The sequence below is a fragment of the Bifidobacterium italicum genome (assembly GCF_002286915.1).
Classification (GTDB): domain Bacteria; phylum Actinomycetota; class Actinomycetes; order Actinomycetales; family Bifidobacteriaceae; genus Bifidobacterium; species Bifidobacterium italicum.
In genome coordinates this window covers 1-57,671 of sequence record NZ_MVOG01000004.1, presented here as the reverse complement: position 1 = coordinate 57,671, position 57,671 = coordinate 1, and the positions used below count along the sequence as shown (strand labels likewise).

Here is a 57,671-nt window from a genome sequence, read left to right as displayed (position 1 = left end):
TCACCTTCTCATCGTACGATCCGTACTGCTCGAGCTTGCGGATGATGTAACGCACACGATCCGGCTCGGTCAATTCCTCGAGCGAAGCCTGCATCCACTGCCTGTCCTTCTTCGAGATTCCCTCGGCCGAATCGATACGCGTGCCATCCGTACCCAGAAATTCGTGCACGCCGTAGTAATGGAATGGGCAGAGCATGTTCTCGTCAAGCGCCTTCTGTAGGCGAATCTCATAGGCGATGTTGTGGTCGAACAGCGAGAAGATGTCGAAGTTATCGGTCCTCTCCGGCGTCGCCGTCATGCCGAGCATAAATCCGGCCTTAGAGAAGTAGTCGATGACTGAACGATAGTTGTCTGCGCCGGAATGGTGCGCCTCATCGATGAGCACATAGTCGAAATCGTCCGGCTCGTACCATTCCCTCATATGGCGGCGCAGCGTGTCCACGGACGCGAACACATACTTCGCGTCCTGCTGCTTGCTGTTGCCGGTGAGCAGACCGAGTTCGCTCTCATCGCAGCCAAGCACGCGTTGATATGATTCGCGTGCGGCTTTGAGGATCGTGTCGCGATTGGCGACGTACAGCATGCGCCTCGGCTGGAACGCCCGGACATCGAATGCGGAAAGATAAGTCTTGCCGGTGCCCGTCGCAGAGATGACGATGGCACGGCGCGCGCCGTCGTCGCGCAGCTGTTGGATGTTCGCGAGCGCCTCGCACTGCATCGCGTTCGGCTCGATCTTCTCCTCACGCAACTGTTGGAGGATCTGCGTACGTGGAGGCGTGCGATGCTTGAATTCCTCCTCATATTCGGCAAGCCACGCATCAGTGAGCGGAACAGATTGACGCACCTGCTCGTCCAGCTCGTCCCTGACCTGCTCGATGAGCTGCGCTTCGCCGGTCGACGAGACACGCAGATTCCATTCACGTTGGGTCTGCAATGCGAAGGAGGTCAGGTTCGAGCTTCCGACGTACAGGTTGTAGTAGGCGCGGCCTTGATCCATGCGGCGCGTGAACAGATACCCCTTCGGATGGAACGGCTGGTCCTGCACGACCTCATCTTCCGATTTCACGCCGCCCGGACGCTCCCAGATAAGCACTTCCACATTGGCGTCCCGCTGCAGCTTCATTAGCTCCTTGAACGCCTTCGGATCGTTGAAATACCCCTTCGTCGACGTGATGATGCGGTTGCGGCGCCTGCTCCTGTCCGCATGGTCGACGAACGCCTGATACATCGATTTCAACGCGTTCTCGCTGACGAACGCCACCGAGATGTCGAAGGATTCGCTTTCCCTGAGCTCTTCACGGATCGCGTCACCCATTGTGCTTCCCGGCTGGTTCGAGATGAGTCTGGGTACGAAACGCTCCTCGGCGGAGTTATCCTGCCGTATCAACCCGCTCAGTACGCCATCGATGATGCTTGTATCGAAGTCGCTTCGGCCACCGTGAACCGTCTGCGTTTCCTGAGCAATCGCTTCTTACATGCCGCTTTGCATGTTCCCTTCCCAATCATGTGATGATCAATGATGAATACGTTCGCCGACCATGCGGTCACAACGCCATTTTCGCGATACGTTCCACCGCGTCGTGGTCGACCGGCGCCCAGTTGAGTTGCGGCATATCGGCCGGATTCATCCATTCGATGCGTTCATGCTCGGTCAGCACAGGCATGCCTTCGATCAGATGGCACAGGAAGGTCGTCAGCTCCACCCTGCCGAAGTCGTAGAGGTGGTCGCTTGTGCAGATCTCCTTGCCGACGTCGATCTCGCACAGCAGTTCCTCCTCGATCTCACGTCGGAGCGCCTGCGGCGGCGTCTCGCCCGCTTCGATCTTGCCGCCGGGAAACTCCCAGTATCCGGCGAGCGACTTCCCCACGCCTCTTTGCGCGCACAGCACCTTGCCGTCCTTGACGATCGCCGCGCCGACCACGCGAATCAGTCTCAGCTCATTCGCTTCATCCGTCATGGAACACCTTCCCCTCATAGCCAACAGCTGGATCCAGGATACAACGCACATGGTCGGCGACACGATCGGACGCAAGACTTGCGGTTGCGGTCTACGATGTCCGACATGGAACCGCATGAGCATCTCTCGTAGGAGCAAATCGACCTCCTGTCGCGCGCACAATCCCCGATCGGGAATCGCACGCGCGACAGGAGGTCGGTAATGGGAGGTCAGTCGCGGCGCGGCTTCCTCACGGCAAGCATTGCCAGACCGAAGACGGTGAATAGTCCGAAGGTTATGGCGGCCGCTACGGTCGCGGAACCGGTTGCCGCCATCGTGACGCCGTCGGCCGATTCGGCATCCGACGCCGTCGCAGGAATCGCCTGCAGCGCATCGATGGCCTTTTGCAGCGCCTTGATGGCCTCGTCGACCTGCTGGCTTGACGGATCGTTCGCTTCGGCGACCGCCTTGGCCCCACGCAGCGCGCGACGCAGCGCGTCGACACTCGGCTCCGTATAGGAGTCCGTCCGCATGGCGGCGCCCTTCGCGATCAGCTTCCTGAGCGCGTCGAGGCTCGCAACGGAACCATCATCCTTGCCGGGCGTGCCCGGCTCGGCGGCCGTTTTGCCCTCAAGCCCGTGAATCGCCTTGTCCAAGGCGTTGAGCGCATCGTCCACCTGAGCCTGCGTGGCGCCTTCATCATCGAGTATCCTGCGGCCGTCGGAGACCGCGCCGGCCAGCGTCGCCCAGCTCGCATCACTCCAATCTGATTGCCTGAGGGCTTCCGCTTTTACGAGACCATCGCGCAGCGCCGTCTTGTCCGCCTTCGCGGAGGCCTTTTCCAGCCCTGCGATGGCGTCGTGGAGATTAGCGGCCGCAAGCTCTACGTCGTCGACCGTGGCGTCCTTGTCGGCGAGCACTGATTCGGCATGCGTGCGGCGATCCGTCAGGCGCTGCCATCCATCGTTCGCGTAGTCGTCTTCCCGAAGCGCCTTCGCGGCGTCCACGAGATCCGCCAGCTCTGACTTGTCCGCCACGATGGGCGTCAGCGGCACATCACGGTCGGTCGTCAGCCGCAGCTCCGCCGCGGAGGCGAACCTGTTGCCCTGATCGGCGCTCGCGCCGGACGACGTCAGGACCTCAACGCGGACCGACGAGACGTCCGCCACGGCGTCGAAGGACTTCCGCTGCCAGCGGGTGGAGGTGGAGAATTCGCCGTCGATGCTCGTACGCGTTCCGTCGGCGCGGACGAGTGTGATCCGGTACTGCTTGATCTTGCCGTTGGCGTTGTCCCCGCCCGGGCGCGGCAGATACCGCAAACCGGTCACGGTCGTGGGCTTGGCGAGGTCGAACTGGTACCATGCCGTGCCGTCGTGCACGGCGTTCGCGCCCCATGCGGTGTGCCAGTAGGTGGAATCCTTGCCGTCCCGCGCATATTCAGCCGGGCCCTCGTATCCGCCGTAGTCAGGCTGCGCGCTGCCCACGGTGACGCGGTAGCGGTCATCGGCGATGTCCTTGGCGTCGCTCGAATCGTTCCCCGGAGCCTGCTTCATGTACTCGTCGAGTTCGACGAGCATGTCATGAGCCCGCGTGAAGTCGTCCGCATCCGCATCGTCATGGTCGATCAGCGCCTTCGCCTTGGCGAGGGTGATGGCGTAGATGCGGCGCGCTTCATCGGAGTAGTCACCCTGCCGTTCTCCGTAGGCCTTGGAGACCCGCGCGAGTTCGTCCCGCGCATCCTGTTCGCTGCGGGGCTTCTGGTCGATGCGTTCGATGACGAGGTTGTCGAGCACGAAGTCCTTGTATCCGGCGAAATTGGCGGCGTTTCCGTCCGTGCCCTGCGTGTCGGGGGCCTTCCCTGTCGAATAGACGCCGAACCAGGAATCGTCGTTCACGCCGCCGGTCAGCTCGAACTCGTAATGGCCGTCCGTGCCCAGCGCCTTGGGAAGATCGGTCAGGGAAAGCTTGCCGGAACCGTAGTCGCCGTGGCCTACGGCGACGGCGTAGATGCCGTCAGTGCCCGACTGGTAGTCGAAGCTCACCCGGTAGCGGCGTCCCGCCTCGAAAGTGAAGTTCTGCGGGATGGTCCGGTAGATGAGCGCGTTGCGTCCGGACAGGCCGTTGACCTTCACCGACCAGTTGCTCTTGGGGTCGGCGCCGACGAGCACATCATCCATCTTCTTGACGTCCCATCCCGACTGCGTATATGGCGCATGCAGCTGCGACAGGTGGATGCGGTTGTCCTCGACGCCTTCGGCGCCGGCCACCACGAAGGGCCATATGCCCTGGGCGTTGTTCTCGAAGTTGTTGGAGAGACGGATCGTTTCGCCGTGACCGTCGACGCGCAGGCCGTCGTATTGGCTGCGCACCACGCGCACGTCGTCGAAATAGGCGTCCCCGTCGCCGTTGTGGCGCAGCGTCAGCGTCGTCTCGCCGGATTCGGGGGCGACGAAGAACACGTACATGTTCTGGAAGCGGCTGCCGTTGTTCGTCGTGGCCGAATTCGTGTTGTGCGCGTACGCCTTGACGTAGTTCGTCGCGATGGATCTTCCGGTGGAGTTCGTCGCCAACGCCGTCCCGTCATGATCGACGCGCATCGAGGCGCGCCCGTTCGAGGGATTGTCCACGCCAACGTAGAGCGCGTAGCGTTGCCCGGGCTGCAATCCGGTGAGCGGCTGCCGGACGGAGGCCGTACCGGAGAGCTTGAGCATGGGGTTAGCGTGCGCGTCCTTGGCGATGGAGGCGTTGCCGCCACGGGACGTATCCGGTTTCCAGTTCGAGGCGAGCGACGACTCCCCTCCGTTGAATCCGGCATCGACGACGTGCATGCCGGTGCTCCATGCCACGTTGATGGGCGCTGGCGCCGCGTCGCCACGGTAGATGACGTAGGGGGTCGCCGCGTCTGCATCGAGCGAGATCCTGCCGTCCGTTACCACGACGGTCCGTTCGTCGGTCCTGCCCTGATCGGTCAGCCTGTACACCTTGACGTTCGCCAGTCCCCGCCAGTCGTCCGGCACGGTCCACTCGCTCGTGCCTCCCGCCGTGCTCCAGTGGTAGAGCTTCTCGTCCGCGGCCGCGACGCGTTCGCCCGTCTCGGCGTTCCATAGCCAAGGCAGCAGATACGACTCCGTGCCGCCTTGGCCATTGTCTCCACGGGGAACGGCGCCGGATGCGACGACAACGCCGTTGAGCGTGATCGTGCGATCGCGGTATGCGGCCGTCGCGCCGTCGTTCGAGCCGCGCGAGAGCGTCACCGTGTTGCCGGAGGCGTCCTTCAACTCGATGAACTCGTTGCCGCCGTTGACCGACGCATCCTGGACGGATGTCGAATCGAGCGGACTGTTGACCCAACGCGTCACCTTGAAATGCTGGAGGAACTTGGTGGAGACGTCATGGGCGAACAGGTTCTCGATGTACTCGTCGTAGTCGGAACGCCCCTGCCATCCCTCGAAGTCCTTCATGCTGTAGCCGCCCAGCAACGGGGCGTTCGCCGCGCCGCCGTAGGAGGGGTAGTCACCCACCCAGCTGTCCTTCTGATGGTTGCGCAGGAAGCGCATCACCTGCGAGTTCTCCCCCTTCGCGGTGGAGCCGCCATAGGTCAGATCCGCGGCCCAATGCTGGAAGGTGGAATCGTATTCGTTTCCTGACCCCCACTCGGTGGCCATGCGCCACCCGTTGTCGTTGATCATCTTCGACATCTTGCGCGTCTCCCAGGAATCCTCGGAGCCGGATGAGGTCAGGTTGCCCCATACGTCAAGATAGACGAAATCCATGCCATGCACCTGCTGGCCAAGCTCCGCGAATCTGCGCTGGCGGGCTCCGGAGCCCAGATCCCAGATGCCGTCGATGCCGATGCCCTGATCCAGCCAGTTCCACCCGTAGTGCAGCGCGCCCGAAGGGTCGCGCCGTACTGATTCCTCGTCGAAGGCCTTGGCTTCCGGATACATCTCGGACGCGTTGACATGCACGCCGAAGCGCGCGCCGTATCCCGTCCCTTCCTTGATGAGCGTGTTCATGTCGTCCGCGCCGCCGGCGCGCGCGTTGACGTCGGCGTAATCGGGATGTCCCGAGTCATGTCCCTCATTGCCGTATCCCTTGAGCAGGACCGACTGTCCCAGCCCATCGGTGTTCAGCGCGACCCTCTTGACATTGTCGAGCGTGGTCAGGAACGGATTCTGCGCCTGCGAGCCGAAGTTCATGGCTATGCGCCATGCCACCAGTTCGGGGACTTCCTCGCTTTTGAAAGGATTGTTCATGATACCGCGGAACGCGATGGCCCCGTCCTGCCAGTCCACTTTCCCGTCGGCATTCTCGTCGGCGGCGATGGCCACCGACATGCGGGGCAGGTCCGTCTGCGCCACGATATACGACCTATTCTTCGAATCCCTTACGGTGCGATGCCAATACCACGGCGCGCTGTTGAGCCCCAGAGACACGGCGCCATCGGCGGTCGTGGTGTTGGCGAGGATCCTCGTGTTCTGGCTGCCTCCCTGCACCGGCGCCGCCACCACCCTGCCGTTATGCTCGGAATTCGACCATACGCCTGCGCTCAACCCACCGCCGGAGACGAACGCATACATGTAATCACGGTTGTTCATGCTGGTCCGTTCCGTGATGCGGAGGTTCTCATCACCCGGCTTGTTCGTGTCCGATGACATAAGCGCGCCGGTGAACTGCGCATCGGCTGCGTCACTGCGCATGGACACCAGATCGTTGCCAGGGAACGCAATGGTCTCAATCGGATGGTTTTCTCCATCAACACGCAGTCCGCCCTCACTCACCGACGCATTCGGATCGAGATTGTTGACCACCTTGGCCACGGTGAAGGAGAGCGCGTTCCCCCGCGCCTCCAGCTCGACGGTCAGGATCGCGTCGATGGATGCAGCGGCATCTTTGACCTTGAGGACGTAGTCGGCCTTGGCGCCGCTTTGCGTGAATGAGACGTCGTCGGGTCCCAGCGTGACATCATGGCCGTTGATGGACACGATTCGCGAAGGCGCGGATCGTCCCTGCATGACCTTGCCATCGGACATGGCGTATCGGATAACGGACGGGAAACTCTCGTCCACGGACACGGTCATTCGCTCCGTGGACAACCGCCCACGTTGAGGCGATGCGACGTCGTCAGCGCTCGCCGTGGGCGCGGCGGGTGCCGGAGGCCCTCCCCCGGCAGAGTCGTTCGTCGGTGCCGCCGATGCCGACCCGCATATGAACGAGCAGGTTATCAGTACGGCAAAAGCAGCAGTTACCATGGTCTTCCGCATCGACATGGGCGGTCTACCTCACAATCGTCCGATTCAGTCGGCCTGATCGCATATGACTCCGATCGAATGAACGACAACATGCTTTGAAGAGACCATCATCCGGGTTCTTGCACAGCGGACCATCACAGTCATTCGACCTCCGCCTCAGCAGTCATCCACACGTCCTCGCTGACACGCATCCTTGCCGACGTGAGATTGAATTATTCCCGATAAGTCTATAGAGGCCGGTTGCCTCGGACAGCCCCACTGGCTGTCCCATTCCTGCGCATCCCTTATGCCGCAAGGAAAACCAATTAGTCCCGCTTGGTCTCCGATTAAGACGGCAGCCGGGCACAGGAACTCGGGCATCCCGTACATGTCGACGCCTGTGGCATAGCCGGACGAATATCATCGGTGACGACTGCTTTCCGCTCGCCTCGGACAACCAGCGAGGACGGCAGCCAGACCGCTGTATACGCCGGAGAAACCGCATCATGAACCCCGAAGGCCGAATCATGCGTGGAATTCCATCGCATCGAACGATCTGCCGCATCATGGAGGCACAGGCACACCACGGACGCTTGCGCCGCCGTCATCGTATGCATCGAACGGGATGACGGTCGGCCGGAAAGGTTCTCCATGAATGCACACGGATCAGACAAGGCCATGGTCGGAAGACTGCGCGACATCGGAACCGAGCTGCTCTTCCTGCCGTGCCTTCTCGTGATGTTGATGTATTGGGGCATCGGATCGCTGTTCCACCGTGACGACGACAACGACTGGGCCGATCTGGCGAACTGAACATGAGGCATATGCCGCCGCGCCGGCAATCGTTGCCGGCGCGTTCCGCACGCGTGACGAGCCATATGGATGGCGCGCATGTCATATCGAAAGGTCGAAAGGAGGCGATGGCACGGTCATCATGATGCATGCGTCACTCCATCACCGCCGAATAATGAGGATTATGACCCAACGCTAAGCCGCAACAAAGAAGGAAGGATGGATATGAATATGAAAAGGTCCATATGGAAAAAGTTGGCTGCCATGCTCATGTCGTTAACAGCTGTTCCCGGCATGGGGACGGTCCTGTCCGCGCCAGCTGGCGCCGCCGAGGTCACAACCCGCAAACGCTGCGACTTCTATGTGGGGAACCAGTGTTATGACTACTGGGTGCCCACTCGTGAATCCTGTCATAACATCGGCAAGTACGGCACTGCCGGTCCGCTTCGCGCCTGCTTGGCTTTGTTCGGTTTTGGGGTGACGAAGAAACCATGATCTGGGTCATCATAGCGGTGCTGATTCTCGGCATAGGCGCGTATTTCGGCAACGAGTATCGGCTGGACCGCAAGGCGCATAAACTGAACTCCGGCTCCGAGGAGGATCGCAGGCTCGCCTCGGAACTGCAAGACATCGCCCGTAAGATAGACGAGGGCAAATACCTATACAGGTAGTTAATAGCTCTTGTCGCGGCGTCGGCAGAGTGGCGGTTCTGTTATCGGTCACGGAAAGACCTCACACCTCGCGCAAAGTTGCCGATGCCAGCATTCTGCGGATTCACCAGGGACCGGAACGTCACCATGAGACAGGCGGATCCTGTGCCTGTTCGATTCGTGTCAGCCTCATGTCGAGGAACTGATGGAACGAGAAGACCTCGATCAGCATCGCCTCCAACGTGGGCCACAGTTCCTCTTCGCCCGCCCCATACCGTTCCAGAATGGTCAGCACATCACCGAATGCCGCATGGGCGTACGGAGATGATTCCGCGTTTAGTTGCTGCATGACGGTCAGCGCCTGGGCGAGCACCTCCAGCCGTCCGTCTTCATGATGGTTGGTCAAATCTTGCATGGGAATCGAGAATACAAAACATAGTGTTCAAAGTTTGTCGAATTGCTAGTTTTACTGAATCGTCGACATAATTAACCACTATGCCATGTGCCGCAACCATATGAGCACCCGGATTGCCGAATGAACGCAACGTGGTTTTTGGTGCCCGGACATCCACGCTACGGTCAGGATTCTTCGCTGCCATCCGTTCATGCCCCCGCATGGTTCTATCGCGTCCGCGTATGCCATAGGTGTTGGTCAGTCGACGATGAGGGATGGGTTTCAGCCGTTGTTGCAATGCTTCGGGGAATTGGATGCCTCTATGATAACCTGCGGATTAAGGGTAATGGTTTGCGGATGGCTGCGTGACATGCAAACCGTCGGACGCAGGCTATCGGGACATCGGCGTCGGGCGCACGAGCGCCAAGCATAGCGGCGACAGCGTCGCGCGCCGTATCCGTTGCATTATCCAGGCGAGGACGAGCGCACCGGAAAACCGACCTGCCGCAGACCGGTTTTCCGCACCATGGCAGACACGGATCCATTGGCGCCATTAGGCGCCCCCAAGGCACGACGCCCTTTATTCCCATTATCGTCACCGTGCATGCCCCACTGCTCAAGGGCGTGCATAGCCAAACGAGCCCTTTCGGCCGCATCCGTTGAATTGAGCTAGAATTACCGGTTTTGGTATATCCGCTATACGCGAATCCTAGACCGACTATTTATAAGCACGTGCCCAATTCCGGTAATCTGAAATCGGGCTTATCATCACACATTATCCCCTAGAAAAAAACAAGAAACGAGATCATGATGATCACAAAAAAAACAAGCAACAAACGCTGCATCATTGATAATGGCGGTCCTGTTGGCGGCAAGCACTGCGCTGTCCGCCCAGGCAGACGAAACGGTCAGCGCAACCGTCGAACATGCCCAATCATCCATAGGGACCGAATCGGCGCTTGCCATGAACGCCACGAAAACTCCTTCAACCGTGATCAGCGGTGACGGCGTTTTCGTTGTCACTCATACCGAGAATGCTGTAGGGCTGCAGGTGTCGTCCATGCCATCCGGTCGGACACTTGCCATCTCCGATGCAGCCGTAGGCTCCCTCTATGCGGAAAATGGCATGGCCATCGCGGAAGGCGACAAGGTGGATTATGCCGTGGACTCTACCCGAGACGACGCTGTCATGGTGCACAGCGTTCTAGAGGACCGATCTGCGCCCGAACGCCACGCATACCAGTTCAGCGGAGTGGACTGGATCATGATAGATGAGCAGACCGGCATGGCCATTCTGTTCCAGATCGCTTCCGATGGCATCCACGCCGTCGGTGGTGTTCGTCCCTTGGGCAGTGGATGCGAACGGCCGACAAGTACCCACTCATTTCGAAACTGCCCCTGATGGCGACACCCTGATCCAAGTTGTCGAACACCATGCCGACAGCTTTGCTTATCCGATCACTGCCGATCCGAAATGGTGGGACAATGTGGCTGCATGGTTCAAGGGCTCAGGGCGCTTCATCTCCGACAAAGCGCGCGGAGCCGCCCGCTGGCTTGGACAGGCCAAATCACACTGGCTAAAAGGCAAGGCGTGGAGCGTGGCGAAGCAAGCCGGACGCGGGGCGAAGATCGTTGCCAAAAAAATCGGTCCAGGCGGCTTAGCATTATGCGCCATCGGCGCCGGGTGGGCATGGTACCGTTCCGACGCGAAAGGTTGGGTGCGTGTAGGCGACGCCGTATCCGGGTGCCTGCTGTGAAAAGGTTCTGGTCTGTGCTGGGGGTGTTCCTCACCCTTCTGCTCCTATGCGCCCTACTCATCGGCAAGACGACGCACACCTATCGGTATATGTGGCTGGCACCGATCGTCGCGGCCGTTTTCTCCGCCGCCTACGCGCTCTCGCTGCACGATGATGGCCCGCAAGACCCCAACCGCCCACATTGACTGCCCCATCCGCCAAACAAAGAACCCTTCTTTCAGGTACGTGCGGCCCCGCATCGGATGCGGGGCCGCACGTACTGCGATTCGGGGGTTACCAGCTCCCGCACTGCTCCGCGTTCAACGCGTCATATTGCGACGTGTTGTTATCTAGATTCTGCAGGGCGGCGCCAATCTGCGCATCCCGCTCCTGACGGATCTTCCAGGCGTCTCGCATAAGCACCCATACATAAGGTGAACGATACGGGGAACCGAGGTAGGCGTTCGCCGTGCTCGCGACAGGAGGGCGAATCGAAGTCTCCTCCTGCGCCTGTTTGCGCAGATTCTGAGGAAGCCGTCTGAGCATACGGTTCGTGTCGTTGAGCATTCCCTCTGACGCCACCCAGACGCGCTCGGCACTCTGGTATGCATCGACTTCTCGGTCTACATAGGCATTCGCCGCGAACCAGCATGCCAGATAGAATACGAGCAGCACGCAGATGATCGACACGCGGAAGACCCACGGCATACGCCGGTCGGGGCCATGCGGGGTTCCGGTGGTTACCGTTTCCACTGCAACCCCTTCCATTTCATGCCCCGATGCCTGGCGGTAATGTCGGCAAGCGGCACATCATGCGCATTGTCTCTCTTCCCGCAAACCACTGGGCCAGTTTTGTCGCCACGACTGATATAGCCGACAACGACCATCGCATGATCATATTCGCCGTCGTTTCGCCAATCCGCATAGACAAGGCCACCTCCACCGATTCGTCGTACATTGTTTTCTACAACAAACGCATTGGAGTGTTTGTCATATACGTATAGTTCGCTTCAACACTAGAGGTGGTGCAGGAAAACTGGACTCTTGAGTGGGAAGGAGTCCTTTAGTGGCGAAGTACAAGGGAGCAGCGGTTGTGGACGATGTGGTTGTACGAGCAGTATGATTGCGGTGCGGCACCGGTTGAAAGGTTCATCGGCATCACACTTTTCATTGGCTGAAGTGACGGTCAATCAGCCATCCCAGCAATGCAAAACACAGAAGGATAAGTACTTCCAGAACACCTCTTGGCGTGATCAACGAACGCCATCCACCCAACAAACCTATGGCGATAATCGCGCATACAACCGTGCCCAGAGCAGTGCCTGCCAATTTCCGCCAATGATTCACATGATTACGATTACTCATGTCTTACTTCCAATACTATTTGAGCACATGCCAATACTGTCACAACGAAAGCCCATATATTGGAAGATAAACAGTGGACGGAATACTTTTGATGTTCTTCCTATTCCGCCCACTGGTTATCCCCGGCTTGGCCTGCCTACTCCTCCATGTTGCGCATGTGGCGCACCACCAGAACGACAAGCGTCGCCAGGATTGCGCAGATCACCGCAATCAGGCCGATTATGGACACCGACGAACCGGTATTGCCGAGCTCAGCCGTGGACTTCGCTTCCTTCACGGCAGGTTTGGTGCTCTCTCCAGTCTTACTCGGCTGCTTCGCACCGGCCTTGCCGTCTTGGTCTCCGTCGGCCGGCTTATCGCCGGGCTTCATGGTCGGCTTGCCGGAGACATCCTTCCTGACAAGCTTCGCATGTGCGTCGACAAGCTTCGCGAGAGCGTCGTCCACTGTCTTCTGGTCGGCCTTCGCGTCATCGAAGACGCTTCGCGCATGGGACAGGGCTGCGGCCAAATCAGTCCAAGACTGCGCCGTGTACTGTGTCGCGTCCAGCCCAGATACCTTTCCGATCTCAGCCTGCAACGCGGCCTTGTCCACAGCTCCCGGCTGCGGAGTATCCGGTTCGACGGGATTGTCGGTCGGCTGGTCCGGCGCGGTCAGGTCCTGCGCCGCATCGGCCACGTTCGCGCGCAGCTCGGCGATCGACGTGTACGCGTCAAGGCCCACTGAATCCGGATGGTTGCTGAGCACCTTGAGCTTGACATACACCTTGCCCTCGGGGATCGAATCAGGCAACGCGACGGTCTGACGGCTCTCGCTGCGCTCGAAGGCGCCCTTTGCTACCGGCGCGCCCCACTGGGCGTCCGTCATCGCTCCCACGGTGGCCGCGGTACCGGCCGGTACGACGTAGACCTCGTAATCCTTCGCGATACCCTGCATCTTGTTCTGCCGAGCCGTCATGTCAATGGACGCGAGACGTTTGCCGTCCTCACCGGTCTTGAAGGCGATCCAATGAGGGACTGGATCGTTGGCCGGATTCCACTTCGTATGCCAGAACGTCGCAAGGTCCCCGTCGAATGCGTTGCCGATCGGCGCACGCTCGACGGCATCGTCCTGCACCGAGTCCGCCGCGTATTCGGAGGCGTCGTCGGGTGCCGGCAGCGGCCGCGCCGTCGAGCCGTCAAGCGTCACCTTCGCGGTGCCTGCCGCGCCGGTCTTCGACTTCGCGGTAAACAAGAGCTCCAACATGCCGTCCTTCGTGTTGACGACGCGGAAGATGGCACGCGCGGTCTTGCCGGCGGGAATCGACTTGAGATCGACGTGGTCGGGCATCACCTTCCAGCCTTCGGGTAGGTTCGGCGTCACCGTCACGTCCCCGGAGGCGGCGTTGCCGGAGGCCGTGACCTCGACGGTCACGTCGACCGGCGCGGACGGCCGCACTTCATGCGACGAGGCCGTCGCCTGCACGCCGAAGCGACCGACGATGTTGAAGAGCGCGTTGTCGGAAACCAGATCGGACGGGAACTGCGCGATGACGCCGGCCTTCGGCGCGATGTCGCCGCCGAGTACACGCATCTGGTCGAGATCGATGTGCGATTCCTTGCCGGTGGCGACGGCGAGTCGCTGCTGCGTCAACGCCGGCGCAAGGGAGAAGCGGCCCTTGCCATCAGCGCGGATCTGCCACTTCTGCACGTTGCGGCCGCCATGGCGGGCATTGCGCTCGGCGCTCCAGTTCACGCTCACGTCCTGGCAAGCGGCGAGTTTGGGGCGTGCACCGACCTGCGTGACGACGTTGAGGTGCTTGTGGGTGAGGCCGTCGCCGATGCCGGAGTCCATGACGAGGCATTGTCCGCTCGCGTCGTCACGCATCTGGTAGTAGCCGTCGGAGGTGGCCGTCAACGTCCACGGGCCCGCCGCGACCGATGAGAGCTTCGGGATGTCGTAGGTGCCGGCGCCCAGCGGCTGATACACATACTGGCGGTTGGCAAGCGGTTTGCCGATCGCATCAATCGTCGACTTCATGCCGTTCCAGTCCGTCCAAGGGCGCGACGCCGACCATGTCATCTGCGAGATGAAGCGCAGGCTGTCCGAGATCTGCTGTTCGACCTCGTTCTCGGTCATCCAATCCGAGGTGTCCGGCCAGATCGAGACCTTTGCGCCGAGCAGATGCGGATTGTTCGGGTCGACCTGACGACCGCCGTCGAAACTGCCGGCGTTCCAGTTCGCATTGTTGTACAGCGCCGCCGAATTCACCGAGTAGCCGGTCGCCGAGCGCGACCAGTACAGCCGCTGGCTCGCGTTGACGACGTCGCTGCCGCTGTCAAGCAGGTCCTGAGGGCTGCGCGCGCCGGCCGCCGAATACCAGTATTCGACGATGATGTCCTTGTCGAGCGTGACGTTCTTCGTCGTGACGATGCCATCGTTCCAGATGCGCAGATGCTTGCCCTTCGCCTTCACATAGTCGTTGATGTGGTTGATGAAACCGGTGAACGCGTCGTTCGGCGTCGCGCCCGCACCATAGGTGTCGACCGCGTACTGCTGCAGCTTCGGGTAGTTCGCGTAGCTCGACGCGATCATGTACTCGTCTGCGCCCATATGCCAGTAGTCCGTGTCGAAGACGCCGTCGTATTCGTCGATGAGCGTCTCATAGAAACGCACCGCGTCCGGGTTCGTGATGTCGAGACGGTCGGCGCTCTTGGTGCCGTTGCGGTCGGCGAGCTGGTACTCCGGGTAGTTCTCAAGCCATATGTTCATATGCCCCGGGGAATTGATCTCCGGGATGACGTCGATGCCGTAGGAACGCGCCTTCTGAACGAAGGCCTTGACGTCGTCGCGCGTGTAGTATGACCATGTCGCGGCCTTGCTCGTGTTCGCTTCCTCGGGCTTGAGCTTCATCTCCATGAGCACCGAGTTGAGGCGCAGGTCGGCCATGTCCTCGAGGAAACGGTCGATCCAGTCGGTTGACATGTTGATCTGGCAGGCGCACAGCGTCGCACCGCGCTCCGCGTACTTCGGCTTCGACGTCACTTCACCGGCCGGGATTGTCAACGTGCCCTGCCGCAGCATCTGCGAAACGGCACGTGTGCCGTAGAAGACGCCGATCTCGCTCGCGCCGATGACTTTGAAGCCGTCCTTGCCGATGCGCAGCGTGAAGCCTTCCTCGCCGAGATTCGACCGCTGCGCGGCGTCGGCGATGAGTTCGACGTCCTTGTCGGTCGCGGCGCCGCTGGCAGCGGCGATACCGACATCGGTGAAGGCGGACAGTTCCTGGGCAAGCGCCTGCGCACGGCGGGAGAGCGCCTCCGGGGCGACGATGTGCGCGCCTTCGCCGAGCGTCCAAGTACCTTCGCCCTGTGTCCAGCCGTCGAGGCTCGGCACCGTCTGGGGACGTTCAACGGCCGATGCGGTTGCGTTCCAGCCGGCGGCACCGTCCTCGGCCATTGCCGGAGCAACCGCAAGACCTGCGAAGGACATCGTGGCGGCGGCTATCAGCGCACATAATCCTCGCGCCTTGAATCGGAGTTGTTTCATTACAGCCTTTCGTCTGTCGCCCGTCGTGAACCGTCATGGTCGGAGCATGGCGGGCGGTCTGAATAAGTTGGTTGGTCGCTTTTCGTCAAAGCATGTCTCTTGGCTTCCGTTCACGCTTCGTCGCGCGCAAAAGGATCGACGATCGGTTTGCGTCCGATATATTGCATATCTAAGAGAAGCCGCGACCGCCTGCGTGTCGACGCATCGGGTGCCGTTGAGGAAACCGCAGATGCGGCCGCATGCAAGCGTTCAGCATCCTCAATCATGCGGGCGGCGACGTCATCGACGTCTTTGAGCAGCCTCGCACCTGTCATATGTGACATATAACGTCGAGATTTCATACGCACAATCCTGATCTCCTCTCGGCGGTTGCGAAGATCACGTCCGCGCATCCGGTTCGGAGATGATGGCACCCATTCCATGGTCCGAATGCGCTGCGAAGACGTGACCCATTTGCTTATTTAAGGAGATGACCGCCGACACCGGTCGCCGCTATGCGAGTTCGGGAGATTCATGGCCTTGATTGGTGTTCCAGTGTGACCGATGCAGGCCGCCCGCAAATCCGCGTCATGGACGCATGACCTGCGAACGGCCTGCATTGGGTTGGTTGTCCGTCCTAACGCCTCATCGGCGGCATGTCAGTGATTGTGCTTCGGCATCACCTTCCTGCTGCGCACATAGGCGGAGAGCACAAGTCCGATGAGCACAAGCGCACCGGCGAACAGGCATACGCCGAAGATCGTCGCGCCGGTACGCGCGAGATTGGCCGCCGACTGCTCCTCCTTGTCCGCATGGGCCGTGGCGTCATCCTTCTTGTTCATTGCGTCGGCCCCGTCACCGGTCATAGGCTTCACGACGGGTTTCGAGCCATCGTCCTTGCCGGCTGGTTCCGTCGGCTGGGTCGGAGTGGTCGGCTCGGTCGGCTTCGGCTTGGACGGCTGGGTCGGCGAGGCGTCGCCGATCGCGGGCGCCGTGCCATCCCAAGCCGCGACGAGCGTCATGTCGTCGCACAGACCGTTGCCGCTGCACCGGACCTCGATCTGGTTCTGCATCGAGTTGACGGGCACCGTCACGCGTGTGTAGTCGGTGGCCTTTGTCGATGCCGCGCCGAGCGGCGTGACGTTGGTGAGCGGGTATCCCTGCGAGAAGCCGGGATACAGACGCCATGCGAGCGTGACCTCCTTGCCTTCGTCGGCCTTCGCCCAGACACCGAGTTCGTAGTTCTGTCCGGGGACGACGTAGACGAAACGGTTGAACGCATCTGCGGTGAAGGTCTCCGTGCCGGCCGCTGTCTGACGCTTGCCGGTGACCGGCACCGGCGTCGCCAGCGCACCGGTCACGGCGTCAGTCGAGCGGTCGAGCGGTCCGCTCTCGCCTGCGTTGCCCGGTGTGCCGATGATATCGACCGGCGGCTGCCAGACGGTGTTCGCAGGCGCCTCGAAGGAACCATCGACGATGTGGTCGTAGACGCCTTCGGCGACGACGTCGTCGACCCATCCTCCGTCCGTCGCGTCGATGGCGATGTCGAAGGTCGACGCGTCATATGCGGTGCGGAAGACGACGCTCACCGGCGTCCATCCGTCGGCGGAGACGATCGGCTTGCCGTCCTTGTCCGTCATCGGCTCGGCATGGGTCACCGCCTTCGACGGCAGTGTGACGCTGATGCTCGGCAGTTCGCCGTTTCCGTCGGCATGCACGGCGGCTGTCAGACGGTAGGTACGGTTGATCGCCGCCTTCACCGTCTGCGTCGCGTGGCCGCCCCTGTCAAGATACAGTCCCGAGGCGCCGGAACGACGGCCCTCTGCGTTGATCTGCGCATCCTCGAGCTTCCATGCCTTCGCATCGGTCGCCTCGAATCCGCCATCGGCAACGGTGACCTGCGCCGGGAACGCCGAATACTGGAAGGCGCCGATATCCGGGTTCGTCACGGTCGGGGTCGGGTTGCCGAGGAAGTCGGTGACCGCTTGCTCCCCGTTCGCATCCGCGATCGGATAGCCCGCGGCCGTCAGCGCATCATGCTGGATATGCAGCTTCGCGATGCCGTTGCCGGCAGCGAGTGTCAAGCCGGGGATGACCTGATTATCAGCTGTATGCACACCGCTCGGCCATGCGCCACCGGCCGGACCCGCGAAGACGTTGTTGCGCCAGTTGAGCGTGTTCGCCCACGATCCCTTGTGCTCGTTCGTCGTCGTATCGGTGACGACGGTGCCCTGCTGCGCGATGTACAGGTTGTTCGCCATGACCGAGTTGTTCGCCATGTAGTGGCCGAAGCCGGCCACGTCGATCTCGGTCGGCGGCAGCAGGATCGTGTTGTTGTAGAAGTGGGAGTCGGTCGTGCCTGCCGTGAAGATCGTGCGTGCCCTCTCGCCGGAGGCCTCGCACTTGGGCTCCATGTCGACGTAGCGGCCGTCGTTGATGGAGATGTTGTAGCGCACGAGCGTACGTGTGCTCAGTCCCCAGCATCCGCAGTACATGAAGAAGCCACCCATGTTGTCATGGGAGAGGTTGTGCTCGAAGATCAGTCCCGAACCGCCCGAGTCGGCGTCGAAGGCGGCGCCGTCGTTGTTATGCGACGAACGGTGCATCGCGAAGACGTGATTGTTGCGGAACACGGTGCGGTCGGAGACCCACGACCAGATTCCGGCGTTGTGCGAGTTGTCCGTCTTGCCGCCGTGCTCGTTGGCCGCGTTCTCGAGCGTGTTGTATTCGATGACCGCGTCCGGGGCATTCCACACGACGATGCCGTCGCCGCCGATGTCGGTCAGGAAGTTGTCATGGACCCACACGGCGCCCATCGGATAGAAGTCGCCCGGCCACGACGATTCCTCCTCGCGGTGGAACCAGCTCGTCGTCACCGCCAGACCGGTGCGGTTGACGTGACGAACGATGTTGTCGTGGACGTTGACGTCGTCGAACTTCGTCGGTGTCACCTCGCCGTTGACTTCGAGGCGGATGCCGGTGGACGCCTTCTGGTTGTCGCCAAGCACGTCATGCACGTAGAGGTTCGAGACCTCGTAGCCGGAGGCGTTGCCGTAGTCCTTGAGCTCGATGCGCAGGCCGTGGCGCAGCGAGGCGTAGTCCTTGGCGTCACCGGAGGTGTTCGTCAGTTCGAGGTTGCGCACGATGTAATGCTGCACGTTGTACAGATGCACGGCGTCGACGGCTCCGTTGGCGTTGATGCGCGCACGCTTGTCCACGCTTGCGTCGTAGGCGTCGATCGTGATAGGTGCGGCTTCGGTGCCCGAACCCTGTGGCGTGAATGTGCCGACGCATGCGGCGCCGCCCTTGAACAGCATCGCGTCGCCGGCGTTGAGCTTGACGGCGTTCGCCGCGTCGAGCGAGTTGAACGGCGATTTCTGGCTGCCGTCGCCGTTCGCGGCCGCCGAGCAGTCGACGAAATACGACTTGCCGGCAATCTGCTGGAGATCGGCCGAATACGGAACCTGCGAAGCGCGTGCGCCGTAGACCTGGTCTCCGTCGGCGATGGCGATCGGCGTCTTGCCGTCGTCGCCGAGGCGCGCGTCGAGCGCAGACTGACGCAGCAGCTGCGCGCTCGCATCGGAAATGTCGTCAGCCACGGCCGTCGACGCCCCGATCGGCAGCATGGCGAGGGCCACCGCGGCGCCAGTCACGGCGCTGAGCCATTTACTGTGTTTCATGAGTCTCCTCTTGTATATGCTCTGATGATGGTTCTTCCAATGGAAAATATGAGTGGTTTGATGGGTGCCTGCGTCATGAAGCAGGCACCCACAAACCAGATGCGATGGGTATTACCGTTGTGCACGACGCCGCGATGCGACGCTGACGAAGGCGAGTGCGGCGGCACCCGATGCGGCGAGCATCAGCGAGGCGACAGTCATCCATGCCGATACGGCGCCCGTGGCAGCGAGGCCCACATAGCCTCCCTTCGGTGAATGCACGGTGCCTTGGGCGGAACCCCGCGCACCGGCGACGGGCTTGCCGGCATCGCCGGGCTTGGTCTCGCTGGGCTTGGTCTCACCCGGCTTGCCCTCATCGCCCGTCGAAGGCTGATCCAGCTGCTTCGGTGCGGGTTTGAGGACCAGCACGAAGGACGCCGTGGCCTCACGCGGCATTCCGGTGCCGTCATCGGCTTCGGTGAGCGTCACGGTGACGTTGTGCTCGGTTGCGGCGTCTACCGCGCCAGTCGGAACGCCGACGATCGATTGCGTGGCTTCGTCATAGCTCAATCCGGCTGGCAGGCCCTCGAACTTCGCGGTGTCGGCCAGCGCGGGGTCGTTATGCTCGACCCCCAGTGGAATGCTGACATGTTCGCCAACGGTGGCCTCAGCGCGCTTTTGCGGAGCCATTTTGAGCTCGGTGACAAGATCGTCCTGCAGCCAGCGCATCGTGAACGACGTATAGCCGATGTTCATCCATCCGCCGCCGTCGGGCTCCATGAGCAGGCCGATGCGACCGTCGGGTTGCACGGCCATCGTCGTGTAGCCGGTGCCTTCGGCGCGGAACTCCTTGCTGTACGGCCAGGTCGCGCCGTCGTCAACGGACATGCTGACCGTGCCATGGATGCGGTCGCCCTGATCGTTCGTGTTCGAGAACAACAGCACCTTCGAACGCAACGTGCCGGGACGCGCATTCGGATAGGCGCGGATGATCTGGGCGTTGTTGCCCGGGTCACGCAGATACGGGGCAGTCGAACGGTAATCGGTCCAATGCTCGCCGCCGTCCTCGGAGATGGCCTGGATGCGGTAGCCGCCGGCGCTCTTCTCCCATGTGCGCGAGTTCAGCAGCAGGCGGCCGTCGGACAGTTCGACGACTTTGTTCTCATCGAACCGCCATTCGCCGTTGGCGGTGGTCGTCGTCGTCAGTTCGCCAAGATGCCAGCTGGCGCCGTCGTCGTCGGAGTAGACGGTGCCGGCGATGACCTTCGTCAGATCGCCGTTCACGCCGCATGTCAACTGGTTGAGCAGACGGCCCTTGTTCGGCTCCTGCATCTTCTGCGTGCCTGCGCCGGAGGTCATGAAGCATGCGCGCAGATCGTAGCGTTTCGCCGCGTCACGCAGCAGCTGGTCCGTGATGACGTTGCCCTTCCAGGTATGGCCGTTGTCGGTCGAGGTGGATACGGCGACGTTTACCGTATGTTCGTTCGCCTCGTCGATCGCGCCATCGGCCGTATAGGTGTATGCGGGATCGTTCGCCACGAAGCCGGCGGTCTGGCTGTACACATGGAAGTTGAAGATCGCGCCCGTCTTGTAGTCGACAACATAGGACGGATCGGAGTATCCCTTGCGCTGCGGCGAGGTCGCCCCCTGCGCGACGACGATCTCATCGCCCCATGTCTTGCCGCCATCTGTCGAGCGGCGCTGCATGATCGAATTGGCGTTCGGCGCGTCGCCGCCGTTCGCGCCGCCATTGATCGGACGCTTGTCATAGGAGGCGAGCAGGTCGCCGTTCGATGCGACCGCAAGGGCCGGGATACGGATGTTGTACTGCTTGGACACGCTCAATGCGATCTTCGACATATCGCCCAAATTCGCCTCGAGCGATGGATCGGCATCGGCCGGTTTGAAGCCCTTCGCCGCCGGGTACGTGATCGTGCGCACCTTCTGGGCGGCCATCGTGACCGCGGGCAGTTCCGTGGCCACACCCTTGTAATCGTTCTGCGAATAACGCGTGTAGGTGATCGACGGTTCGAAGCTGCCGCGCTCCATGTCCTCCTGCGTCACCGTGTGCGTGATCAGGCCCGGGCATTCGAACAGCTGGTTCGCCGGTGCCTGACGCCACTTGCAGCCCTCGTAACCGCTCAGATTCGATGCGGTCGGCGCGAAGCCGTACACGCGGTCGCCCGTGTTGGTCAGACGGACGACATAATGCATCTGTTCGCCAAGCGACCAGCCGTCCGCGTTCGCAGGGGCGTTCTCCAAGCCCAGCACGATCGTGGCATCCGACGATCCCGCCGCGTCAACGGCCATCGCCGGGGCGGCGACTCCGCCGCAGACCAGAGCGAGGGCACCAAGACAACCCAGGCCCTTCGCGCCGAACCGCGACAGCCGTCGCTTTCTCAGCTCAGTCATACAACCTCATTCCTCTTGAATATCTGACTACAGTGTCATGTCTGATTTAAAAGGAAAACGGTTCGTACGACCTAAGCGTCATGCACATTCAGCGTATCTGCACGCCCGTTCCGCGAATATCCCGACATTCTTCCGGATGGCCTCAGATTCATTGTCCTGCATGCCGCGGGTGGCAGCGAAGCCGTTCGTGTGCCCTGCGCACCGAGGGAATGCATGTATGCGCCACCAATGCCGCCAATGCGACGCCCGTCGCGAGCATGACCGCCCATTGCAGCGCACGCGTCATGTCCTTCGGCGCGTTCTGTGGTTCGGGCGCTGGCTTGGGAATCGACACGCGTGTGCCCGACACGAGCAGTCTGTGCGTGTTGACGCCGAACGGCGTACAGGTCATTAACGTGAGACGGTCCTCCCCCGACCTGATGCGCAACTGCGATGTATCGGACGGATCGATGACGGTGATGCGATCGACGCGATAAGCAAGCGTGCGGCCGAAGACCTTTTCGTACATGAAATCTCCGACCTCCATCTCATCGAGACGCGTGAACATCAGCGCCTCCACAAGACCGCGATGGCCCGTCAGAACCGTATGCGCGGAGCCGCCGGCCAGACCTTCAGCCCCCGTCGGCATCGAAGTGCCGTACAGATGCCCTACGCCACGGTCGAGCGTCAGTTTGGATGTCCCATGGCGAATCGGCAGATTCACCGATATCTTCGGAATGATGATGGATCCAATCAACGAGTCGCCTGCATTCAGCAGATCGGTGTATTCGGCGTCATCCTCGGAACGCACTATTTGACCGTCTACGCTCTGATCGTCCTTCGCTCCGGAGAAGGGGTCATAGGTCTCGCCGAGCGTCGGTTGACCGGAGCTGGCCAGTACCGCGTTGTACCGCTCAGCGGCCTTGAGAGCGAGTTCGGCCTGCGGATACGGCCATTCAGCCACATTCTGTTCAGCGGCTTCAATCTGTGCGGCGGCTGCAAGATCAGATTTCCACTGCAGATACCATGGCACACCAATCGCCAGCGCGGCAAGAAGAAAGAACATAAGCGCACAGCACATGATGATGCGCGACTGGTGCAACGCCTTGCTCCGATACGCCCGCTGCCTGACGGTCGCCTCATCACGGCCAAGGACCCAAAGCCAATCGTTCGCTTCCGACACGGCCCCTCCCAACGCGCTGTGTCTGCCTCTGGATCGCGTCATCGGTCACTCCATGCTGTATCGAAGATGTCGGAATGCGGAACAATAAATATAAATAAAGTGAGAGCCCTCGAGGATGGGCTCTCACTGTTTCTGCGAATACGTCTCATTGTTGCAGAGGGAAAGGAAACCAGCATCATAACTGGGACAGCAACGAGACGAACCGCAGCTTACTCATGGTAAGAATCACTGGGTCACATGCAGACGGCGTGCACGCACCATCAGCAGCAGGCCGGCACCGATCGCGACGATCGCGACGATCGTCAGCGCACGCATCCCGGTGGCACCGGTAAGCGGCAGCTCGGTAAGGTTCTTGGCGTTGGCGACGTCGAACTGGTAGAGAATCTTGCCGTCCTTGGCGACCATGTTGCCGGTGTCGCCAGTGGCTTCCTCAACGACCTCCGTGGTGGCCGTATGATCGCCCCAGACCGTCGAGGCCGCAGGCTTCGTGGAAGTGTCGGCCTGATAGGTCGGCGTGACCGTCACTGTGAACTTGATGGCCTGCAGGTCAGCGCGCAGGAAGCCCTCCGGGGCCTTAGTCTCGTGAATCTCATAGGTGCCGGCGTCGATGCCATCGATGCCTGCGATCACACCCGTGTCATCCGAGGTGAAGCGCATGGCGTCGTCCTCGTTGTCGGTGTAGGTCCACTTGCCGTCCTTGTCCTTCGCGGCCAGATACTTGTTGACGTTCTGGTTGTTGTCCGCCGCAGTCGTCTTGATCGTGAACTCGGCGCCCTTGAGTGGCGTCTTGCCGGACTTGTCGGTCTTCAGCATCTGCAGCTTGAAGGTGTACACGTTGACTTCGCCGCCCGGCGTCGTCGTCTTCTGGCTCGTGTCGGACGGGTTGTGGGAGAACTCCAGATCGACCTTGTTCGGATTGGCCTGAATAGCCTCAGGAGTGGAGATAAGCGCATTCTTGTTCAGAGTGGCCTTGACGATGACGCTGACCGGCATGCCCGCCGGAATCTCCGCAAGCTTCTCACCAGTCGACCCCGGCGCCTTGTTGACGTACTTCGCCAGATCGATCGCGACCACGGTGCCGCCTTGATAGGCTCCGGCCGCATCGGCTGCAGCGGCGGATGTCACGGTGTAGTCCGTATCCTTCAGAGCGACGCCGTTGACCTTGACCGACTCGATTGAGTTATAGGTCAGGCCCTTGCTCATCGTATCGACAATCTTGAAGGCACGGGTCTTCTTGGCGTCCTGAAGCGTCGGATCGATGTTGTAACCGGCGAAATTCGGCGTGGTCGAGGTCAGCTCATAGACGACTTCATCACCGACAGCATAATCTGGCTTCTCGTTGGAGACATAACCGGCGTCGCCGGCCTTGACGACCTGCTTGTGAATCTCGGTCGAGGAGTTCTTCAGGTTGACCGTGCCGAGCGTGTTGCCTGCGGCGTCGGCGGTCGCATCGCCAACCGTTGACGACAGCAGCATCGGATTCGAGACCGTTTCCGGCTTGCCAGCAAGAGCGGCGGCATCGGTCTGGTCGGTGATCAGGTAATAGCCCGTAGGCACGGTGTTCTCACCGATCTGGAAATCCACACCGCCGGTCAGGCCGGCGTTCTGTTGCAGGTTCATGGCGAACTGACGCAGCTGTGCCTCGGTCATGTTCCCCACAACCCAAGCCATCGGGTTGTCCTTGTACGCGCTCGCCTGAAGGGCTGTGTTCTGTTCGGCGGTCAGCGCTGCGACGACCTTGTCCTTATTGCCGGCCTCCGTCGTCATCGTGAAAGAATTCAGCGTGGTGCCATCCACATCGGCGCTTGCATACGTCGCAAGACGATATCCCACGAGATGGTGCTGGACACTCGTGGTGCCGGCGATCGTGATCTTGCCACTATCCGGAACAGTGATCTCCGCAGCGTTGGCAGTCGCTCCAATTCCCATACCTGCGATAACGGCCAAGGCTCCTAGCGCAGCAATCATTCTTTTTTTCTTCATCGTAACTACTTTCCACTTAGAAAATAACAATACCCAAATTAAGTTGCGGTGCTTCGAAAAGATATTTCAGACGCACGTTTCGTCACTGACGACACTTGTTTCGCAAAGCATGCGACAGTACGTCGAACACTCTCAACGTCAGCCCCGTGTGAAAAAAGGTTTTATATCATATACTCTTTTGCAAACCATTGCAACTCCACGTTCAGTCGTTTTGCAAGCACGTTACGCAAACCTCGGCAACGCATTTGCATACAAAGCAGCAAATATGCTAAGTATTGCGTCGCACGGCGAATCGCACCGCCTTTCTCCGACGCACCATGGCCCACTCCAGCCGGATTACGTCCCGAGCATAGCGATGCGGATCGCCACGCCCACCACGCCATAATGAAAACAGCAACGACGAAGTATGGAAGAGTGAACCTATGCGCATCCGTGTGGCAATCATCGAAGACGACCCCCTGTTCCTGCGCCAGGAAGCCCTCTTTGTCGAGCGGTTCGGAGAGCAGGCTCATCGCGACCTCACCGTGACCGCCTTCAATTCGCCGGCGACCTTCCTTAAAGGGTCGAGCGCCAACTTCGACATCCTGCTGCTCGATATCCTGATGCCGCTGTACAACGGACTGACCGTGGCCCAGGAGATACGCCGCTTCAACCCGAGGATTGTCATCCTGCTGATCACATCGGCACCCCAATACGCGATTCGCGGTTACTCGGTCGGCGCCTTGTCATACATCCTGAAACCTTTGTCATGGTCGATATTCAAATCCGAGTTCGCACGTGCCATCGATCAGGTGCTCGCCGAGGACCGGCCGACGATCATGCTGCAGTCCGGCACCAAGTATCTGCAGGTGCCCCACCATGAAATCAGTTACATCGAGTCGAAGCGGCACAAGATCTCGGTGCATACCATCAAACGCGACGTCACCGTGCCATATACGCTCTCCTCGCTCGAGGAACGCCTCGTCCCCTTCGGGTTCTACCGCATCAACTCGTACTATCTGGTCAACATGGCTCATGTCGAGGCGGTCGAGGGGCACGACTGCCTGCTCGACGACGGCAGGGAGCTCCGCATCAGCCGCGCCAGGAAAAGAGGCTTCGTCAAAGCACTGACACGCTACTTGTCCAGTGATGGATGGACCGACGGTAATCCATCACCCAACCCCGATGATCCACAATAGCCATCGACCGAAAACGATTTATGATCCTTGATTGGCTTGACTTCATGACCGTACCGCTCCTTGAATGGATGGCGCTTGCCGTGTATTTCCGCTGCATGCGCCATCCGGGGGGAACCATGCGCAACACCGTCATCTGGTCGTTGTCATTACCAACCTTCCTCGCGCAGCAGGCACTGCTGAACACACTGCCCTATACGAGCAGACTGAGTCTCGGCGCCACGACCCTCTTCGCAATCGAGTTCCTGTTCCTGCTCGTCGGCATGGGGCGCGGATTCAAAGGCACGCTGTACCTCACCACGCATGCCTACATGCACACGCAAACGCTCATCTCCTTCGCATACGTGATCATTCTGTCCGATGTGATGTACGACGTCAAAGATTCCCCTTCGCGCCCCTTCATCATGCTCGCGATCGGCGCCATCTGCAGCATCCTGATCTGGAGCTTCGAGCGCCACACCTTCACCGACACGATGCTGCAGAACGCCGCATGGCATATCCCGCTCATCGCGTTCGCGATCCTGATCCTCAGCATCGGCATCGTGACCTGGACGCTGGTGAACGCGCTCGACGCGTTTTACGCCGTCGCCGCCTATGACCCCGAATCCTTCGGCAATCTGCACACCGCGCTCTACCAGCGCATGCTGACGTTGCTATTCGCCGATTCGCTGCTCTATGTTGCGCATGCGCAATACGCACGCCGACTCCTGCGACGCGAAAACATGAATCTGCAGTCGACGGTGCATGACCAACAGGCGCAGTATACACGCTCACAGCAGAACCTCGACGAGATCCGCCGTCTGACCCATGACCTCAAACACTGGCTGATCCTCTTCGATCCAGACGGGACGGGAACCGCAAGGGTGGACGCTCCCGCCGCCGACCACACGCAGCCGCCCATCGTCAGCGATGCGCAACGTTCCGCCCTGTTCGCGCAGCTGCACAAATCGATCGATGAGTCATCGTCGATTCAGGATTGCGGCAACGTCGTGCTCAACGCGATCCTCTTCGAGAAGAACCTGACATGCGGACATCACTCGATCCGCTTCACCACGATGGCTGACGGCACACTGCTCTCCGGCATCCAGCCGCTCGATCTGACGGCCCTGATCGGCAACATGCTCGACAACGCCATCGAGGCCACGGCAAAGCTCGAGGACAGGCATGCGCGCGCAATTCATTTCAGCGTCACCCGCCGGAAATCATTCGTGCTCGTCCACGGCGACAACACTTGCATGACCGGTCGCCTGCGCAAGGACGACAAAGGCAACTTCCTGACGACGAAGATACGCGACGGACGCCCCCACGGCCAAGGCATCCGTTCGATCCGGCACGTGGCGAGGAAATACCAGGGCGTCGTTACCAGCTCCACCGACGAGCGTAGGCAGATCTTCAACCTTGACATCATGTTCCCCGCGAACGCGGTAGCCGCATCCGCGGCAGCATCGCCCCAATAGTAGACCCTGGTAGAAAACGGACGTCGCTACAACGTTGCCTGCTCGTCGCCGCGACATCCACGTTCATGGCACACATACTCATCCTGAACAAGCGGAAGAACCGACTGTTTGTGCAACCCTCGCTCATCGACGCGCACCCTGTCACTTGAATCGAATAGTGAATGAATGAATAGGAACGTTCGATTAGAGGTCTTACATTGAAACACGTCATATCCGACGCGATTCTCCGTTCACACGGATCGTCGCGAACACCACGCCCATGGGCGAAACCGCTGGCGGCCTTCGTTGCGGTGTGCTCCACCCTTGCGCTGATGCTGTTGCCCATCAACCTTGGACAGGCGCAGGCCGCCACCGTTACGCTCGGCGAGCGCAACGTACGGCTGTCCTTGTTCGCCGGAGCGGACGGCGCCGTCAACGGCGAGTTCACCGCTGCGCAGCATGATGCGATCGCCGCGCAGCTATCCCAGAAGGTTCTCGCTGGCGCATCCGTGACACGGGTCATCGCCGTGCGCGCGCAGTTCGTACAGGACAACGGCGCCAACTACCCGTACCGTGCGGCGAACCAGTATCAGGGGCAGTTCCTGTTCAAGCCGACGCCCGCATTGCCTTCATTGGCTATCACCGGCACGTCGCAGTGGCATCTGATCAAGGTCAACGGTCCGGAAAACGCCACGGGCTGGGCATGGAACACATTGTCCGACACCCAGATTCGCAACCGCATCGGCACTGCAAGGAACTGGACTCTGCCGGATACGAATGCATCGTCAATCCATGCCACGCAGATCGCCGACGGAACGACAGCCGCCGATGATGATGCGCTTGCCTCGGCCCAGGATTCCGACATGAGCTGGCCCGGCGTCTACCTGATCGCAGAAACCGGCCAGATCGACGAATCCCGAGCGGACAACCCCGACTCAGACGGCCTCGAATTCCAGGAGACCGCACTCAGCAGCAGCAATCAGACGCTGACCGCGCGAGCCAAGGCCTACAACCGGCAGATGCTGCAGTACCGCGCGACGCGTGTACGCTTCGTCGACCCCGACACGAAGCAGCCGATCACGGCCGCACCGGATGCGACGTTCAAGGGAGGTGACTTCAGCGCCGACTATACGAACGCTCCGATTGTGCGCAAGGCTACTAAGACCACGTCGCGATGGGAGATCGTTAGACTGTCCGCGACGAGCGCTCAGAACAAGCAACGGTGGTATTGGAACACCGACGACGACGATGCGCTCCTCGCGCGCATCGCGCAGGACGGGACAACGGCCAAGAAGGTCTCCGCCGCGAATGTGGACATACAGCTCAACGCCCACGGCGATCTCCTGTCCTACAGAGTCACCGATGTCGAACAGCCCGGCATCTACATGGCGATCGAGCGCGGCACGAAGGACGACACAACGGATCCGCCAGATGGAGGCGACCCTTCCGCCGAAGGAGGCTATTACGGATTCGCCTACGGCGCCACCCGAGACAGCATCACACTTGGCCTGTCCGACCGCAAGGTCACCGACGATATGATCACCGACCCGACGCAATACATGCCAGCCTTCTGCTACAACCAGAGCTACGGCATCCCGGTCTGGCAGCTCGGTGATATGACGGCGCAGAAGCCCCAGTTCCCATACTCGAAGGCCAACGGCGAAGCATCGTTCTACAACCTCGTGGCACATCCAGAATGGATCGCATCCCCGTACAAGGAACGCATCGAGGCCACACCCACGACCGAGGCGAAAGGCGCGCTCATGCATGCATGGATGAAGAACATCATCCACACCGCATATGCCACCGACTTCCAGACGCGCAACCAGCTCGACGACACTCAGCTCTATCGCGCCGTCGGACTTGCGATTCACCTGCTCAACGATGACGGCATGCCGAATTCCGACGACATCGCCACCGGCTGGAAGGTCTCCACGCTCAACAAAGAAGTGATGCCATACGCCCGCCAGCTGCTTGCCGCGACGCAGCACATCACCTCGGCCGATCAGGCGCCGGGCGATGACCAGGTTCGGGTCACGATGTATATACCCGATGCCAATGCCGGCAAGGACGAGGATCACAAGAAGCTGCAGAACATGCTCACCTATCTGCTGCCGGTGCAGTTCAGGAAGGTGGATGCCGACGGAAAGGACCTCGCAGGCGCACGCCTGTCCGTCACCGACGCCCAAGGCAACCCGATCAAGGACGCCGACGGCAATGAGGTCGCCGCATGGGCCTCGGACGGCACCACGAAGAGCATGTTCCTGCCTGCCGGCACCTACCGCTTCCGGGAGGAGACCGCGCCGAACGGCTACCAGAAGGTCGAGGACTTCACCTTCAGCGTGACGAACACCGGCAAAACAACGCTTGGGCAGACGATCGACGGCGTCGCCGCGCTCAACAACGGCTATGTCATCACCGATGAGGGAGGCTCACAACCACAGCCCGGTTCGTTCACATTGCACAAACGCGATGCCGCCGACCATGCCCGCGCTATCGACGGCGCACGGTTCCAGTTGTGGCATACCGCGCCTGATGCGGCCGACACGATTCCGGGGACCAACGGCGTGCACGGCACGATGGTTGCGGAAACAACGGCGGCCCAAGGCAATGCGCAGTTCACAGGCATCGCCGCCGGCGAATACTATCTGGTCGAATCGCAGGCTCCGGACGGCTACATGCAACTGACCGCGCCGATCCGGCTCACGATGTCCGATCAAGGCAACGGGCAGCCGCCCGTCATGCGCATCGATGCAACCGGCGGCTATGACGGACCCCAGACCTCGAACGTCTCGGACATCGCGCAGATCGTCGGCGATGATGGAGCCCCCATTGCAGAGGGTTCCATCATCGAGGTGTACAACAAGCAACAACTCGCCACGCTTCCGCTCACCGGCCTGAGCTCCGGCCTGATTGCATGGATCCTCGTTGGGGTCTTCCTCATCTTCGCGCTCTGCGCCGTCGGTCTCGCGCTGCTCATCCGCCGACGGGCGGAATGATTCGCCACGGCTAGGAAGGCTGCCTCGCATACGCCGAAGCGGCGGTCCGCTGTTTATAAGCGGACCGCCGCTTCGGCGTATGCGAGGCCCCATTGCGGCCGACGACAGGCAGGCGTCGCAAAGCACTGCACACACTATGGGCTGCAGGCACAACGGCACGGTGTATCTGAACGATGTGTGCTGGCTTACGGTTCCCGGTTCCCACTAGGGAGCATGCTCCTCAGTACAGATACGGCCGAAAACGCTTACGCTCGGACCGGATGCGCGCAGCCCGAGTTGCCGTTGTTGCCCGAACCGTTGCCGACGAAGATCCACTGGAACATCGAGAAGCCGTGATTGTCGATCACGATCACCTTCGCGTTGTTGCCACCGGCCTGCGACGGCTGGTTCGCCACGTTCATCACGGTCTTGCGGTTGCCAAGCATGAGCAGCAGCACCAGACCGAACACGCCAAGGCACACGAGCAGCACGGTGCTGTGGCGCTGGATCCACGGCTTGACCGGGCAAGCGCGGCCAGCGTCGGCGCGGCGGTCGCAGTCACAGGTTGGAGCGTCACATGCGGCGTCATCGCACGCGTCGTTGGCAGGCATGGTCGACATCGTCATATCGGCATCGGCGGTATTCTGGGTCATCGTCGCTCCTCGTCATATCAGTCGGCATCGGTCGGCGGAACGGCAACGGTTCCGTCCTCCACACCGTAGCAGCGGGTGCCGTGGCGACGGCGCGCTCATCTTGGTCCTCGGAAATCAATCGGCGGGATGCGCATCGAACGCAGCAGCGTCTTGTGCTCGGCGGATACGCGGTAGGATTCGCAGGCCTTCTGGATCGTCTTGTTGTGGGTCCATGGATCCAGACGCCGCTGTTCGAGCAGCGGCAGCACGCCCTCCCACTGCTTGGCGAGCGCGGTCGCGAAGTACCATGCGCGCGCCATGTTCACGTAGTAGTCGTCGGAAGGAATGACCTCGACGAGCCGCAGCTGCATGGGATCGAAACGGTCGTCGAGGAAATCGGCCATCAGCGTCACGACGGCGTAACGGACCGTGTAGGTGTGGCCGTCGCGCATCCATCGCGCGAGCTGGTCGAGCCATATGCGCGCGTCGGCGTCGGAGAGGCGCGGCACGCGGATCGTGTCGGTGACGGCCCAGTTGTCCGTATATGGCAGGAACCTCGACAGCGCGGCGATCGTCTGCTCGATCAACGGGTACACGTCGCCGATCAGGATCGCGTGCAGCATGTTCTCCTCGAAATAGCGGTGCGGAAGGTCGGCGAGGAACTCCTCGAGGGTGCGCATGTCGCCGCGGCGCAGCTGCTTCGCGAGTGCGCGCAGCCGCGGCACGCGGATGCCGATCATCGTGGCGGGATCGACGGTCGGGACGAGCTTTGCATTGAAGGCCTTGTATCCGGGATCGGCGAGGGATTCCAGCTGCTCGCGGACGGACACCGCGCCGTCAGGAGACGTCGGAGGGATAGTCGGGGACATCGATGGCTCCTTATCGGGAACGGATGGGCGATGCGCGGAAGCGTGCGGCTATGCGCGGATCATCTTGAACATGCCGGGGCCGTCCCAGTCGTTGGGATGCTGCTCGAAACCGTGCCGCTCGTAGAATTCCACCGCCTCTTTCGAGGAGATGAGTTCGAGGCTCACCGCCCAGCCGGGTTCGATCAGGTCGTGCACATGGCGTTCGAGCGAGCCGATCAGCGCGGCGCCGACGCCTTGGGACTGCATGAACGGGACGACGGCGAAATCCTTGATGTAGAAGGACATGCCGCCGTCGCCGATCAGACGGACCATGCCGACCGGCTCGGGGGCGACTTCGGTTTCGGCTTCCGGGTCGGCGTAGGCAGTGAAGGTGGCGGTCGAGTTGGCGAGCGCGACGCGCACCTGGTCGATGCCGGGCGCGTCCCAGCCGACGGATCGGTACAGCGTCAGGAACAGTTCGGGGGTCAGCGTGTCTTGCTGGATCGTCAGTCGCATTTCTCTCCGTTCGTCGACGGGCGCACATGAATGTGTGCTTTGTGCCATTGCCTCGGGGATTCGCCCCGAATCTCAAGATAACGGAATCAAGTGCGATGCACGGACGGATGCTCGACATGAGAGCGGATCACAGACGGCAAGACGGATAGGAATCGCGTCGAAGGTTCCTCGGAATAGGATTCTGGAAGGCGGAGTCCTGAAAATCAATCATGGAGGACAACACGGAAAAGGGCGCCGGCTTCGTTGCCGGCGCCCTTTTGCGGAGTTGGGATCCGTCTGTGCAGTGTGCGGTGTGCGGTGGTGTGGCGTACGCGGTGTGCGATGCGTGGAGAGCATCACTTCGCCTGACGTTCCGCGATCTCGCTCATCACGGAGACGGTGGCCGCCGAGTTCATCGACGTCGTCGGGACGCCGGCGGTCGTGTGGTCGAAACCGAAGATCATGTTGAGGAAGCTCATCGTCTTGTCCTTTCGTCCGTGGCGCTTGGTGCGCCGTTCTTGTTGCTTGATGGTTACAAGATACGGCGTCGGCGCGGTCCGTCACATCGGACTGCGGGATGAATCCTCCAGGCGACGCGACGCTCTCTCAGCCTTGAGGATGATGCCGGAGGATGAGTGGCGATGACAGGCGCAGATGGGCGGACACCGAGCGTGGACGGCAGAGTTTCGGCGCGGATAGCGGAGGCCTCGGATGGACCATGGCGGCACCAGACGGGTGTCGGCAGCACACCTCGGCTTGTATCTCGGCTGGGAGGTAACGTTTTTCCGCATATCGCCAAGTATGGCTCCCGAGGAGAAGCCGTTTTGAGGCCCTCTACTTGGGCTCCCCACGGAAAAAGCTACCGCCCAGCCGAGATAGGCGCCGCGGATGCGGGCAATGCGCCTCCGACGCTATGCTTGGGCGTCATGACGAAGCAGCAACTCACAACGCAACGGCTGATACTACGACCTTGGCGCGATTCGGACGCAGCGGCGCTGTACGAATACGCGAAGAACCCGAACATCGGACCAGCCGCCGGATGGCCGACGCACCAGAACGTCGAGGAAAGCCTCGGCGTGATCCGCAACGTGTTCAACGGCCCCGAGGACTATGCGATCGCGCTCGCCGAGGAACCGGACACGGCGATCGGCGCGATCGCGCTCAAGCTCGCCGGCGGCTCCGATCTCTTCCCGGCCAATGACACGACGCAGGCGGAAATGGGATTCTGGATCGGCGAACCGTTCTGGGGCAACGGCTACGTCCCCGAAGCGGCCCGCGAACTGCTGCGGCACGGCTTCGAAGACCTGAACCTGACTGCGATCTGGTGCACGTACTACGAAGGCAACGAGAAATCGGCGCGCGCCCAAGAGAAGATCGGTTTCGAGCCCATGCACGTCATACCGGATACGCCGGTGCCGCTGCTGCACGAAACGCGCACGACCCATGCGAACCGGATGATGCGCGCCCGCTGGCAGGAACTTCAGGCATGTTGACGCACAGGCGGCAAAGCCAAGCGCCAGTAAGGGGTTGCCGTCCCTAACATCCAAATTGCATAAGGTCCACTTACCAGATTACATAAACTCTACCTATCGAATTACATAACCTCTACCTACCAAATTACATAAACGCCACCTTCCGGATCGCATACGAAGATCGCCTGCGCATACCGCCCAACCACCGCCCAGCCATCTCCCGATTGCACCACACGCGCGCATCTGGGCCAAACGGCACCCGACGGTTACACTGGTGCGTTATGACGATTTCGCAGGAGGAGCTCGACGCGCAGGCGCTCGGGACATTGCGCCGATACTTCGGCTATGAGGATTTCCGCCCCGGCCAGGGTGCGCTCATCCACACCATCCTCGAGGGCCGCGACGTGCTCGGCGTCATGCCGACCGGCTCCGGCAAATCGCTGTGCTACCAGATCCCGTCGTTGCTGCTGCACGGCCTGACGATCGTCATCTCCCCGCTGATCTCGCTGATGAAGGACCAGGTGGACGGCGCGAACGAGATCGGCATCCCGGCGGCCTTCATCAACGGCTCGCAGTCGATCGACGAGCAGGAGGACGTGTTCGCCGCCGCGAACGCCGGCCGCGTCCGCCTGCTGTACGTGGCGCCGGAACGACTGGAGACGCAGCGCTTCGTGAACTTCGCGACCCATGCGGACATCGCGCTCGTCGCCGTCGACGAGGCGCACTGCGTGTCCCAATGGGGCCAGGACTTCCGTTCGTCGTACCTCGGCATCGGCGACTTCATCGACGCACTGCCCGACCGTCCGACGCTCGCCGCGTTCACGGCGACGGCCACCGAACGCGTGCGCCGCGACATCATCCAGATGCTTCGCCTGCGCGACCCGGAGGTCGTCGTCACCGGCTTCGACCGCACGAACCTGTACTTCGACATCCTCAAGCTCGGCACGCGGGACAAGGCGAACTGGATCGCGCGCTACGTGGCCGGGCACGCCGACGAATCCGGCATCATCTACTGCTCGACGAGGAAGCAGACCGAGGAGCTCGCCGACACGATCAACGCGCTCGTCCCGCAGCTGCGCCCCGCGGCCGGCGTCGACGCGCCGCATCCCTCCTCCCCGATCGCCGTCGCCTACCATGCGGGACTGCCGCCGGCGCAGCGCGAGCGCGCGCAACGCGACTTCGTGACCGACGCGGTGCCGCTCGTCGTCGCGACGAACGCGTTCGGCATGGGCATCGACAAGTCGAACGTGCGCTACGTCATCCATCACAACATGCCGGAGAGCATCGAGGCCTACTACCAGGAGGCGGGGCGCGCCGGACGCGACGGCGAGCCGAGCCGCTGCACGTTGCTGTGGAACGAGTCGGACATCGTCACGCGCCGCAGGCTGCTCGACAACGGCGGCGCCAACGAGCGCCTCACCGAGGACGAGCAGGAGCAGGTGCGCCGGTGGAAGCGGCACCTGCTCGACGCGATGGTCGGCTACTGCCGCACGACCGCATGCCTGCACCGCTATATGACGCGCTACTTCGGCGAGGACGGCGACGCGGCCTCGGGCGCGCATTGCGTCGGCGGCTGCGTGAACTGCGACAGCACGTTCTCGACGACGGACGTCTCGCGCATCGCGCGCACGATCAGCCGATGCGTGCACGACCTGGGGCAGACGTACGGCAGCGGCAAGATCGTCGCCGTGCTGCGCGGCTCGCAGGCGAAGGACGTGCTCGAACGCGGACTCGACCATGCGCCGACCTTCGGCGCGCTCGCCGACGTACCGCAGTCGACGGTGCGCGACGTGCTCAACCAGATGGTCTCGGACGGATTCCTGACGATCACCGAGGGACGGCTGCCGATCGTCATGTTCGGCGCCCGCGCGGCCGAGACGATCGACCCGGCGTTCCATTACGAGATGAAGAGCATCACGCGGCCGAAGCCGGCCTCCTCCCCGCGCCCGTCGAGACCGGCGGTGGAGCCGACGACCTTCGGCGGCGGCCATGGGGGCACCGACGAGGCGCTGTTCGAACATCTGCGCGGACTGCGCCGCGACATCGCGCGCGAGATCGGCAAGCCGCCGTACATCGTCTTCTCGGACCGCTCCCTGCGCGATATGGCGTCGCGCCGCCCGCACACCGACGACGAGTTCCTCGAGGTCAGCGGCGTCGGCGCGTCGAAGCTCGGCAAATACGGCGAGCGCTTCATGCAGGCGATCGCCGACTTCGAGGACTGAGCGCATCCTCCCGGCCATCTCCAAACGCACGGCGTCTCACCACCGGTCGTTGCAATGCGGACACGATGGGCGCCGGCGCCATGGCCGCTGTTACAGTGGGGCGATGGGGGCGTCCAGCGAGCCGGTTCACCGCAATGGTCGGGACCGAGGCCGCCCTGGAACCGAGGAGACAGAGAAGGAGACCACCATGAGCTACGGCGACGACCCGTCATACGAATCACCGTTCGGCGACCCCGATTATCCGCGTGAGCAATCCTATGACCGATACGGATCACTCGGCCCACGCGGGGTCCCCCGTCTGAGAAGCTCGGACGCGGATGAGCACGAACGATTCCGCCCCCAATCCGCCCATCTGTCCTCCGGCATGGCGCAGTCACCATCCTCATACCCGACGTACGGGTACATCTACGGCTACGGCTATCGGCCCAGCCAAGCGCCGAGGAGGCGCTATCGCAAACGATGACCGGCGCCTCCGTCCGTGAAACCCCTGTGGAACTATTCCCCGAGTGAGGAGAAGGCTCCTTCGAGATCGCCGATGAGATCATCGACGTCCTCGATGCCGACGGACAGGCGCACGAGGTTCGCCGGCACCTCGAGCGCGGTGCCCGAGACGGACATATGCGTCATCGCGGCCGGCACCTCGATGAGCGATTCGACGCCGCCGAGCGATTCGGCGAGCGTGAACAGCCGCGTCGACGCGGCGAAGCGTTCCGCCGCCTCCTTGCCGCCCGCGATCTCGACCGAGATCATGCCGCCGAAGCCGCCGTGCATCTGCCGTTCGGCGATCTCATGGCCCGGATGCGATTCGAGTCCCGGATACCAGACGCGTTCCACGCCGGCATGCCCTTCGAGCCAGTGCGCGATCGTCATCGCGTTCTCGCTGTGCTTGCGCACGCGCAGGTCGAGCGTCTTGAGGCCGCGGATGTCGAGCCACGAGTCGAAGGGCGACGGCACGGCGCCGGCCGCGTTCTGCAGGAACGCGACCCGCTGCGCGAGCTCGTCGTCGTTCGTGGCGACGGCGCCGCCGACGACGTCCGAATGGCCGCCGATGTACTTCGTCGTCGAATAGACGACGGCGTCGGCGCCGTCGGCGAGCGGATGCTGCAGGACCGGCGACGCGAAGGTGTTGTCGACGACGACGCGCGTGCCGTGCTCGTGCGCGAGCGCCGCCGTCAATGCGATGTCGGTGATGCCCAGCAGCGGGTTCGACGGCGTCTCCACCCAGATGTAGCGGTACGATTTGCGCGCGAGCGCCGTGTTGACGGCGGCCGGGTCGGTGATGTCGACGACGTCGAGTTCGACGCCCCACGGCACGAAGGCCTTCGCGAGCAGGCGGTAGGTGCCGCCGTAGACGTCGTTGCCGATGAGGATCGCGTCGCCCGGCTTGAGCGTCGAGCGCAGCAGCACGTCGATCGCCGCGAGTCCGGAGGAGAACGCGATCGCATGCCTCGCTCCTTCGACGGCGGCGAGCTGCTCGGTGAAGGAGTCGCGCGTCGGGTTGACGGAGCGGCTGTAGTCGTAGCCGTGGCGCAGGCCGCCGACGCCGTCCTGCTTGAACGTGGAGGTCATGTAGATCGGCGTGGAGACGGCGCCTGTGATCGGGTCCGGCTCCTGCCCGGCGTGGATGCCGCGCGTCGCGATGCCGTAGGTGGTGGTTTCGTTGACGTCGAATTCGCTCATGGTTGCTGTCGTTCCTTTGATGATCTGCGATTGGTGGTCGGTGGTTGCCGATTCGCGCGTCCGCCGCCGTGCGCCGTCAGGCGCGGCGCGGCTTTGCGATGTAGCTTGTGACGCTGCCGTGGCCGCGCAGCGGCGTGTGGTGGATGATGAAGGTCGTGCCGCCGGCCTTCCGGGTCGTCGTGCGCGCCGTATGCATCGTGTCGTGCTTCATGCGTCCGTCTCCTTCGTCGTGCGCCGTTGCGCGTTCAGGCCGGTAGCAGCGCCTCGTCGACAATCGACGGGCGCGCCGTCGCGGCGACGACGTCCGCGTAACCGTGGTCGATCATCCATGCGTCGTTGAAGATCTTCTCGAGGTAGCCGCGGCCGGAGTCGGGCAGCAGCACGACGACGGTCTGCGTCTCGTCGAGGTCGTGCGCCTTCGCGTACTTGACGGCGGCGGCGACGGCCATGCCGCTCGATCCGCCGACGAGCAGCCCCTCCTCGGCGGCGAGGCGGCGCGTCATCAGGAACGCCTCGGCGTCGGTGATCCGCACGATCTCGTCGGCGATGCGCTGGTCGTAGGCGCCGGGCATGAAGTCCTCGCCGACGCCTTCTATGTCGTAGCCGTGGATGTCGTCCGGGTTCGAGTAGATCGAACCTTCCGGGTCGGCGCCGATGACGGTGACGGCGCCGTCGGATGCGTCCTTGAGGTAGTTGCCGGTGCCGGAGATCGTGCCGCCGGTGCCGATGCCGGCCACGAAATGCGTGACCTGATGGTCGGTCTGCTCCCAGATCTCTGGTCCGGTCATCTCGTAGTGGCTGCGCGGACCCGCCGGGTTGAAGTACTGGTTCGGCTTGAACGCGCCCGGGATCCGCTGTGCGAGGCTGTCGGAGACGCGGTAGTAGGAGCGCGGGTCGTCGGGGGCGACGTCGGTCGGCGTCACGACGACCTCGGCGCCGTAGGCGCGCAGCACGGCGCGTTTCGTCTCGCTGACTTTGTCCGGCAGCACGAAGATCGCGCGGTAGCCGCGCTGCTGTGCGATGAGCGCGAGGCCGACGCCGGTGTTGCCGGAGGTGGGCTCGACGATGACGCCGCCGGGCTTGAGCCTGCCGTCGCGTTCGGCGGCGTCGATGATGCGTTCGGCGATGCGGTCCTTCGACGAGCCGCCCGGGTTGAAGTATTCGACCTTGACGGCGATCGTGGCGCGCACGCCGTCGGTGACGCGGTGAAGTTTGACGATCGGCGTGTTGCCGATGTTCTCGGCGATGGTGTCCTGCAGCATGATGGTTCCTTCGGCGTTCGATTTCTGGTTTGTGGTTTGTTTGCGTTCTTCGCCGGAATGATTTTTTCGTGTTCGTCCGGCGGTGTTCATAACGCCACAAGCTCGCATTGGAACCGTATTACGCACAGTTTTTCGTTAAGAGATCCTGCAGATCCCACGAATCCTTCGATGCCGAAGTCGCGTCGACGAAGGCCGAAAGGATTTGGAATCATTGGGTTTCACAGATGAAGCATCCGATATTGGCGCCGAATCGCGCCGATGAATGATCCTGCTGTCTCAAGTTATGCGTCGATACCCGCGCGCCGGAGGCGTCGGTCAGCGACAACAACAACATGAGCGATTGATCATGGCTGCAACGATATAACGCCACGCCGACAATCAAAAAATACGCCGTCCATATACTGAACATCGTCGCCCACGAGCCGGCCCCTCACAGCGTCGCCGCCGCGACGAGCCCGCGCGTGTACGGGGCCTGCGGGTCGTCGAGGACGGCGGCCGCGCTCCCCTGCTCGACGACGACGCCGTCGTGGAGCACGACGATCGTGTCGGCGATCGACTGCACGACGCCGAGGTCGTGCGAGACGAGCAGCATCCCCATGCGCGGGTCGCGCGCGCGCACGGCGGCGAAGGCGTCGAGGATCTGCAGGCGAGCGGCGACGTCGATCGCGCTCATCGCCTCGTCTGCGAGCAGCAGCCGCGGCCCGGTGACGATCGCGCGCGCGATCGCGACGCGCTGCGCCTGACCGCCGGACATGTCGATTGGATAGCGGTCGAGGAAGTCGCTCGGGTCGAGCGCCATCAGACGCAGCGCGTCGCTCACCCGCGCGGCGAGCTCGTCCGTATCCATCCGCTGATGCCGCGCGCGACGCAGCCGCAGCGGTTCGCCGACCGACCTGTAGGCCGTCCAGCGCGGATCGAGCGACGCGAAGGGGTTCTGGTAGACGACGCCCGAGGTGTGCCGCAGCCGGCGCAGCCCTTCCGGCGACCCGATCGGTTCGCCGTCGAAGCGCACGACGCCCGAATCGGGCGTCTCGAGGCCGAGCAGGATCCGCGTCAATGTCGACTTGCCCGAGCCCGAGCCGCCGATGACGGCGACGCATTCGCCCTCGTGCACCCGGATCGAGCAGCCGTGGAGCACCTCATGCCGCCGCCTGCCCCTGCCGAAGCTCTTATGGATGTCGACGCCCTCAAGCAGCGTCGGCGCGTCCGCAACGGCATCTGTCCCGCTCATCGCCCCTCCTCCGTTTCCGTCTCCTGCGCGCCCGTCCCGTCGACGTGCAGCGTCAACCGGCGCGCCGCCTCGACGAGCGTGCGCGCCTGCGGCGTATGCGGCGCCTCGAGCAGCGCCTCCGTGCGCCCCCGTTCGACGATTCGTCCGGCGTCGAGCACGTAGCAGTAGCGTGTGGCGCGTGCGAGCACCGAGAAGTCGTGTGTGATGAACAGCAGCGCCGCGCCGGCCTCGTCGACGAGCGAGACGAGCAGATCGACGATCTGCCGCTGCGTCATCGAATCGAGCGCCGTCGTCGGCTCGTCGGCGATGATCAGGCGCGGCGACGTGATGAGCGCCGTCGCGATGCCGACGCGCTGCTGCTGGCCGCCGGACAGCTCGTGCGGACGCCGCCCGTACAACTCGTCGGGCAGTCCGACCTTGCGCATCATCGCGCGCACGCGCCCCTCGCGTTCGTCTGCCGTCAGCTCGTAGTGCAGCTCGAGCGGCAGCGCGATCTGCCGCCCGACGGTGAGCAGCGGGTTGAGCGCCGTGCCCGGGTTCTGGAAGACCATGCCGACGGCGGCGCCGCGCAGCGCCGCCATCTCGGCGTCGGGCAGCCCGACGAGCTGACGGCCGTTCAGTTCGATCGATCCCGTGCAGCCGGCCGTCGGCGGCAGCAGTCCCATGATCGCGCGCGAGATCATCGACTTGCCCGATCCCGAAGGTCCGACGAGCCCCACGCGCTGTCCGTCGCGCACCTCGAGATGCACGCCGTGCAGGATCGGCCGCGAACCGATCGCGACCTGCAGATCATCGACGACGATGCCCATCGTCACCTCGCAATCTCGGGTTGGTGAGTGGGTCGGCGGCCTCGCGCAGCGCGTCGCCGAAGAGGTTGAGCGCCACGACGACGACGGTCACGAGCAGGCCCGGCCACAGCACCGTCAACGGATAGATGTTGATGAAACGCACCGACGTGCTCAGCGAATGCCCCCAGCTGGGCACACCCGACGGCACGCCGACGCCGAGGTACGTCAACCCGGCCTCGGCGAGGACTGCGGTGCCCGCCGACAGCGAGCACTGCACGACGAGCGTCGGCATGACGTTCGGCACGATGTGCGTGGCGAAGACGCGCATCGCGCTTGCGCCGTCCGCACGCGCCGATTCGACGTACATGCTGCGCGCGGCGAGCATCGCCGACGGGCGCGCGACGCGCGCGAGGTTGAGGCCGTAGCCGAAACCGCAGGCGAGCACGATGACGGCGACCGACGCGCCGAGCGGCACGGCGAGCATCAGCGCGATGAGCACGGTCGGGATCGAGATCAGCGCGTCGATGAGCACGACCGAGCCGTGCGCGAGCGCGGCGGCGCGCGACGTCATCGCGGCGACGAGCAGCAGCCCGATCGCGAGCGCGACGAGGACGGTGAGCGCGACGATGACGAGGTCGGTGCGCGAACCGGCCATCAGCCAGCTGAAGACGTCGGCGCCGACGCCGTCGGTGCCGAGCCAATGGTCGGCGGACGGCTTCGCCCAGACGGCGTAGCCGTTCGTCTCCCACAGCGAACGCGGCGTCCAGAAGAGCGAGACGAGCGAGACGAGGATCCACAGGCCGAGCGTGACGAGCGCGAAGCGGCCGGCGCCATGCGCCCACATCGACGCGACGACGACGCCGGCGCGACGCAACCTGCCGCGCGGTCCGTGTTCGGCGGCGATTCGCGCGGGCGCCTCGGGGACGCGTCGCCGATCGGGTCTATTCATCGTCCTCCCCCAATCTCGGGTCGAGCGCGCGGTGCGTCAGGTCGACGAGCAGGCCGATGACGAGGAAGAAGGCCGCGAGCATGAACAGTTCGCTCTGCACGGCGATGAGGTCGCGGTGCGTCAGGTCGTCGACGAGCCCGGAGCCGATGCCGGGCAGCGCGAACAGGTTCTCGATGACCATGACGCCGGTGATCATCTCGGCGAAGGTGAGTCCGACGACGGAGACGAGCTGCGGCATCGCGAGCCGCAGCCCGACGTGTGTGAGCGCCCGGCGGCGCGTCATGCCGCAGGCCATCGCCATCTCGATCGCGCCGGTCGAGGCGACCGACTGCAGCGCCGAACGCGTGTAGCGCATGATCGAGGCGCCGACGATGACGCCGACGGTGACGGCCGGCAGCACGAGCGCGAGGGCGGCCTGGGCCGGATCGCCCCAGCCGTCCTGCGGGAAGCCCGAGGCCGGCAGGATCGGCAGCAGGCCGCTGCCTCGCCCGAACAGCAGGATGAGCACGAGGCCGGCCCACAGCGCGGGCACGGCGCCGCCGACGATCGCGACCGCCTGGTACAGGCCGCGGGCGCGCGCCGACCTCGCCATCACCGACGCGCAGCCGAGCGGCACGCCGAGCGCGAGTGCGATCAGCAGTCCCAGCATGATGAGCGGGAACGTGATCTGCACGCGCGCGCCGACGACGGACGCGACCGGCTGCCCGGTGAGCATCGTCGTGCCGAAGTCGCCGCGCATGAGCCCGGCGATCCAGTCGCCGTACTGGGCGGCGAGCGGCCGGTCGAGGCCGAGCTCGGCACGCAGCGCCGCGACGCGTTCTGGAGGCGAGTTGAGCCCGGCCATGATCGTCGCGAGGTCGCCCGGCAGCACGCGCAACGCGAGGAACACGACGACGGAGACGACGAACAGCGCGAGCGCGAACAGCGCGCATCGGCGTGCGAGGTACTTGATCATCGGCGGCTCCTCAGCCTTCGGTCATCAGGTCGTGCACCGGCGTCACTTCGCCGGCGTGTAGGCGACGTTCCACAGCGGCAGATACGTCTGGTTCATGTTGAGCGGGAATCCGGTCACGCCCTTGTCCATCGCCGTCGTGATGCGGTAGTTGAGCAGCCAGTCGGCGGCCGCGTCCTCGCTGACGATGCGCGCGGCCTGCGCGAGCTTCGCGTCGCGCGTCGCGTCGTCGGTCGCGTGCAGCCCCTCGTCGGTGAGCCTCTGGACGTCCTTGTTGTCGTAGCCGTAGTAGTAGTCGGGGTTCGACCACTGCGTGAAGTCGTGGCTTTCGTTGTGGTCGACAAGCGAAAGGTCGTAGTCCTTGTCGGTGTAGACGTCCTGCAGCCACGTCGAGAACTCGACGACGTTGACCTTGAGGTCGATGCCGACCTCCTTGAGCTGCGAGCGCAGCTGGTCGCCGATCTCACTGCCGTAGGTGTTCGCGTAGGTGAGCGTGAGCCTGAGCGGATGCTCCTTCGTGTAGCCGGCCTCCTTGAGCAGCGCCTGCGCTTTTTCCGCGTCGTGCGGGTAGAGCTTCGTCAGGTCCTCGTAGCCGGGGTCGAGCGACGGGATCGGGCCGCCGAGCGCCTTGTCGACGCCGCCGCGCGCCGCGATGAGCTGATCGTGGTCGATCGCGTAGCGGATCGCCTGGCGCACCTTCTTGTCCGCCGTCGGGTGGCCGGCCGCGTTGTTCATGCCGAGCACGTACTTGTCGGTGCCTTCGCCGGTCTCGACGACGTACTTGGCCGTGTCCTTCCTGAACGGTTCGGCCAGCTGCGCGCCGATCGGCGCGAGCACCTGCACCTCGCCGGACTTGAGCGCGTTCACGGCCGCGTTGTCGTCGGCGTAGTAGCGCACGACGACGGTCGGCGTCTTCGGCTGGGCGCCCCAGTACTTCGGGTTCGCCTCGAGCGTGATCATCGTGTTCGGCTTGAACTCCTTGACGAGGTACGGTCCGGAGCCGACGGCCTGCGTCTTCGCGACGTACTTCGCGTCCTTGTCGAAGACGAGCCCGGCGCGGCCCGTGAGCGCCCACAGCAGCTGCGAATACGGCTTCGACAGCGTGAGGACGACGGTGTCGTCGCCGCTCGCGCCGATCGTCTCGAGGTTCTTGAGCGAGTCGGCGTCGTGGTACTGCTTGGAGACGAGTTCGTCGAGCGACCAGACGACGTCCTCCGCCGTCAGCGCGTCGCCGTTCGAGAACGTGACGCCGTCGCGCAGATGGAACGTGTACTTGAGGCCGTCGTCGGACACGTCCCAGCTTTTCGCGAGCGCCGGGACGACCTTGTTGTCGCTGTCGCGCGCGACGAGGCCCTCGTAGACGTTGCCGATGAGGATCTGGTCGAGGCTCGAGCCGGCCGTGTTGCGGATGTCGAGGTTCGTCGGCGCGAGCTTGAGGCCGATCGTGACGCTGTCCGCGGCGCCGCCGTCGACCGCGCCGCCGCCGCGCGAGGCGGCGGCGCGCACGCCGAAGACGACGGCGATGAGGACGGCGACGACGAGGACGACGCCGATCCACGGCGCCGCCTTCCTCGGACCGCCGGGCTTCTTCGATTTCGCGGCGAGCGACATGTCGGTCGTCATCGCCGCCTCCGCCTGCCGCGGATGCTGGTTGGTGTGCTGGTTCTCGGTTGCGCCGGCCTCGCCGTGCGCACCATCTGGTGATGCCATCATCTGGTCTTTCGTCAATCGTTGGTCGGGTTCCCCGTCCGCGGGCGCATACGGCCCGCGTCGGGCGGTTGGCCGCCGCCATGGGTCGGCCACCACGCGTTATTGTAGAGGACGGTCCATATCTGCCGCGCGCGGCGCGGCCGTCACCCACCGAGCAAAGGAGCGCATATGCTGATCGCGGTCGATATCGGCAACACGAACATCGTCATGGGATTCGTCGACGACGACGAACGGATCATCGGCACCTACCGCATCACGACGAAGGCGAACCGCACGTCGGACGAGTACGGCCTGATGCTGTTGCAGTTCCTCGCGCTCAACGAGCTCAAACCGGCCGACGTCGACGACGTCATCATCGCCTCGGTCGTGCCGAAGGTCATGCATTCGTTCACGTCGAGCATCATCAAGTTCCTGCGTCTCGAGCCGATCGTCGTCGGCCCCGGCATCAAGACCGGCATGAACATCCGCATCGACGACCCGCGTTCGCTCGGCGCCGACTGCCTCGCCGACTGCGCGGGCGCCTACGCGTCCTACGGCGGGCGCGTCCTCGTCATCGACATGGGCACGGCGACGACGTACAACTACGTCGACGCGCACGCCACGATCACCTGCGGCCTCGTGACGACCGGCATCCGCACGGCCTCGGAGGCGCTCGCCTCGGCGACGGCGCAGCTGCCGGAGGTGCAGATCGCGCGTCCGACGACGATCCTCGCGAAGAACACGACGACGGCGATCCAGGCGGGACTCTACTACGATTTCCTCGGCGGCATCGAACGGATCATCACGCAGTTCCGCCGCGAGATCGACGAGGAGTTCCGCGTCGTCGCGACCGGCGGGCTCGCGCGCGTCATCGAGACGCCGATGATCGACGTCGTCGATCCCGACCTCATCTTCAAGGGCATGCTCGCGATATACCGCCGCAACGTGTGAGCCGTGTGGGCCGCGCCGCTCAGCGCATCGTGAAGCCCTGGTTGGCGCCGTACTCCTTGAGGTCGGACTGCCACAGCGCGATGCCGTCGCGCAGCGTGACCTTCGCGCCCGGCTTCTCGGGCAGGTCCTTGACGTCGACGAGCCCCTCCTGCAGCCGGCGTATCGCGTCGTTGTAGCGGTCCGCCTCGTTCGCCCATGTGTACGCGGTGCCGACGGTCGCGCGGAAATCGGCGCGCGCGTACACCTCGAAGGGCAGGTAGCTGAAGCGCGTGCTCACCCGGCCGGCGGCGTCCGCGAGCACGCGGTTGAACTTCTGGCCGCCGAAATACGGCACGTCAACGCCGCGTGCGTCGGTGACGGTCGTCTTGTCGAGGAACGCGTCGCTGTCGAGCGTCGCGTTGTCCGCCGGGAACGAGCCGCCGTCGACGCGCGTGCGGATGCCGGCGCGGCTGTGGCATACGTAGTCGACGAAACGGAACGCGGCGTCGGGCTTGCGGCTCGAATTGAGCACGCCGAGCGCTGACCCCCCGTTCTCGGCGTTCGTCGGCGAGCCGTCGCGCGTCGGCATCTGCGTGACGCGCCACAGGCCGGCCGTGCCGGGCACGTCGGCGAGCAGCAGCGACGGCATCCACGCGCCGGCGAAGATCGACGCGACCCGTCCCGAGCCGAGCGCCTGCTTCCAGCGGTCCGACCAGGTGACGAGCGTCGTGTCGACGAGGTCGTCGTCGATCATCCGCTGCCAGAACCCGGTGAAGGCCTGCGTGCCGGCGTCGGTGTCGAGCGTGATCGAGACGTCCTTGCCGTCCGCGCTCGTATGGTAGGGCGTGCCGCCGGCGAGCCAGATCATCGCGTTGTAGAAGCTCGCGTCGCCGGCGTCGGCGGCGATCGACACGCCGATCCTCTTGAGCTTCACGGCGGCCTCGCGGTAGTCGTCCCAACTGCGGATCCTCGTCGCGTCGACGCCGGCCTGACGGAACACGTCCTCGTTGTAGAAGAAGGCCATCGGGCCCGAATCCATCGGCACGCCGTAGACGCGCCCCGCAAGCTGCACCGACGCCCATGAGCCGGGCGTGTAGAAGTCGGCGTACCCCTTCGTGCGGTCGGTCAGGTCGCGCAGCTGGCCGCTGACCGCGTACTGCGGCAGCGCGAAGTACTCGAGCTGCACGACGTCGGGCGTGCCGTAGCCGTCCTGGATCGCCGCGTTGAGCTTGGCGTAGTCGGCGGTGCCGATCTGCGTCACATGGATGTCCGGGTTGTCCGCCTCGAAGTCCCGGATGAGCGCGGCCATGCTCGGCTCCCACGACCACACGCTGATCTGCGTGCGCGTGTCGCCGTGTCCGCAGCCGGCCGCGGACACGGCGCCGGCGAGCGCGAGCAGCGCCGCGAGCGCGCGCGTCAGCCGTCGGCGCGCGCCGCGGGGTCTGGGGATGCGAAAAAACTCCACCGTTTCAATATAGCCGTGCATCTGGCCGACGGGGCCGGGCGCACGCTCAGATGTCGATGCTCACGCCTTCGCCGGGGCGCACCGCGATGCGCACGATGTCCCCCTCCTTGACGCCGTGCTTGCTGATGCGCTGCTGCGGGACGGTGACCTTGTCCACGCCGGTCTCGGTCTTGCGGTTCGTCTTGCTCGGATGGGCGTTGTACCACAGGATCCGCACGTCGGCAGTGCCGTCGGACTTCGGCTCGATGTGGTTGACGATGCCCTTCTGGCGCCAGGTGCTGCGCGAATCGTCGTCGTAGATGATCGGCGTGCGGTAGAGCTCGTCCTGCTTGTCCGCGTCGACGGCGGCGAAGTAGCGTTCCTCCTGTTCGCCGTCGTCGCGCCCCAGCACATAGGCGATCGCCGCGAAGGCCGCGAGCACGACGACGCACATCGTGATTACATATCCCATGTCTGCTCCTTTACGTCACTACCGTTGTAGCAAATCCGCGCGGCCGCGGGAACGTTTTGCGCTACGTGCACAAGCGGGCGCGCCGCACCGTCATCGCTGCAGCAGCGGCACCTGCGACGTGAAGACGCGCGTCTCGCCGTTCAGCGGGTCGGTGAACTCCAGACGGCGTGCGACGAGTTCGAGCGGACGGCCGAAGTCGTCCCAGGCGCGCTCCTCGATGCGCGGATAGAGGTCGTCGCCGATGATCGGCAGACCGAGCGCGTTCATGTGCACGCGCAGCTGGTGCGTCTTGCCGGTGCGCGGCGTGAGCACGTAGCGGGCGATCGGCTTGCCGTCGGCCGTATGTCCGAGGCGCTGCGCCCGTTCGACACGAGTCTCGGCGTTGACGGCGCCGCGCGTCTCGCGCGCCTGCAGCACGCCGCGCGTCTTGACGATGCGCGAACGCCGTTCGAGAGGGAACGGCCGCGGCGGCGCGAGCCTGAAGACGGTGCCGGTGGCGGGGCGCGCGGGGATCTTGAGCGGCGCCGCGCATTCGTAGGTCTTCACGACGCGCCGTTCCTGGAACATCGTCTGGTAGGCGCCGCGCGCCGCCGGTTCGCGCACGAACACGAGCACGCCCGCCGTGGCCCGGTCGAGCCGGTGGGCGGGCGTGATCCGCGGGTTGTCGTAGCGTGCGCGCAGCCTCATCAGCGCCGTCTGCCGGTACCACATGCCGCGTGGCATCGTCGCGAGGAAATGCGGCTTGTCGACGACGATGATCGCCGCGTCCTCGTACAGCACCGGCATCGCGAAGGGGATGTCCGGCTCGTCGACGACCCAGCGGTGCGCATGCGGCGCGTTCACTCGACGGTGACCGATTTGGCGAGGTTGCGCGGCTTGTCGACGTCGTAGCCCTTCTGCTTGGCCATGTCCATCGCGAGCAGCTGCAGCGGGACGACGTCGACGAGCGGGCTCATCAACGTCGGGCATTGCGGGCGCCAGAAGATGATGTCGGCGTAGCGTTCGACGTCCTTGTCGCCCTCCTCGGCGACCGCGATGATGAACGCGCCGCGCGCCTTGACTTCCTCGATGCCGGAGATGACCTTCGCGTGCAGGATGTTGCGCCCGCGCGCGGGAGGGACGATGAAGACGACCGGCTCGCCTTCGTCGACGAGCGCGATCGGGCCGTGCTTGAGCTCGCCGGCGGCGAAGCCCTCGGTGAAGGTGTAGGCGATCTCCTTGAGCTTGAGCGCGCCCTCGAGCGCCACCGGATAGCCGACATGGCGGCCGAGGAACAGGAACGAGTTGGCGTCGGCGAGCTGCTCGGCGGCCCGGGCGACGCGCGGCGGCTGCGTGTCGAGCACCTGCTGGATCTTCTGCGGCATCGCCTTGAGCGAGTCGAGCGTCTGGTGGATCTCGTCGCGAAAGACGGTGCCCTTGAGCTGGGCGAGGTACAGGCCCAGGATGTAGGCGGCCGTGATCTGCGCGACGAACGCCTTCGTCGAGGCGACGGCGACCTCGGGGCCGGCATGCGTGTACAGCACGGCGTCGGCCTCCCTGGGGATGCTCGCGCCCTGCGTGTTGCAGATCGCAAGGACCTTCGAGCCCTGCTCGCGCGCATGGCGCAGCGCCATCAATGTGTCCATCGTCTCGCCCGACTGCGAGATCGCGACGACGAGCGTGCGCGGCGTCAGGATCGGGTCGCGGTAACGGAACTCATGCGCGAGCTCGACCTCGACCGGGATGCGCACCCAATGCTCGATCGCGTACTTGGCGACCATGCCCGCATAGCTCGCCGTGCCGCAGGCGACGACGATGATCTTGTCGATCGCCTTGAAATCATGCTCGTCGATGCGCACCTCGTCGAGGTTGATGCTGCCGGCGTCGTCGAGACGGCCGAACAACGTGCGCTGCACGGCGGCCGGCTCCTCGTGGATCTCCTTGTCCATGAACGAGTCCCAGCCGCCCTTCTCGGCCGCCGACGCGTCCCAGTCGATCCGGTAGACGGCCGGCTGCGCCACCGCGTTGCCGTCGAAATCGGTCACGGCCACGCCGTCGGCCGAGATCATGACGGCCTGGTCCTGGTCGATCTCCATCGCCGTCTTCGTGTACGCGACGAACGCGGCCACATCCGACCCAAGGAAGTTCTCCCCCTCGCCCAGACCCACGACGAGCGGCGAATCATGGCGCGCGCCGACGACGACGCCCGGCTGGCGGCAATCGACCGCCAGGATCGTGAACGCGCCCTCGAGCATGCGCCCCAGACGCCGCACCGCCTCGAACAGGTCCGGCTCGCCGGTCTCGGCGATGACGTTGTCGACGATCTTGCCCAAGAGCTTGGCGGCCACCTCGGTGTCGGTGCTCGACGCGAAACGGTACCCCTCGGCCTGCAGGTCGAGCCGCAGCTGCGAGGCGTTCTCGATGATGCCGTTGTGGATGATCGCGACCTTGCCGTCACGGCTCGCGTGCGGATGCGCGTTGACGTCGTTCGGCACGCCGTTCGTCGCCCAACGCGTATGCCCGATCGCGACCGTCGCATCCGGCAGCGGATCGGCCTCGATGTCATCGATGAGATTGGACAGCCGCCCCGCCTTCTTGCGCACGGCCACCCGTTCCATGCCCGGCGCCGTCAACGCCACGCCGGCCGAATCATAGCCCCGGTACTCAAGGCGCTCGAGACCCTGGAGACACACCTCGAGCGGCCGCATCGACGGGAAGTTCACATTACCTGCATAACCTACGATTCCACACATAGGCAACAGCATAACGGACCGGCGCCGCAAATGCATGCGTCGGCAGCGAAACCGCCGTTTCCGCCACGATTCGTCCACATCGGCGGGTGCATGGGCGCCGTGCAGACGGCGTGCAGACGCATACGAAGGCGGCCGCCGCCCATAGGGGGGGGCGACGGCCGCCGGAAGACGCTCACAGCACGTGCTGCAGGAAGTCCTTGAACCGCGGCTCCTTCGGATCGTCGATGATCCCGGGTCCGCCGGATTCGACGACGACGCCGCCGTCCATGAACACGACCTGGTCGGCGACCTCCTTCGCGAAGCCGATCTCATGGGTGACGACGATCATCGTCATGCCCTCGTCGGCGAGCTGGCGCATGACGCCGAGCACCTCGCCGACGAGTTCGGGGTCGAGCGCCGAGGTCGGCTCGTCGAAGAGCATGATCTCGGGCTTCATCGCGAGTGCGCGCGCGATCGCGACGCGCTGCTGCTGGCCGCCGGACAGCTGCGAGGGATAGTAGTCGAGGCGGTCGCCCAGCCCCACGCGTGTGAGCTCCTTGGCGGCGAGCTCGCGCGCCTGCGCCTTCGGCATCCGCTTGACGTGCACCGGCGCCTCCATGACGTTCTCGAGCGCCGTCATGTGCGGGAAGAGGTTGAACTTCTGGAACACCATGCCGAGCTTGGCGCGCTGGGCGGCGACCTCCTTGTCGTTGAGCGTCTGCAGCGTGCCGTCGGCAAGCCGCTTGTAGCCGATCATCTCGCCGTTGACGTCGATCTCGCCGCCGGTGAGCGTCTCGAGCTGGTTGATCAGCCGCAGGAACGTCGACTTGCCCGATCCCGAAGGGCCGAGGATCACCGTCACCGTGCCGGGCATGACCTTCATGTCGATGCCTTTGAGCACATGCAGGTCGCCGAAGGCCTTGTGCACCCGCTTGGCCTCGACGGCCGGGCGTCCCGGCTGCGCGGCCCGGCGCTCGGCCGCCGTGTCCTGGCTTGCGAGGTCCTTGTTCTCGTCACTCATGCTGTCCGTCACATCCTTCCACGTGGACGGCCGCCCGACGGCGGCCGCGCGTCATGCGCTAGGCGTTGTATCCGAGGAACGCCGCCTCGTTCGTCTTGTCGACGTCGTCCTTCGGTTCGCCCTCGGTCTTGCCCGGCAGCGGGGGCTGCTTGCCCTTCGTGCCGACCGGGCGCGCCTCGAAGCCCTTGCCGAAGTGCTTCTCGAGCATCGACTGGATGACCATGAGGATCGACGTGATGAGCAGATACCAGATGCTCGCCACGATGAGCAGCGGGATCGGCTTGTAGATGCGGTTCGCGATCGCGTTCGTCGCGTACTGCAGTTCGAGCGTGAACGGGACGGCGAGCACGAGCGACGTCGTCTTGAGCATGCCGATCGTCTCGTTGCCGGTCGGCGGGATGATGATGCGCATCGCCTGCGGCAGGATGACGCGGCGCATAATCATCGAGCGCTTCATGCCGAGCGCCTGCGCGGCCTCGGCCTGCCCCGGGTCGACGGCTTCGAGGCCGGCGCGCACGATCTCGGCGAGGTAGGCGGCCTCGTTGAGCGCCAGGCCGATCCAGGCGGCGTTGAACGCGGTGATGACGGTCTGCGAGTCGACGCTCCAGAACTCGACCGAGGTCAGCGGGATGCCGATCGACAGCCTCGGGATGAGCACGGCGAACAGGCCCCAGAACACGAGCTGCGTGTAGACCGGCGTGCCGCGGAAGAACCAGATGTAGAACCAGCTGACGCCGCGCAGCACCGGGTTGACCGATTTACGCATGATTGCCAGGATCACGGCGAGGACGATCGCGACGACCATCGAGATCACGGTGAGCAGCAGCGTGTAGCCGACGCCTTCGAGCACGCGTTCGTTGAACAGGTACTTCCAGACAATGTTCCATTCGAAGCGCGGGTTCGTGACGAGGCCCTTGACGAGCATCGCGGCGAGGATCGCCACGACGACCGCGGCCACGATCGATCCGGTGCGCCTGACCGGCTTCGCTGAGATGCGGTTCGGGATCGGCAGTCCCTCCCCGTCCGGTTCCACATGATGAGGCATGGTCCCTCCTTAAGCTGTTGCGTTGCGTCCGACGTCCCCGGGGCTCAATCGAGGTCCGTCGGATCGATCTCGGCCTTGTCGATCGCGCCGTTCTCGACGCCCCAGGCCTTGAGGATCTTCATGTAGTCGCCGTCGTCCATCAGATGCTGCATGCCGGCCTGCACGGCCTTCGCGAGCTCGGTGTCGCCCTTCTTGATCGCGATGCCCTGCTTGACGACGCCTTCGGCGCTGCCCAGCTCCTCGAGCTGGTCGCCGGTCTGCGAGATCGCGTAGCCGGCGACCGGCGAGTCGGCGTAGAACACGTCGGCCTTGCCGGTGACGACGGCCGTCGCCGCGTCGGTCTGCAGCTTGCTCGGCAGCACCTCGACGGCCTTCTTGCCGTCGGCCTTGCACTGCTCCTTGATCTCGTTGGCCTCTTCCTCCTGCGTCGTGCCCACCTGAACGGCGATCTTCATGCCGCACAGGTCGTCGGTGTCGACGTTCTCGGGGTTGCCTTTCTTGACGGCCCAGCTCGACCCGGCCTTGTAGTAGCTGACGAAGTCGACGGCGTCCATCCGCTCCTGCGTGATCGTCATCGCCGTGATGCCGAGGTCGTACTTGGCGCCCACGGACGGCACAATCGAATCGAAGGTCGACGAGACGATCTCGGTGTCGAGGCCGAAGACGCGTCCAAGCGCCTTCGCGAGATCGACGTCATAGCCCTGCGGCGTCTTGCCGTCGTCGGCGAGGAACTCGGCCGGGGCGTAGGACAGCTCCATGCCGACGGTGAGCTTGCCGCTGTCGGCGATCGACTTGGGCACCATCGCGGCGATCGCGTCATCCTTCTTGACGCTCGCGACGTCGAAGGCGCCCTGCTTCGCCGCGGCCGCTTCGCCGGTGTCGTCGCTCGTGCCGCAGGCGGCGGCGCCGAACAGCAGCGCCGCGCCGGCGAGCGCGGCGGCGAACCTCTTCAATCCATGCATCGACATGCTTCTCCACTCCTGTGCGACGGAGCCATCATCATGCCGGCGTCTGCCGTCGACGTTGACGCTTGCGGTCGCACTCTCGAAATACGTCAGCCAGTGTAGTGCATCGTGTGCTACGAAACGGTTAAGCCGTCCGTCGCGCGGCGACGCACGTCGTACTGATAGATATGTAGTCGCCCGCATAAACATGCAGGGCGTGGTTCTGCGCTGTGCGCGAACCACGCCCTGTCGCCATGCGCCTGTGAGCCGTCCGGCCCCGTGTCGCGCGGCGGACGGCTCACTTCGTGTCGGTGGGGTTGATCTCGGCCTTGTCGATCGCACCGCCCTGAACGCCCCACTCCTCGAGGATCGCCTCGTAGGTGCCGTCGTCCATGAGCTGCTGCATCGCCTTCTGCACCGCCTCGGCCATCTGCTTGTCGCCCTTCTTGACGACGATGCCCTGCTTGGTGACGCCGACGTCCTCGCCGAGCGTCTCGAGCTGGCCGTCGGTCTGCGCGATCGCGTAGCCGGAGACCGGCGTGTCCGCGTAGAAGGCGGATGCCTTGCCGGTCGTCACGTTCGTCGTCACGTCGGTCTGCAGCTTGCTCGTCAGGATCTCGATCTCCTGCTTGCCGTCGGCCTTGCACTGCTCGTTGAGCGCAGTCACCTCCTCCTCCTGCGTCGTGGCCGTCTGCACGGCGATCGTCTCGCCGCACACGTCCTTCGGGTCGATGCCGTCGGGGTTGCCCTTCTTCGTCACCCAGGTGGAACCCGCCTTGTACATGCTGACGAAGTCGACGGCGCCCATGCGCTCGGGCGTGATCGTGAACGACGAGATGCCGACGTCGTACTTCGAGCCGACGGACGGGATGATCAGGTCGAAGCTGGCGACCTTGTCCTCCGCCTCGAGCCCCATGACCTTCGCGAGCGCCTTCGACAGGTCGACGTCGTAGCCGACCGGCGTCTTGCCGTCCTCGGCGAGGAACTCGGCCGGCGCGTAGGAGGTGTCCATGCCGACGGTGAGCTTGCCGTCCTGCTTGACGTCGTCCGGCACGAGCGCCGCGATCTCGTCGACGGTCTCGACCTTCGAGACGTCGTAGCCCTGCGTCGTCTTGCCCTCGGCGTTCTTCGTGCCGGCCTCCCCTTCGTCGCTCGTGCCGCATGCGCCGGCGGCGAGGCACAGCGACGCGCCGAGCACAAGCGCCGCGAGGTTCCTGAACGTGTTCTTCTTCTGCATAGGCGTACCCTGTCTTCCCTGCTGTGTGCGGTCCGGGCCCGCGCCCGAATCCGCACACAGCGTACGTCGCCTCATGCTACGAACGCGTTTCGCCCATGCAACATGTGGACGCGTTCAGCCGCGGGCGTGCATGTTGCGGTAGCGCAGCGCGCGCTGCGCGTCGCGCTTGTCCTGCTCCTCGCGCAGCGCCTGGCGCTTGTCGTACTCCTTCTTGCCGCGCGCGAGCGCGATCTCGATCTTGGCGCGGCCGTCCTTGTTGAAGTAGATGCTCAGCGGCACGATCGTGTAGCCCTTCGCCTGGATCTGGCGGCCGAGCTTCTCGATCTGCGAGGCGTGCAGCAGCAGCTTGCGCTTGCGCTTGGGCGCGTGGTTGTTCCAGGTGCCGTTGAGGTATTCGGGGATGTTGGCGCCTTCGAGCCAGATCTCCCCGCGCTTGTCGATGCTGATGAAGGCCTCGGCGAGCGACGCCCTCCCCTCGCGCAGCGACTTCACCTCGGTGCCGGTGAGCGCGACGCCCGCCTCGTAGCGGTCCTCGATCTCGTAGTCGTGCCGTGCGCGCTTGTTGCGCGCGACGACGAGGTCGCCCTCGACCTTCCTCTGCTTCGCCATGCTCCGCTCCTTTTCTCGTCATGTCCGTTGTCCGGTGTCCTGGTCCTGTCGTGTCCCCGCCGCCGCGCGGCCGCCGGCTCGGTGCGCCGACCTTCCACAGTAGCGCGGCATGCGCGAATCCGCCGCCCGCGCATGGCGTGGCGGCGGATTCGGCACGGGACGGCGCGCTCAGTGCACGTAGCGGAAGCGTCCGGGGTTGTACAGCGTGCGGTAGGTGATCGTGTACAGGCCGGCGACGTTCGATTCGGAGATCGTGACCGAGTTCGCGCCGACGCTTTCGACGACGGCGACGTGCCCCCATGGCGAGGACGCGCCCTCCTGGCCGGGCAGGAACGACAGCGCCGCGCCGACCTGCGGCACGTTGTCGACGCGCAGGCCGTAGCGCGGCGCGTTCGCCGCCCAGTCGCCGCCGTTGCCGAGGTAGGACGGCGTGCCGATGCCCATCTGCCTGCGGCGTTCGTAGGCCCACCATGTGCACTGGCCGGCGGCGTAGGCGTTGCCGTAGTCGCCGTTCGACGTGCCCTGGCCGCCGCTCGAGCCGCCCGACGGCTGCGTCGGTTGGGTCGGCTGCGTCGGCGTCACCGGGGTCACCGGCCGGGTCGGCTGCGACGGCTGGCTCGGCGTGGCGGCGTTCGAACCGCCGGTCGACGTGCCGGTGTTCGTGTTCGCCGGCGGAGCCGTCGTGCCCTGCGCCTGCTGCTGGCGCACGCGTTCGGCCTCGGCGGCCTGCTCCGCCTGGTATTTGCGGTTGTTCGCGTCGATCTGCGACTGCAGCATGACCGTCTCGGCCGCCTGCTGCGCCGCGGCCGTGTTCAGCTCGCTCTTGCGGCTTTCGAGGTCGGCGCGAATCTGTTCGCCCTTGACGCGCTGCGCGTCGAGCGAGTCGCGCTTGGCCTGCGCGTCGGCCGCCGCGGACTGCGCGGCCGACGACTTCTCGTCGGCGTCCGACTTGTACTTCGTGATGCGCGTCTCGATCGCCTTGAGGCGTTCGCCGCGGTTCATCGAGATGCTCAGGCCGTCGGCGGCCTCCGAGGCGGCGTTCGCCTCGTTGCGCGACAGCGCGTCGCGCGACTGCATCTGGCGGATGAACTCCTTCGTGTCGGTCGCGCCGGTCATGACGCTCATGACGTCCGAGGTGTCGGAGCCGTGCATCGACTCGCGGGCGACCTGCGCGACCGCGGCGTGCGCGTCGTCGTAGTCCTCGCCGGTCTTCTTGATCTCGGCCTCGAGGTTCTCCTTGTCCTTCTGCGCGGCCTTGAGGCGCTGCGCGGCGGATTCGGCCTCGGCCTTGGCGGACGCGGCGGCGGCGTTCGCCTCCTGGACCGCCTTGGCGGCGACCGGGATCTGGTTGTTCGTCAGATCGTCGAGCTCGACGATCTTGTTCGCCAGATCGCTGCTGACGCCGGCGAGCTGTTCGCGCAGCTCGGCTTCGCGCTGCACGCTTTGCTGATGCGAGTTCTGGGCGTTGACGAGGTCGCTGTAGGTGTCCGCATGCGCCTGCGGGACCGGCGCGATCACCGGCGCCGCGAATCCGACCGCGCACAGCGAAGCCGCGAGCAGGGTCGCGATCCAGGGACGACTTGCCGTTGTTCCTCGAGTCATTGCACACCTTTCGACGTCACTCTCGGCAATCAAGCCTAGCATCGCCACCTGAGCGCGCGCCGGCGCGCCGGGCCCGGCGCATGGTTTTGCGCACAGCTTCTTCACATTTCGCGCGCATGGGCGCCGCTCAGGCCTTGAGGTATCGGTTGAGCGCGACCGACGAGGCGATGACGGACAGCAGCACGGCGCCGACGATCAGGATCGGCGAGATCAGCAGCACGGTGCCCTGCGTGACGTACGGGATCCATGTGACCGATTTGGCGAGCCAATCGGTGATGAAGACCTTGACGAGCGCACCCAGCGCCAGGCACGACAGCACCGATCCGAGCAATGCGGCCACGGCGCCTTCGAGGATGAACGGCAGGCGGATCGTCCAGTTCGACGCGCCGACGAAGCGCATGATCTCGGTCTCCTCGCTGCGCGAGGCCGCCGACATGCGGATCGTCGTGCCGGTGAGCATGACGGCGACGACGACCATGACGGCCGCGAGCATCGCCGTCGCCGCCGTCGCGCGGTTGAGCACGGCGAAGACCGGTTCGAAGATCTGCCGCTGGTCGACGACGTCCTCGACGCCGTCACGGCCCGAGAGCACCTCGGAGACGACCTTGTACTTCTCCGGGTTCTTGAGCTTGAGCCACAGCGAACCCTGCATGTCGGCGGCCGTGAGCGTGCGCCCCTGGAACTCGCCGTTGGGGTACTGCTTGAGGAACGAGTCGTTGTAGAAGTCCTCGGGGCTCTCGTAGGTCACCGACAAGACGTCATCGCCGAGCTCCTGCTGGATGACGTCCTGCAGCGCGTTGATCTGCTGGGCCGTCGCGGCCTTGCCGGCCGCGCAGTTCGGCGACTGGCTCGTGCCGTCCGGGCACAGCCACACGACGACCTCGACCTTGTCGTACCAGTCGCCCTTCGCCTTCGTGATCTGCGCCTGTGTAAGGAAGGACGCTCCGATGAACAGGAACGAGATGAACGTCACGAGCATGACCGACAGCAGCATCGGCACGTTGCGCCGCAGGCTCGTCCA

The 57,671-nt window shown here is 63.8% G+C and carries 49 protein-coding genes (1 of these 49 running past the window's edge); 12 read left to right on the top strand and 37 right to left on the bottom strand.

The features are described 5' to 3' along the window. The 3 genes from B1400_RS01165 to B1400_RS01155 all read right to left on the bottom strand — a co-directional run. Window positions 1-1,465, bottom strand: the 5' end (the start) of a protein-coding gene (locus B1400_RS01165; protein ID WP_095612648.1) for a DUF3427 domain-containing protein. 1,646 nt of this gene lie to the left of the window's left edge; only the first 1,465 of its 3,111 coding nucleotides appear in the window; the start codon lies at window positions 1,463-1,465; the stop codon falls past the left edge of the window. Between the two features lie 79 nt (window positions 1,466-1,544). After that, on the bottom strand, window positions 1,545-1,958 hold the full coding sequence (locus B1400_RS01160) for a (deoxy)nucleoside triphosphate pyrophosphohydrolase (RefSeq protein ID WP_095612647.1): 414 nt from the start codon (window positions 1,956-1,958) through the stop codon (window positions 1,545-1,547). A gap of 209 nt (window positions 1,959-2,167) precedes the next feature. Continuing rightward, the gene (locus B1400_RS01155; protein ID WP_268802251.1) at window positions 2,168-7,189 is read right to left on the bottom strand and encodes an endo-alpha-N-acetylgalactosaminidase family protein; all 5,022 of its coding nucleotides are present in this window, start codon (window positions 7,187-7,189) and stop codon (window positions 2,168-2,170) included. Window positions 7,190-7,819: 630 nt separating this feature from the next. Between B1400_RS01155 and B1400_RS09785 the strand changes: the two genes are divergently transcribed. From B1400_RS09785 to B1400_RS01145, 3 genes are all read left to right on the top strand, one after another. Then, window positions 7,820-7,981, top strand: coding sequence for a hypothetical protein (locus tag B1400_RS09785; protein ID WP_162288151.1), 162 nt, complete (start codon window positions 7,820-7,822; stop codon window positions 7,979-7,981). Window positions 7,982-8,185: 204 nt separating this feature from the next. Next, entirely contained in the window at window positions 8,186-8,455 is a 270-nt protein-coding gene (locus B1400_RS01150) for a hypothetical protein (RefSeq protein WP_133064571.1), read from the top strand. Beyond that, on the top strand, window positions 8,452-8,631 hold the full coding sequence (locus B1400_RS01145) for a hypothetical protein (protein WP_095612644.1): 180 nt from the start codon (window positions 8,452-8,454) through the stop codon (window positions 8,629-8,631). Before B1400_RS01150 ends, B1400_RS01145 begins: the two co-directional genes overlap by 4 nt. A gap of 121 nt (window positions 8,632-8,752) precedes the next feature. On the opposite strand, the gene B1400_RS01140 is transcribed toward B1400_RS01145, so the two are convergent. Beyond that, on the bottom strand, window positions 8,753-9,025 hold the full coding sequence (locus B1400_RS01140; protein WP_095612643.1) for a hypothetical protein: 273 nt from the start codon (window positions 9,023-9,025) through the stop codon (window positions 8,753-8,755). A 747-nt stretch (window positions 9,026-9,772) separates the two neighbouring features. Then, a complete protein-coding gene (locus tag B1400_RS09780; protein ID WP_162288150.1) occupies window positions 9,773-9,979 on the bottom strand; it encodes a hypothetical protein in 207 nt (68 codons plus the stop codon). Between B1400_RS09780 and B1400_RS01135 the strand changes: the two genes are divergently transcribed. The 3 genes from B1400_RS01135 to B1400_RS09565 are packed head-to-tail and all read left to right on the top strand — an operon-like array spanning window position 9,969 to window position 10,946. After that, window positions 9,969-10,406, top strand: coding sequence for a hypothetical protein (locus B1400_RS01135; RefSeq protein WP_162288149.1), 438 nt, complete (start codon window positions 9,969-9,971; stop codon window positions 10,404-10,406). The genes B1400_RS09780 and B1400_RS01135 overlap by 11 nt on opposite strands. Next, on the top strand, window positions 10,357-10,761 hold the full coding sequence (locus B1400_RS09410) for an MFS transporter (protein ID WP_162288147.1): 405 nt from the start codon (window positions 10,357-10,359) through the stop codon (window positions 10,759-10,761). Before B1400_RS01135 ends, B1400_RS09410 begins: the two co-directional genes overlap by 50 nt. A gap of 14 nt (window positions 10,762-10,775) precedes the next feature. Then, window positions 10,776-10,946, top strand: coding sequence for a hypothetical protein (locus B1400_RS09565; RefSeq protein WP_157909604.1), 171 nt, complete (start codon window positions 10,776-10,778; stop codon window positions 10,944-10,946). An 88-nt stretch (window positions 10,947-11,034) separates the two neighbouring features. Here B1400_RS09565 and B1400_RS01130 read toward each other — a convergent pair whose 3' ends face one another. The 9 genes from B1400_RS01130 to B1400_RS01105 all read right to left on the bottom strand — a co-directional run bounded on the left by B1400_RS01130 (window position 11,035) and on the right by B1400_RS01105 (window position 24,826). Beyond that, window positions 11,035-11,493 carry a hypothetical protein gene (locus tag B1400_RS01130; RefSeq protein WP_095612641.1) on the bottom strand — a complete coding sequence of 153 codons (459 nt, stop codon included), beginning with the start codon at window positions 11,491-11,493 and terminating at the stop codon, window positions 11,035-11,037. Continuing rightward, window positions 11,481-11,687, bottom strand: coding sequence for an amidase domain-containing protein (locus tag B1400_RS10100; protein WP_133064581.1), 207 nt, complete (start codon window positions 11,685-11,687; stop codon window positions 11,481-11,483). Before B1400_RS10100 ends, B1400_RS01130 begins: the two co-directional genes overlap by 13 nt. A gap of 220 nt (window positions 11,688-11,907) precedes the next feature. Then, entirely contained in the window at window positions 11,908-12,105 is a 198-nt protein-coding gene (locus B1400_RS09400) for a hypothetical protein (protein WP_133064569.1), read from the bottom strand. Between the two features lie 136 nt (window positions 12,106-12,241). Next, complete coding sequence (locus B1400_RS01125; protein ID WP_235607246.1) at window positions 12,242-15,541, bottom strand: family 20 glycosylhydrolase; 3,300 nt, start codon at window positions 15,539-15,541, stop codon at window positions 12,242-12,244. 200 nt (window positions 15,542-15,741) lie between these two features. Beyond that, window positions 15,742-15,972, bottom strand: coding sequence for a hypothetical protein (locus B1400_RS09395; protein ID WP_157909603.1), 231 nt, complete (start codon window positions 15,970-15,972; stop codon window positions 15,742-15,744). 297 nt (window positions 15,973-16,269) lie between these two features. After that, window positions 16,270-19,290: a right-handed parallel beta-helix repeat-containing protein gene (locus B1400_RS01120; protein WP_095612639.1), complete on the bottom strand. Its 3,021-nt coding sequence runs from the start codon at window positions 19,288-19,290 to the stop codon at window positions 16,270-16,272. A gap of 111 nt (window positions 19,291-19,401) precedes the next feature. Next, window positions 19,402-21,681: a sialidase family protein gene (locus B1400_RS01115; protein WP_095612638.1), complete on the bottom strand. Its 2,280-nt coding sequence runs from the start codon at window positions 21,679-21,681 to the stop codon at window positions 19,402-19,404. 148 nt (window positions 21,682-21,829) lie between these two features. Next, window positions 21,830-22,843 carry a class C sortase gene (locus tag B1400_RS01110; RefSeq protein WP_235607245.1) on the bottom strand — a complete coding sequence of 338 codons (1,014 nt, stop codon included), beginning with the start codon at window positions 22,841-22,843 and terminating at the stop codon, window positions 21,830-21,832. Window positions 22,844-23,068: 225 nt separating this feature from the next. Beyond that, window positions 23,069-24,826, bottom strand: coding sequence for an isopeptide-forming domain-containing fimbrial protein (locus B1400_RS01105; protein ID WP_095612636.1), 1,758 nt, complete (start codon window positions 24,824-24,826; stop codon window positions 23,069-23,071). A 434-nt stretch (window positions 24,827-25,260) separates the two neighbouring features. Here B1400_RS01105 and B1400_RS01100 point away from each other — a divergent pair, with 434 nt between their 5' ends. From B1400_RS01100 to B1400_RS01090, 3 genes are all read left to right on the top strand, one after another. After that, on the top strand, window positions 25,261-26,004 hold the full coding sequence (locus B1400_RS01100; protein ID WP_162288148.1) for a LytR/AlgR family response regulator transcription factor: 744 nt from the start codon (window positions 25,261-25,263) through the stop codon (window positions 26,002-26,004). 44 nt (window positions 26,005-26,048) lie between these two features. Beyond that, window positions 26,049-27,458: an ATP-binding protein gene (locus B1400_RS01095; protein WP_157909602.1), complete on the top strand. Its 1,410-nt coding sequence runs from the start codon at window positions 26,049-26,051 to the stop codon at window positions 27,456-27,458. 311 nt (window positions 27,459-27,769) lie between these two features. After that, a complete protein-coding gene (locus B1400_RS01090; protein ID WP_095612633.1) occupies window positions 27,770-30,436 on the top strand; it encodes an MSCRAMM family protein in 2,667 nt (888 codons plus the stop codon). A gap of 245 nt (window positions 30,437-30,681) precedes the next feature. Here the strand turns inward: B1400_RS01090 and B1400_RS01085 are convergent, their stop codons facing one another. The 4 genes from B1400_RS01085 to B1400_RS10030 form a co-directional block, all read right to left on the bottom strand. Then, the gene (locus B1400_RS01085) at window positions 30,682-31,068 is read right to left on the bottom strand and encodes a hypothetical protein (protein ID WP_235607244.1); all 387 of its coding nucleotides are present in this window, start codon (window positions 31,066-31,068) and stop codon (window positions 30,682-30,684) included. 95 nt (window positions 31,069-31,163) lie between these two features. Next, complete coding sequence (locus B1400_RS01080; RefSeq protein WP_095612632.1) at window positions 31,164-31,916, bottom strand: DNA alkylation repair protein; 753 nt, start codon at window positions 31,914-31,916, stop codon at window positions 31,164-31,166. Between the two features lie 48 nt (window positions 31,917-31,964). Then, entirely contained in the window at window positions 31,965-32,411 is a 447-nt protein-coding gene (locus B1400_RS01075; RefSeq protein WP_157909601.1) for a GNAT family N-acetyltransferase, read from the bottom strand. A gap of 335 nt (window positions 32,412-32,746) precedes the next feature. Next, entirely contained in the window at window positions 32,747-32,869 is a 123-nt protein-coding gene (locus tag B1400_RS10030; RefSeq protein ID WP_257790231.1) for a hypothetical protein, read from the bottom strand. 447 nt (window positions 32,870-33,316) lie between these two features. On the opposite strand from B1400_RS10030, the gene B1400_RS01070 reads away from it, so the two are divergent. Together B1400_RS01070 and recQ are read left to right on the top strand one after the other, a co-directional pair. Beyond that, window positions 33,317-33,883, top strand: a complete 567-nt coding sequence (locus B1400_RS01070) for a GNAT family N-acetyltransferase (protein ID WP_095612723.1) — start codon at window positions 33,317-33,319, stop codon at window positions 33,881-33,883. A 260-nt stretch (window positions 33,884-34,143) separates the two neighbouring features. Next, window positions 34,144-36,084 carry a DNA helicase RecQ gene (recQ, locus tag B1400_RS01065; protein WP_095612630.1) on the top strand — a complete coding sequence of 647 codons (1,941 nt, stop codon included), beginning with the start codon at window positions 34,144-34,146 and terminating at the stop codon, window positions 36,082-36,084. A gap of 495 nt (window positions 36,085-36,579) precedes the next feature. Here the strand turns inward: recQ and B1400_RS01060 are convergent, their stop codons facing one another. The 8 genes from B1400_RS01060 to B1400_RS01030 all read right to left on the bottom strand — a co-directional run bounded on the left by B1400_RS01060 (window position 36,580) and on the right by B1400_RS01030 (window position 44,656). Continuing rightward, window positions 36,580-37,764, bottom strand: a complete 1,185-nt coding sequence (locus tag B1400_RS01060; protein ID WP_095612629.1) for a cystathionine gamma-synthase — start codon at window positions 37,762-37,764, stop codon at window positions 36,580-36,582. A gap of 76 nt (window positions 37,765-37,840) precedes the next feature. Beyond that, the gene (locus B1400_RS10025) at window positions 37,841-37,975 is read right to left on the bottom strand and encodes a hypothetical protein (RefSeq protein WP_268802250.1); all 135 of its coding nucleotides are present in this window, start codon (window positions 37,973-37,975) and stop codon (window positions 37,841-37,843) included. Between the two features lie 34 nt (window positions 37,976-38,009). After that, window positions 38,010-39,026 (bottom strand): pyridoxal-phosphate dependent enzyme, encoded by a 1,017-nt coding sequence (locus B1400_RS01055; RefSeq protein WP_407641054.1) that lies wholly within the window; start codon window positions 39,024-39,026, stop codon window positions 38,010-38,012. 430 nt (window positions 39,027-39,456) lie between these two features. Next, window positions 39,457-40,257 carry an ABC transporter ATP-binding protein gene (locus B1400_RS01050; protein WP_095612628.1) on the bottom strand — a complete coding sequence of 267 codons (801 nt, stop codon included), beginning with the start codon at window positions 40,255-40,257 and terminating at the stop codon, window positions 39,457-39,459. Then, window positions 40,254-41,066, bottom strand: a complete 813-nt coding sequence (locus B1400_RS01045; protein WP_095612627.1) for an ABC transporter ATP-binding protein — start codon at window positions 41,064-41,066, stop codon at window positions 40,254-40,256. Before B1400_RS01045 ends, B1400_RS01050 begins: the two co-directional genes overlap by 4 nt. Next, the gene (locus B1400_RS01040; RefSeq protein ID WP_235607256.1) at window positions 41,047-41,889 is read right to left on the bottom strand and encodes an ABC transporter permease; all 843 of its coding nucleotides are present in this window, start codon (window positions 41,887-41,889) and stop codon (window positions 41,047-41,049) included. Before B1400_RS01040 ends, B1400_RS01045 begins: the two co-directional genes overlap by 20 nt. A gap of 97 nt (window positions 41,890-41,986) precedes the next feature. Further along, window positions 41,987-42,949, bottom strand: coding sequence for an ABC transporter permease (locus B1400_RS01035; protein WP_407641053.1), 963 nt, complete (start codon window positions 42,947-42,949; stop codon window positions 41,987-41,989). A 42-nt stretch (window positions 42,950-42,991) separates the two neighbouring features. Beyond that, a complete protein-coding gene (locus tag B1400_RS01030; RefSeq protein ID WP_095612720.1) occupies window positions 42,992-44,656 on the bottom strand; it encodes an ABC transporter substrate-binding protein in 1,665 nt (554 codons plus the stop codon). Window positions 44,657-44,824: 168 nt separating this feature from the next. On the opposite strand from B1400_RS01030, the gene B1400_RS01025 reads away from it, so the two are divergent. Then, on the top strand, window positions 44,825-45,586 hold the full coding sequence (locus tag B1400_RS01025) for a type III pantothenate kinase (protein WP_095612625.1): 762 nt from the start codon (window positions 44,825-44,827) through the stop codon (window positions 45,584-45,586). A gap of 19 nt (window positions 45,587-45,605) precedes the next feature. Here B1400_RS01025 and B1400_RS01020 read toward each other — a convergent pair whose 3' ends face one another. The 11 genes from B1400_RS01020 to ftsX form a co-directional block, all read right to left on the bottom strand. Further along, window positions 45,606-47,051 (bottom strand): ABC transporter substrate-binding protein, encoded by a 1,446-nt coding sequence (locus B1400_RS01020; RefSeq protein WP_095612624.1) that lies wholly within the window; start codon window positions 47,049-47,051, stop codon window positions 45,606-45,608. Between the two features lie 25 nt (window positions 47,052-47,076). After that, a complete protein-coding gene (locus B1400_RS01015) occupies window positions 47,077-47,481 on the bottom strand; it encodes a hypothetical protein (RefSeq protein ID WP_095612623.1) in 405 nt (134 codons plus the stop codon). A gap of 90 nt (window positions 47,482-47,571) precedes the next feature. Continuing rightward, window positions 47,572-48,267, bottom strand: a complete 696-nt coding sequence (locus tag B1400_RS01010; RefSeq protein ID WP_095612719.1) for a pseudouridine synthase — start codon at window positions 48,265-48,267, stop codon at window positions 47,572-47,574. A gap of 53 nt (window positions 48,268-48,320) precedes the next feature. Next, on the bottom strand, window positions 48,321-50,213 hold the full coding sequence (gene glmS, locus B1400_RS01005; protein ID WP_095612622.1) for a glutamine--fructose-6-phosphate transaminase (isomerizing): 1,893 nt from the start codon (window positions 50,211-50,213) through the stop codon (window positions 48,321-48,323). A 172-nt stretch (window positions 50,214-50,385) separates the two neighbouring features. Continuing rightward, window positions 50,386-51,213 (bottom strand): amino acid ABC transporter ATP-binding protein, encoded by an 828-nt coding sequence (locus B1400_RS01000; protein ID WP_095612621.1) that lies wholly within the window; start codon window positions 51,211-51,213, stop codon window positions 50,386-50,388. A 58-nt stretch (window positions 51,214-51,271) separates the two neighbouring features. Next, on the bottom strand, window positions 51,272-52,258 hold the full coding sequence (locus B1400_RS00995) for an amino acid ABC transporter permease (protein WP_095612620.1): 987 nt from the start codon (window positions 52,256-52,258) through the stop codon (window positions 51,272-51,274). 44 nt (window positions 52,259-52,302) lie between these two features. After that, entirely contained in the window at window positions 52,303-53,226 is a 924-nt protein-coding gene (locus tag B1400_RS00990; RefSeq protein ID WP_095612619.1) for an ABC transporter substrate-binding protein, read from the bottom strand. Between the two features lie 274 nt (window positions 53,227-53,500). Then, a complete protein-coding gene (locus B1400_RS00985) occupies window positions 53,501-54,439 on the bottom strand; it encodes an ABC transporter substrate-binding protein (protein WP_095612618.1) in 939 nt (312 codons plus the stop codon). Between the two features lie 114 nt (window positions 54,440-54,553). Beyond that, window positions 54,554-55,048: an SsrA-binding protein SmpB gene (gene smpB, locus B1400_RS00980; RefSeq protein ID WP_095612617.1), complete on the bottom strand. Its 495-nt coding sequence runs from the start codon at window positions 55,046-55,048 to the stop codon at window positions 54,554-54,556. A 168-nt stretch (window positions 55,049-55,216) separates the two neighbouring features. After that, the gene (locus B1400_RS00975; protein WP_095612616.1) at window positions 55,217-56,650 is read right to left on the bottom strand and encodes a CHAP domain-containing protein; all 1,434 of its coding nucleotides are present in this window, start codon (window positions 56,648-56,650) and stop codon (window positions 55,217-55,219) included. Window positions 56,651-56,777: 127 nt separating this feature from the next. Continuing rightward, a partial coding sequence (gene ftsX, locus B1400_RS00970) for a permease-like cell division protein FtsX (RefSeq protein WP_106408288.1) occupies window positions 56,778-57,671 on the bottom strand: 894 nt, incomplete at its 5' end.

Excerpts from the sequence above, each read along its gene's own strand:
- B1400_RS01090 (WP_095612633.1), top strand. The coding sequence starts at position 27,770 with ATGCTGTTGCCCATCAACCTTGGACAGGCGCAGGCCGCCACCGTTACG.
- B1400_RS01045 (WP_095612627.1), bottom strand. The coding sequence starts at position 41,066 with ATGGGCATCGTCGTCGATGATCTGCAGGTCGCGATCGGTTCGCGGCCG.
- B1400_RS01135 (WP_162288149.1), top strand. The coding sequence starts at position 9,969 with ATGAACGCCACGAAAACTCCTTCAACCGTGATCAGCGGTGACGGCGTT.
- B1400_RS01075 (WP_157909601.1), bottom strand. The coding sequence starts at position 32,411 with ATGCGACTGACGATCCAGCAAGACACGCTGACCCCCGAACTGTTCCTG.
- B1400_RS01055 (WP_407641054.1), bottom strand. The coding sequence starts at position 39,026 with ATGCTGCAGGACACCATCGCCGAGAACATCGGCAACACGCCGATCGTC.
- B1400_RS01155 (WP_268802251.1), bottom strand. The coding sequence starts at position 7,189 with ATGGTAACTGCTGCTTTTGCCGTACTGATAACCTGCTCGTTCATATGC.
- B1400_RS01085 (WP_235607244.1), bottom strand. The coding sequence starts at position 31,068 with ATGACCCAGAATACCGCCGATGCCGATATGACGATGTCGACCATGCCT.
- B1400_RS00995 (WP_095612620.1), bottom strand. The coding sequence starts at position 52,258 with ATGCCTCATCATGTGGAACCGGACGGGGAGGGACTGCCGATCCCGAAC.
- B1400_RS01115 (WP_095612638.1), bottom strand. The coding sequence starts at position 21,681 with ATGACTGAGCTGAGAAAGCGACGGCTGTCGCGGTTCGGCGCGAAGGGC.
- B1400_RS00975 (WP_095612616.1), bottom strand. The coding sequence starts at position 56,650 with ATGACTCGAGGAACAACGGCAAGTCGTCCCTGGATCGCGACCCTGCTC.
- B1400_RS01120 (WP_095612639.1), bottom strand. The coding sequence starts at position 19,290 with ATGAAACACAGTAAATGGCTCAGCGCCGTGACTGGCGCCGCGGTGGCC.
- recQ (WP_095612630.1), top strand. The coding sequence starts at position 34,144 with ATGACGATTTCGCAGGAGGAGCTCGACGCGCAGGCGCTCGGGACATTG.
- B1400_RS01000 (WP_095612621.1), bottom strand. The coding sequence starts at position 51,213 with ATGAGTGACGAGAACAAGGACCTCGCAAGCCAGGACACGGCGGCCGAG.
- B1400_RS01030 (WP_095612720.1), bottom strand. The coding sequence starts at position 44,656 with ATGGCATCACCAGATGGTGCGCACGGCGAGGCCGGCGCAACCGAGAAC.
- B1400_RS01040 (WP_235607256.1), bottom strand. The coding sequence starts at position 41,889 with ATGTGGGCGCATGGCGCCGGCCGCTTCGCGCTCGTCACGCTCGGCCTG.
- B1400_RS01015 (WP_095612623.1), bottom strand. The coding sequence starts at position 47,481 with ATGGGATATGTAATCACGATGTGCGTCGTCGTGCTCGCGGCCTTCGCG.
- B1400_RS01140 (WP_095612643.1), bottom strand. The coding sequence starts at position 9,025 with ATGCAAGATTTGACCAACCATCATGAAGACGGACGGCTGGAGGTGCTC.
- B1400_RS09400 (WP_133064569.1), bottom strand. The coding sequence starts at position 12,105 with ATGAGTAATCGTAATCATGTGAATCATTGGCGGAAATTGGCAGGCACT.
- B1400_RS10025 (WP_268802250.1), bottom strand. The coding sequence starts at position 37,975 with ATGAAGCACGACACGATGCATACGGCGCGCACGACGACCCGGAAGGCC.
- smpB (WP_095612617.1), bottom strand. The coding sequence starts at position 55,048 with ATGGCGAAGCAGAGGAAGGTCGAGGGCGACCTCGTCGTCGCGCGCAAC.
- B1400_RS01080 (WP_095612632.1), bottom strand. The coding sequence starts at position 31,916 with ATGTCCCCGACTATCCCTCCGACGTCTCCTGACGGCGCGGTGTCCGTC.
- B1400_RS01105 (WP_095612636.1), bottom strand. The coding sequence starts at position 24,826 with ATGAAGAAAAAAAGAATGATTGCTGCGCTAGGAGCCTTGGCCGTTATC.
- B1400_RS09785 (WP_162288151.1), top strand. The coding sequence starts at position 7,820 with ATGAATGCACACGGATCAGACAAGGCCATGGTCGGAAGACTGCGCGAC.
- B1400_RS01025 (WP_095612625.1), top strand. The coding sequence starts at position 44,825 with ATGCTGATCGCGGTCGATATCGGCAACACGAACATCGTCATGGGATTC.
- B1400_RS01020 (WP_095612624.1), bottom strand. The coding sequence starts at position 47,051 with ATGCACGGCTATATTGAAACGGTGGAGTTTTTTCGCATCCCCAGACCC.
- B1400_RS01125 (WP_235607246.1), bottom strand. The coding sequence starts at position 15,541 with ATGGCCGAGGACGGTGCCGCCGGCTGGAACGCAACCGCATCGGCCGTT.
- B1400_RS09395 (WP_157909603.1), bottom strand. The coding sequence starts at position 15,972 with ATGAAATCTCGACGTTATATGTCACATATGACAGGTGCGAGGCTGCTC.
- B1400_RS01035 (WP_407641053.1), bottom strand. The coding sequence starts at position 42,949 with ATGATCAAGTACCTCGCACGCCGATGCGCGCTGTTCGCGCTCGCGCTG.
- B1400_RS00990 (WP_095612619.1), bottom strand. The coding sequence starts at position 53,226 with ATGTCGATGCATGGATTGAAGAGGTTCGCCGCCGCGCTCGCCGGCGCG.
- B1400_RS01145 (WP_095612644.1), top strand. The coding sequence starts at position 8,452 with ATGATCTGGGTCATCATAGCGGTGCTGATTCTCGGCATAGGCGCGTAT.
- B1400_RS01095 (WP_157909602.1), top strand. The coding sequence starts at position 26,049 with ATGACCGTACCGCTCCTTGAATGGATGGCGCTTGCCGTGTATTTCCGC.
- B1400_RS01150 (WP_133064571.1), top strand. The coding sequence starts at position 8,186 with ATGAATATGAAAAGGTCCATATGGAAAAAGTTGGCTGCCATGCTCATG.
- B1400_RS01060 (WP_095612629.1), bottom strand. The coding sequence starts at position 37,764 with ATGAGCGAATTCGACGTCAACGAAACCACCACCTACGGCATCGCGACG.
- glmS (WP_095612622.1), bottom strand. The coding sequence starts at position 50,213 with ATGTGTGGAATCGTAGGTTATGCAGGTAATGTGAACTTCCCGTCGATG.
- B1400_RS01070 (WP_095612723.1), top strand. The coding sequence starts at position 33,317 with ATGACGAAGCAGCAACTCACAACGCAACGGCTGATACTACGACCTTGG.
- B1400_RS01160 (WP_095612647.1), bottom strand. The coding sequence starts at position 1,958 with ATGACGGATGAAGCGAATGAGCTGAGACTGATTCGCGTGGTCGGCGCG.
- B1400_RS01010 (WP_095612719.1), bottom strand. The coding sequence starts at position 48,267 with ATGCCGGTGCTGTACGAGGACGCGGCGATCATCGTCGTCGACAAGCCG.
- B1400_RS01050 (WP_095612628.1), bottom strand. The coding sequence starts at position 40,257 with ATGAGCGGGACAGATGCCGTTGCGGACGCGCCGACGCTGCTTGAGGGC.
- B1400_RS00985 (WP_095612618.1), bottom strand. The coding sequence starts at position 54,439 with ATGCAGAAGAAGAACACGTTCAGGAACCTCGCGGCGCTTGTGCTCGGC.
- B1400_RS10030 (WP_257790231.1), bottom strand. The coding sequence starts at position 32,869 with ATGAGCTTCCTCAACATGATCTTCGGTTTCGACCACACGACCGCCGGC.